We start from the raw sequence: 57671 nt of genomic DNA, 5'->3' as shown, positions 1-57671 counted from the left end.
TCGCGTTTGGATAACTCTTTTGCGAGTTTCACACGCTGCGCTTCCCCGCCAGAAAGTGTTGTTGCTGACTGCCCCAAGCAAATATACGAAAGACCTACATCAATAAGCGTTTGCAATTTATTGGCAATTGATGGGATAGCATCAAAGAATGCGCGCGCATCCTCAATAGTCATGCCCAACACTTCGTTGATATTTTTTCCTTTGTATTTCACATCCAGTGTTTCGCGATTGTAGCGTTTGCCTTTACAAACATCGCAGGGGACGTATACGTCAGGAAGGAAGTGCATTTCCACTTTAGTGACACCATCGCCCTGACAAGCTTCGCAGCGGCCGCCTTTTACGTTGAAGCTGAAGCGGCCAGGTTGATAACCACGTGAGCGTGATTCTTGGGTGCCGGCAAAGAGTTCGCGAATGGGAGTGAATATGCCGGTATAGGTTGCTGGATTCGAGCGCGGTGTGCGACCAATAGGGCTTTGGTCGATATCCACGCACTTGTCGAATAAATCCAGGCCTTCGATTTCTTCATAAGGTGCTGGGTCGAGAGTTGTTGCGCCGTTTAATGCGGTTGCTGCAAGTGGATGCAGCGTGGCATTGATCAGCGTCGACTTACCTGAGCCGGATACACCAGTAACGCAGGTCATTAATCCCACCGGGATTTCCAAGGTAACATTTTGCAGGTTGTTGCCGGTCGCACCAGAGAGGCGAAGCACTTTCTTTGGGTCAAATGGATTGCGTTGCTCGGGGACTGCAATAGAGCGTGTTCCGCTCAGGTATTGGCCGGTGATGGAATCCTTGTTGGCCATAATGGCTTTGATATTACCTTGCGCAATCACCTGACCGCCGTGAACGCCAGCGCCTGGGCCGATATCGATCACGTGGTCGGCCTGGCGGATAGCGTCTTCATCGTGCTCCACCACGATTACGGTATTGCCGATATCGCGTAAGTGGGTGAGGGTTTTCAGCAGTCGTTCGTTATCGCGTTGATGCAGGCCAATAGAAGGCTCATCAAGGATATACATCACCCCAACCAAGCCGGCGCCGATTTGGCTGGCGAGGCGGATGCGCTGTGCTTCGCCACCGGAAAGAGTTTCGGCGCTGCGATTTAACGTCAGGTAATTCAAGCCAACATCGACCAAAAAGCGGAAGCGGTCGCGCAGCTCCTTCAGGATTTTATCGGCGATACCCGCTTTGCGGCCGGTGAAGGCCAGCTTCATGTAGTACTCGTAAGCGTCGGCAACCGGCATTTCGGTAATTTTGGGCAGCGGGCGCTCATCGATAAATACATTGCGCGCTTCAATACGCAAGCGTGTACCTTCACATTCGGGGCAGGGCTGGCTAGACAGGAATTTGGTCAGGTCCTCGCGCACCGAGTTGGATTCGGTATCGCGATAGCGCCGTTCCATATTGATCAGCACGCCTTCAAAGCTGTGGCTGCGTTTGTACACATCGCCACGATCATTGACGTAATTGAATTCGATAACCTCTTCGCCTGAGCCGTAAAGCACGGCATCGCGCTGCTTAGCTTTGAGTTTGGACCAAGGGGTGTCGACATTAAATCCATAATGTTTCGCGAGCGAGGCGAGCATATGGAAGTAGTAGACGTTGCGTTTATCCCAACCGCGAATTGCGCCTTCAGACAAGCTCAGCGCGGTATCCTGGATTACCTTATCCTCATCAAAAAACTGATGCACGCCCAAGCCGTCGCAGGTCGGGCAGGCGCCCGCTGGGTTATTGAATGAGAACAGGCGCGGTTCGAGTTCGGTCAGGCTGTAATCACAAATCGGGCAGGCGTGTTTTGATGAAAACAAACGGTCGGGCGCTTCACCATCCATATAATTAATGCAGGCGATACCTTCGGAAAGATTCAGCGCCGTCTCAAAGGATTCCGACAGACGCAGCTTTAAATCGTCGCGCACTTTAAAGCGGTCGATTACCACTTCAACGGTGTGTTTCTTTTTCTTGTCGAGTTTGGGCGTGTCATCCAGATCGCAGAGGATGCCGTCGATACGCGCGCGAATAAAACCGTCGCGTTTCAGCTGCTCAAACACATGCAAGTGCTCTCCTTTGCGGTCGCGGATAACCGGCGCCAGCAGCATAAGCTTGGTGCCTTCCGGCAGTGCCAGTGTGGTATCCACCATCTCGCTAATGGTTTGCGCTGTGAGTGGTGCGCCGTGCTCCGGGCAGCGCGGTTCGCCGACGCGGGCGTAGAGTAAACGCAGATAATCGTAAATTTCGGTGATGGTGCCGACGGTGGAGCGGGGGTTGTGTGACGTGGATTTTTGTTCGATCGAAATAGCGGGGCTCAAGCCCTCGACATGATCGACATCCGGTTTTTCCATCATCGACAAAAACTGGCGCGCATAGGTGGACAGCGACTCTACATAGCGGCGCTGACCTTCGGCATAGAGGGTATCAAACGCGAGCGACGATTTCCCTGAGCCGGAGGGGCCGGTAATAACCACCAGCTTGTCGCGCGGGATATCGAGATCAACATTCTTGAGATTGTGGGTGCGTGCACCCCTGACAATAATCTTGTCCATATACTGCGATCCACCTATGGTCATTCAAACGTATGGGCATTCAAAACGGTCGATTATACGTTAATGGTTTGCCAGCAGATGTCAGTAGCACGACATTCTTCTGTAAGTCTTGGTAAACCCTTTGGTAGCGAATTAATGCAATCTTGCGCAGGATTTTTAGGTTGTCGGTGGGACTAGTTGGTACACTGGCGCCCTTTTTAATAAGCGACACTTTTTAATTGATCTACCGATCTTAACTGGACTATCGACGGCCGCTCGCCATGCAAGAACCTGTTTCAACATCCATCACTATTTCTGCCCCTGCGCCCTTTGAGCGCAAGGTCGTGCTGTCGTTAGCGGCGCTGTACACCTTCCGCATGTTCGGGCTGTTTATGCTGCTGCCAGTGCTCGCGCTCTATGGCACCGAGTATGCGCACCACAGTCCTTTTTTACTCGGCTTGGCGTTAGGAGCTTACGGGTTTAGCCAGGCATTGCTGCAAATCCCGTTTGGGGTTTTGTCCGATCGCATTGGGCGCAAGCCGTTAATTCTCGCCGGGCTGGTAATTTTTGTGCTCGGTAGCGTGGTCGCTGCGCTGGCGGAGTCGGTTTACGGTTTGATTCTCGGGCGCTTCCTGCAAGGCGGTGGGGCGATTTCGGCGGTGGTGATGGCGCTGCTGACCGATCTGACATCTGATGAAAACCGCACCAAGGCAATGGCTACTATAGGCGCGTCGATTGGTGTTTCCTTTTCTGTCGCTATGACGGTCGGCCCGTTGCTCGCTGCATGGGGCGGAGTAGGGACGATTTTCTGGTTGACCGCGATTTTGGGTGTGATTGGTATTTATATCCTGCTCAAGCTGGTGCCCGATGTTGCCAAAACTACCACCTCCAAACGCGAGGCAGTTGCCGTCCCCAGTTTGCTTGCGGATACGCTCAAGCATCCGCAATTGGCGCGCTTGAATGTCGGGATTTTTGTGCTGCATTTTGTGTTGATGTCGAGCTTCGTGGTGCTGCCATTAATGCTGCAAGACCAGCTGCAAATCGCGCGCGAATATCATGGCTTGATCTACTTCCCGCTGCTGGCATTTGCGTTTGTATTGATGTTGCCGTTTGTGATCATCGCCGAAAAACGCCGCAAGATTAAGGGCGTATTCTTGATTGCCGTGGCACTGCTGCTGGTCGCCGAGCTGGCGTTGATGCTGGTGTCGTCCAACCGGATTTTTGCGTTGCTGGTGCTGTTTGTATTCTTTATCGCGTTCAACGTATTGGAGGCGACTCAGCCGTCCATGGTGAGCAAGATTGCGCCTGCCGGTGCCAAGGGTACGGCGACCGGGATTTATTCCACCTGCCAAGTGTTGGGTGTATTTGGCGGCGGTGCGCTGGGTGGATGGTTGCTGCAGCACCAAGGCGCTAACGCCGTATTCCTGCTCAATGCGGTATTGGTTTTGATCTGGTTGGTGGTTGCCTGGTCGATGAAACCACCGCACTTCCTCGCCAGCGTATTAATCCCGCTGCGAGGGCAAGATCATCAACGAATTACGGACAGATTGCGCGCCGTCGATGGTGTGGCCGAAGTGGTGATTGTCGCTTCAGAAAATACCATTTATCTCAAAGTTGACCAGAAGCGCGTTGATCGCAAACAGCTAGCGGCGATTGTGGATGAAGTGTAAAGTGTCCGGCGCCCCGCAGGGGCAATAAACAGTAACTCGAAAGCCGCCGAAGTACAAAAACAGAAGGCGGATACTCGGTAAATCAAGAGGAATTTAAAATGGCTCGTGGTATTAACAAAGTAATTTTGATCGGCAATATCGGGCAAGATCCCGAAGTGAAATATATGCCGTCCGGCGGCGCAGTGACCAACGTCAGCGTGGCCACATCAGAGACATGGAAAGACAAAAATACCGGCCAACCTCAAGAGCGTACCGAATGGCATCGCGTGGTGTTTTTTAACCGTCTGGGCGAGATCGCCGGCGAATACCTGAAAAAAGGTTCCAAGGTTTATATCGAAGGCGCATTGCGCACTCGTAAGTGGCAGGCGCAAGACGGCACTGACCGCTACACCACCGAGATCGTTGCCAGCGAGATGCAAATGCTTGATGGTCGTGGTGACAATACCGGCATGGGCGGCGGCGCAGCTATGGGCGCAGCGGCTATCGCCAACAGCTTTGACCAAACCCCGCAATACAACAACGCGCCAGCCCAGGGTGGATACAACCAGGGTGGTGGTTTTAATCAGCAGGGCGGTGGCAACTTCAATCAGCAACCTAATCGCCAACAACCGGCGCAACAGCCGCCGCAGCAACCAGCTGGATTTGACTCGTTTGATGACGATATTCCCTTCTGACGAACAGCTGGCATTTTGATATCTTTAACAGGGCGCGCTTACACCAAGCTGCGCCCTGTTTCATTTGGGCTGGACTGTTTCATTTGTGTCAGAAACGCCCACCAATAATAACTATCGGGAGATTTAATCCATGTCGGCTCAAGGTCAAACTTTTTCAGTGATGTTCAAGGCAAAAACAATCGTCGCATTAGCGCTGGTTGGATTGTGGAGTTGCGGTGCGATTGCAGCGGCAGAAAAGCCGGCAAAAACAGCGGCGGTAACTCAGGTTAAATTGTGGAATGGCAATAAAACCCAATCGCGCCAGCGGTATGAGCGCGAAGTATTGGAGGCCGCGCTCAAGGCGACCAAAGCATCGCACGGCAAATGGAATCTGCAGGAAGATTTGACCGATTATCCGCTCGCCGCCGATGAGGCCAGCGTATTTCGCAGCAAGGGTTTCGATATTTTCGGCACAGTCGCGGGCAATACCAAATTGGCCGACGAAAAGAAAACCCTTATTCCGCTACCGTTGATGAAAGGCTTATTGGGTTATCGCATCCTGATTATCCGCGCTGCCGATAAAGAAAAGTTTGCTGCGATTAAATCGGCGCAACAATTACAGCAATTGCGTTTGGGCATTCCCAGCACCTGGGCAGATGCCGAGTTGTTTCGCCAGAACGGTTACAAAGTCGAAGAAAAGGGCAGCTTTGATGATTTGTTTACCCGCTTGGAAAATAACGAGTTTGATTATGTGTCCTTCGGCGCTAACGAGGTTGCGGGTGTATTTGCCGAGCGTGCGGCCAAATCAGGCAAGTTGATGGTCGATTCATCGCTGCTGGTTTATTACCCTTTCCCGCTGGTGTTTTATGTAAACCCAAACAATCCCGAGTTGGCGAAGCGCGTAACCCAGGGGGTGCAAACCATTACAGCGAACGGCAAGTTGGATAAGATTTTTAATCGCTATTTTGGCGCCGATTTAAAGGCATTGAATCTGTCAGATCGAACCAAAATTACCCTTAAAAATCCAATCCTGCCTGCTGAAATGGCCGATTTTTCACCCTCGATTTAATCTCCATGCGGGTGATGTTTGTCACCCGCATTCCATGACATTGGCTGCTATTGCGGCCAATTGCTTTCTCATATGCTGGTCCCATCCAAACGTCACATTGTTTTCCGATTCGCGCTGCAGTTGTTCAAACTAAAACTTCTAGGCGCAAGCGCCAGTCTTGCGTAATATGCGGGCGGTAATATGCGTAAGTTAGTCAAAATAAACGCATAAACCCGATCAGCGCTTCCGGCGAAGTTTTTAGTAGCATTGCTAAAAATCGTACAGGGCAAGTATTAAACAATAATGGGCAGAACATATTGTGACGAATCAAGACGAACTCCTATCCCAGTTGCGCATTAATCGCGACCAAGCTGCAGACAAAACCAACTCCACCCGCCTGTGGATAGGCGCAGCAGTTGTTGCGGCAGTTGCCATTATCGGCTTCTCGCTGCTAGGTGAGGGCGATCCGGTCAAAGTGCAGGTTGAGATGGCGCGTATGGCGGTGCCAGATTCGTCGTCGGCAACAGTACTTGATGCAACTGGTTATGTAGTGGCGCGCCGCATTTCTACCGTGTCTTCCAAGGTGACCGGGCGTGTCGCAGAGATTTATGTTGAAGAAGGGCAGCAGGTCGAGAAGGATCAGATAGTTGCACGTCTGGATGATGCCAATACGGTTAAATCAGTTGAGCTGAGCAAAGCAGAATTGCGCTCCGCGAAAACTCTGGTAGTTGAAACTGAGGCGCGTTTGACTGAGGCCAAATTAACCCTGGAGCGCAACACCGAGTTGGCGCGTCAGCAATTGGTGAGTGCCGCTGCATTGGATAAAGCGCGCGCTGATTTTGAATCGCTGCGTGCGCAACTGGATGCACGCAATGCCGACGTTGATGTAAGCCGCAAGCGTTTGGCACTGCAACAACAAAATCTGGATGACCTGACGCTGCGTGCGCCGTTTACCGGCGTGGTGATCAGTAAGGATTCACAACCGGGCGAAATGATTTCCCCTATCTCGGCGGGCGGCGGATTTACCCGTACCGGTATTTGTACATTGGTGGATATGTCTTCACTGGAAATTGAAGTGGACGTAAATGAATCCTACATCCAGCGCGTGCGCGATGAGCAATTTGTGCAAGCGGTATTGGAAGCTTATCCGGATTGGAAAATTCCCGCGAAAGTGATCGCCATTATTCCAGCAGCAGATCGCCAGAAAGCGACGGTAAAAGTGCGTATCGGTTTTCAAGTGAGCGACTCGCGTATCCTGCCTGATATGGGGGTGAAGGTTGGTTTTATGAATGCAGAACCTGTTGCGCAAGAAAAACCGAAAGAGCCATTGGGGGTGCGCGTGCCGATCAGTGCAGTGCGTAACGATGGGGAAAACAAATATATTTTTGTGGTGAAAGACGGCGTTGCCGAGTTGCGCAAAATAACCCTGAATGCGAGCTATGGTAATGATGTTTATATCGGCACCGGCCTGCGCCCGGGCGAAGATTTTGTTATCGATATTCCGCCGGAATTAAAAGATGGCGCAAAAGTAGAATTGTAATTTCGCTTTAACAAATTGGTAAAAAGTAAACCTCACTGGTTGTGCACCAGTGAGGTGGATAAGAATAAAATCTACACGCACGCTTGATCGTATTCGATTTCAGTTTTCCCGTTTTAATATCAGTTATTTTTTTTCTGTCTCATGTCTCGCGTTCTAGTCTAACATCCTGGAGGATTTATGACGGCTCTTGAATCTCAATCACTGGTTACCGATGAATTATTGGTGCAGCTAAAAGGCATTGCAAAGCTATACAAAAAAGGAAAAGAGCAGGTGAAGGTGTTATCCAATCTTGATCTGGATATTCATCGCGGTGATTTTCTGGCGCTTATGGGGCCGTCTGGTTCAGGTAAAACAACGCTGCTAAATTTGCTGGGCGGATTGGATAAACCCAGCTCCGGCGAATTGATTATTGGTGGCCAGCGATTGGATCAAATGTCGTCATCGCAGCTCACCAAATGGCGCGCGCGCCACGTCGGATTTATCTTCCAGTTTTACAATTTAATGCCGGTATTAACGGCCGAAAAAAATGTAGAGCTACCGTTACTGCTGACGAATTTGTCGAGCAAAGAGCGCAAGCATCACGTTGCGGCGGCATTGGAATTGGTTGGATTGTCCAACCGCGCCAAACATTATCCGAGTGAGTTGTCTGGCGGTCAGGAGCAGCGGGTAGCGATTGCACGAGCGTTGGTAAGCGATCCGGATTTATTATTGTGTGACGAGCCCACCGGTGACTTGGATCGCGCCACTGCCGATGAAATTCTTGCGCTCTTGCAAACGCTCAATCAGCAACAACAAAAAACCATCATCATGGTTACTCACGACCCGCGCGCAGCAGATCACGCGCGCCACATTTTGCATATGGACAAAGGGGCGCTGGTAAATGATGGTCGCACAACTCATGCGGAGCACTGATCATGTATTACTTACAGTTTTTATTGAGTAATCTCGGGCGGAAAAAAGTTCGCACTATTTTAACCTTGCTCTCCATCATGATCGCTTTTTTGTTGTTTGGTTTGCTGCGCAGTTTAGCTGCCGCCTTTGACCAAGGCGCAGAAATTGCGGGCGAAGATCGCCTGATCAGCATCAACAAAATTTCATTGATTCAGCCGTTGCCAGAAGCCTATCTAGCCAAAGTACAAGCATTGGATGGTGTCGATAAAGCAACTTCAGCGAATTGGTTTGGTGGTTATTATCAAGAGGCGAAAAACCAGTTTCCACAATTCCCGGTTGTCGCTGACGATTATTTTGATATTTACAGCAATATGATCAGCTTGCCGCCAGAGCAAATGAAAGCCTGGAAAAGCAATCGTATTGGCGTAGTGATTGGTGAAGGTTTGGTAAAACGGTTTAACTGGAAAATCGGTGACCGCATTCCATTGATTGGATTATTCCCGCGCGAAGATGGCAGCACTACCTGGGAGTTTGTAGTAGAGGGCATTTACGAAACCAAAAGCAAAAGTGCTGACGTGAATACCATGCTGATGCATTACGACTATTTTGATGAGGCACGCCAATATGCCAAAGGTACTTTAGGCTGGTTGGTTATCCGTGTGAAAGATCCGAAGCAAGCTGTGCAAGTAGCAACTGCAGTTGATGCGCTGTTTTCCAATTCTCCCGCTGAAACAAAAACCAGTAGTGAAAAAGAATTTGCTAAATCCTTTGCCAAACAATTTGGCGATATAGGGTTAATCACTACGCTCATTTTAGGCGCAGTGTTTTTCACAATGCTGTTAGTGGCTGGCAATACCATGGCGCAATCGTTTCGCGAGCGCATCCCTGAGCTGGCTATTCTCAAAACCCTCGGTTTTTCAGATCGCGCGGTGATGATAATGGTGCTGATGGAAGCAATTGCAATTTCATTAATTGGTGGTCTGGCGGGATTGTTGTTGGCGAAATTAATGATCACCGGCGCTGCAGTCAGTATGGCATCAACCCTGCCGGGGTTAAATTTATCCGGCGTGATGATGCTGGTTGGTGTCGGGTTGATGCTGGCCTTCGGTGTGCTCACCGGCTTTATTCCTGCGCTACAAGGGTTAAGGCTGAATATTGTTACTGCGTTGCGGAGGCGTTAATTATGTTTAATGCATTTGCTCAAATTATTACCATCACACTGATGAACCTGCGTAACTTGCCGCAGCGTCTGGGTACATCTTCTGTTGCTGTATTTGGTGTCGCTTGTGTGGTCGGTGTATTTATCGGTGTACTGTCTATGGCGAGCGGTTTTCAGCGCACCATGGTAAATGCCGGCTCTGAAGATGTGCTCATGCTAATGCGCTCGGGGGCCACCACTGAAATGAATAGCGGTGTGGGTTTTGAACAAACACAAGCAATTGCCAATCTGCCCGGTATTGCAAAACAGGATGGCAAGCCACTGAGTTCTCCCGAGTTGTTTGTTATTGTCGATATGCCTATGCGCCATAAAGATGCTGGAGCCAATGCGCCTATGCGCGGGGTAGAGCCAGCGGCTTTTGCATTGCGCAAACAATTCAAGATTGTCGAAGGGCGCAATTTCACGCCCGGCAAAAATGAATTGATCGTTGGTCGCGGAGCGCAAAAACAATTTGCCAATATGAATGTTGGTGCAGTGATAAAACTCGGCCAAACCGAGTGGACTGTAGTGGGAGTATTTGAAGCGGGTGGTGGATTAGCTGAGTCGGAAATTTGGTGCGATGCCAAAATTTTGCAAAATGCTTACCGTCGCGGCAACAGCTATCAAATCGTGCGCATCCAATTGGAAAATAAAAATGGCTTGGCAGATTTTAAAGCGGCAGTAGCAACTGATCCCACATTAAATTTGGATATTAAGCGCGAAACAGAATATCTCTCCGATCAAGCAGAACCACTCAGTAAATTTATTAAGCTGATTGGTTATCCGCTGGCGATGTTGATGGCGCTAGGTGCAATTTTTGGTGCGGTTAATACCATGTATACATCTGTATCCAATCGCACACGTGAAATTGCCACACTGCGTGCCCTTGGGTTTGGTTCTACCCCTGTTGCTATATCCACGCTGGTGGAGTCATTAGTCTTAGCAATTGTTGGCGGTCTGATCGGCTCGCTTGTGGTTTACCTGGTGTTCAATGGCTACACCGTATCAACACTGAATTTTGCGAGCTTTAGCCAGGTTGTGTTTGATTTTGCAGTAACGCCGGACCTATTAATACAAGGGATTATTTTCGCAACAGTGATCGGTTTTATTGGCGGTTTTTTTCCCGCTATACGTGCGGCTCGCTTGCCTGTAGCAACTGCTCTGCGAGAGGTATAAACCGGTTCATCGTCCAGTTGTACCGCAGTTATCTAAAAAGCCTCTGCCAAGCAGGGGCTTTTTAGTTGGGACAACCTTGTCCTGAGTTCTGTCGCTGAGCCGTAGTCAATCCTGCTGTACGAAGATAGGGGGGTGATGTAGTATCTCTGCTATATCAAAACAACAAATACAACAAAAATAGATCTGCAGCGAGGGTAGAGAGCGTGAAAGACGATAAACCCACATCATTTGATATCGCCTATAAAGCGGGCGTGTCCCAATCTACTGTGTCCCGCGCGTTGCGCAACAGCCCGTTGGTCAATGAAGAGACCCGCCTCAAGGTTCAGCAAATTGCCCGCGAGTTGAATTACAAGGTAGATAAGAATGCGAGCAGTTTGCGTTCCCAGCAAAGCAAAACAATCGCACTTTTATTGTGCGAAGATCAGGGCACCGGCAGCTCGCTGATCAATCCATTTTTCTTATCGATGCTCGGCAGTATCACACGTGCAACGGCAAAGCGCGGTTTTGATTTGCTGATTTCGTTCCAACAATTTAGTGAGGATTGGCATGCAGACTATGAAGATGCCAACCGTGCTGACGGTATTATTTTTTTAGGTTACGGCGATTACGAAACCTTTGTAAAAAAACTCACTTATCTCACTGAAGTCGGTGCACACTTTATTACCTGGGGGCCAGTGCTTGAAGGGCAACCGGGAGTGTCAATCGGCTGCGATAATTTTAATAGCGCCTATAACGCCGCAAAACATTTGTTATCGTTAGGGCGAAAAAATATCGCCTTCCTCGGCGACGTTTCCGAACACAGCCCTGAGTTCGCGGATCGCTACCACGGCTTCTGTAAAGCGCTGCAAGAAGCGGGAATAGAAGCTAACCCCAAACTGCAGGTCGCAGCAGAAACATCGGAAGAGGAAGGCTACAAAGCCACACTGAGTTTGTTGCAGCGTCGCTTGCCATTTGACGCCATATTTGGTGCGAGTGACTTGATCGCCATCGGCGCCATGAAAGCATTGGAAGAAGCGGGAATGCATATCCCGCAGGATGTTGCGGTAATGGGTTTCGATGATATTCCAATGGCTTCCTACACCCATCCACCACTATCTACAGTGCAACAAGATACCTTGCTTGCCGGTGAATTATTGGTTGAGAATTTATTGATGCTGGTCGACGGTGAAAGACCTGAATCCATGCTGCTCCCCGCCAAATTAATTGTGCGCGGATCTTGCGGAGCTAAACCATTTAAAAAATAATTTTCCGGAAAATAAAAAAGCCTGCCGTTGTAAAGCGACAGGCTTTTGTATTGCGTGGAAAATTTATTAATGTGTTTGAGTTACAAGCTCGCTTTCATCACCGGAATCCTTCACGAAGTACACTGCGATTGCTCCCAGCACCATTGAAGCTCCCGCGAGCACTACGATATAAATCGCTTCGTTGTTAAATACGTATTTCAAAATTTGTCCGGCAACCAAGCCGGATACAATTTGTGGGGCAGCGATGGTGAAATTGAAAATTCCCATGTAAACGCCGGTTTTATCGGCTGGTAATGAGCCTGCAAGGATTGCGTAGGGCATGGCGAGAATGGCGGCCCAGGCGATGCCGATGCCGATCATCGGGATTAATAAATCCAGTGCTCCCTGCGGTACTTCTACATGAGTAATGAGCAAGTTGACGTGCACAATTTCGGTGTTTTGGAAAAGCAAAAAGCTCATGTAACCCAAGCCACCGGCAAGTAGTGAAAGTGAGTAGGTGAGTTTGCGGCCAATGCGATTGGCGATGCGTGTTAGCACAATAGAAAAGAGTGCGGCGAACAATGAGTAAGCGGCAAAAATAATCCCCACCCAGTCACCGGCGGCGCCTTTTGCGGCGGCAATTTCTTGCGGGATTGCATCAAGCGAATGCAAATAGCTAGCATCAAACCATTTGGCTTCTATGCCCCAAATATATTGTGTAATCGCCGGTGTGGTGTAGACCCACATAATAAAAAGTGAAAACCAGGAGAAGAATTGCACCACGGCAAGTTGACGCATGGTTTTCGGCATATTGATAAATAATTGCCAGAAATTAGCGAGGCGCACACCGAGTGATGGTTTTATTTCTGGTGTGGTAACCGGTGTTAAGCCTTTGTAGCGATAGTAATCGGCCGGTGCATATTCTTTGGTGCGGATTACTGTCCAGAGCACTGCGACAAATAATGCGCTCGCACCTATATAGAAAGCCCAGGTTACGGTTGGGGCGACTTCGCCTTTGGGTGCAGAGTTTTCCAAGCCAATGACGTTGGTGAGCACAAACGGCAAGATAGAGCCGATCACCGCGCCGATATTAATCAGCAGCGCCTGAATTGAATAGCCGAGTGTGCGTTGTTCGTTGGGCACCATATCGGCAACCAGAGCGCGGAAGGGTTGCATGGTCACGTTAAATGCGCCGTCCATTAAGGCCAGCATCAAGCCGCCAAATAGCATCGGTGCCATAAAGGTAACAAAGAGCGATGCATTGGGCATTAACAGCATTCCCAGTGCCGCTGCAATTGCACCACCGAGGATGTAAGGGCGACGACGACCAATTCGATTCCAGGTGCGATCAGAAGCGGCGCCGACAATCGGCTGCACTAACAACCCCATAATGGGTGCAGCTAGCCAAAAGAGTGAGAGTGAGTGTAAGTCGGCACCGAGATCGGAAAGTACGCGGCTGACGTTGGCATTTTGCAATGCAAAACCAAGTTGCACCCCGAGGAAGCCGAAACTGACGTTCCACACTTGCCAAAAGGGGAGAGTGGGTTGTTTCATCGTGTTGTTGCCTTTTTATAAAATTATTTGTTGTTGTAGTCTGCGCCCGGTAGTGCCGGGCGCAATAAAAAGAATAGCAGTATTATTTTACGTAGCGCGCTTCAGTGCTGGCATTTCTGTCCCACACTTTCCCGTCGCTGTAGCTGCGCAACAATTTAATATATTCCGCATGAGTCCATGCCAATGGCGTTGCAGAGTTGGTGCCTTGGCCGAGTGCATAATTGTAGGTGGAGTTGTTGCCGACACCATCCCATACCTGTTCTGGCAGCATCATCCCTTCATTGGCAAATAATTCCATGCCTTTAACATAGGTGTTGCGCAGTTTTTCTATATCCGCCTGATTATTCACTTTGGCTAATTGCAATTCAAAGTGTCCGCGTTCGCCGGTAAAGAATGGCCACACTCGACCGCGACCTTCGGTTGAATTGTTAGATTCAACATAGCCCATGCCTTTGGTGGTTTCTTCTCCGTAACCATCGATACCGTAACGGCGCCAACCGGGGAAAGTGCCTTCCACACCGGGGAAGGTAAATTCGTATTTAGTGCGCAGTAAATCCGGCAATTTCAGATTGTCGTATTCCGGTAAAGTTTCGAGAATTTTTTTATCGTTGGCAGCGCGTACACCGTAGCGCACTAATTCCAAAAATCCGCCATCAATTACTTGCGATTCATCGGCAATAGTTTGCGCATTACGTACATCTAATGGTGAATGATCATCCGGATTGTCATTGGCATTAATCCGCAAATAATAATTGCCGTTGCCCAAGTCACCGGTCAGTGAACCTTTGGTGGTGTAAGTGAGTGATTCCAATTCAGTGGAATATTTATCAGCTGCTGCGAGATAGCGTTTTGCATTTTCTGCATCACCAGCATGGGTGGCAATATCGGCTGCAGAAACCAATCCTGCAATTACTGCTGCAGTGGTTGATGGCGAATAGCCTTGTTGTTCTTCCCAGCGCTCTTGTTGTGTGAAGGGCGGTTTGATGGTGGTGTCATTCCACAAAATTTTTACTGCGCCGCCATCCACCAGGAAATTCGCTGCAGGCTTGAGCATTTTGTTGTACCAGTGAGTGATGTCGGCATCGCTCAGCACACCTTCTTTCCACAAGCGCCAGCCGAGCATTAGCGGCATGCCAGTTTGATCGAGTTGTACACCAACCCATTCCGGTTCGCCATCGACATGGGTCTTTTGCAAGAACCATCCGGGGACACCGGTATAGCCCGCTATTTTTTCACTCGCTTGAATCTGCTCGAGGTATTCAAATGCAACGCGCGGTGATTCGGTGTCGCCCAGTGCCAGCATTGCCATAGCAACTTGATAAAAATCGCGCGGCCATACCGCTTTATAACCGGTCGCCGGTTTTTCTGCTGACTTATGATCGCCCCAAGGGTTAGAGAGCGATGCGATAAATGCACCTGCATGGGTTTTATCTTCCTGTGCTTTTAATACCATTGCACTGGTGTAAAGTAATTTTCCGTTATCGGTTGCCGTTGCCGCTAATTTTCCAAGCGCGGGCAATGATTGCAGATAATCTTGCCAGCCAATTGCATCTCCATCACCGTTATAGTGTGCGAGTACTTTGTCGTAACCTTTTGCCAGAGTTTGCTCCGCAGCAGCGGTACTTTCTGATTCATTTTTACCGAAGCCAAGCACAATATCCCACTGTGCGCTTGCACCATTTTTTACTTCCGGCATTTGCAAGGTAAAAGCAACATTACCTTTAGTTGCGCCGGTAGTGGAATAATTTTTGGTAATTTTCCCGGCAGTTTTTAATTCGCTGATGCCGTCAGAAACACCTTCAAATCCGACCACACTTTGCACCACTTTTGCAGTGGTTTTTAAAGTCATGCTGGTGTTGCCATCGGTTGCTGTCCAGTTGCCATTGGCGAATACGGTGCTGTCATTGCTGCCGGTATTAGCGATGGCTGGATTGACATAGGCATAAGCGGTTACGCCATCAGCCAATGCACGAAATTGCACGCGCATCATTAATGTTTGAGCATCCGGATCGGTAAAAATATGTTTTTCAATTTCATATTTTCCCTCTTTATCTTTATTCACAATTTTGTAGGCAAGTGATTGCGGGCGACCTTGTTCGTCTGTCTTTAAATATTCGATAGTGGAAATAGTGTCTTTCTTTTCTTCATCAAGAAAGTCGCTGCCTTTGATAAAAAATTGCAGCTCTTGTAATTGCGCTTCGTGAATCAAACCGTACATGGTTTCGGTGAGTACACCTTGTGCGATGGAAAACCAGACTTTGGAAATGACGCCGGTTGCACCTGCATCACTGTATGCACCATTGGTGTATTGCTCAAATGAAGTACCTATGCCGGTTTTTCCTGAATACGCCCATACAGAAGCATTGCCTGGAGCACCTGGTGCAGTTGCATCAGCGGGTGGATTGGTCGATGACTTATCGGAGCAGGCAAGTAATAGGCTGCTGCTGATCACCAGTGCGAGGAGATTTTTTTTCATGGCAATGCTCTCGTGTAGTAAAGAAATCGTGTAACAACAATTGTGTGGTAACGATTGTGTAGTAAAGAAATCAGGAAATTTTATTTATATTCTTCTGTATGTTGCGCATTTAAGCGGCATGGTGCTCTTCGCTATAAGCTCGAGTCGTCATAGCAGAAATGACTATTTCGATACCTTAGGGCTTGGCTAAACTGATCACAAGGCACTGCATACGTATTCAGGTTGCATACGTATGCATCAAAGATTAGTCCATATTTTTCCGGGCACGGTGAAATATCTGGCACTTATGAATACGTATTCTATGGCTTTTGCAGGGTTAAAACTCCGCTCGGCGACTTGCATACGTATGTAGTCACTTGGCGAAAAAATATTGCTCGCGTATGTTGGTATTACGTAGTTTGGGCACTGCTGTAAGGCTGCTCGTGAGATCAATAACAAGAGATTCCCGTAAAATGACAACAACTCCCTGGTGGCGCGGCGCGGTGATATATCAGGTATATCCACGCAGTTTGATGGACGCCAACAACGACGGTATAGGCGATATTCCCGGTATTATCAGCAAACTCGATTACATATCGAGTTTGGGCGTGGACGCTATTTGGGTGTCCCCCTTTTTTAAATCGCCGATGAAAGATTTTGGTTACGATATCAGTGACTACCGCGATATTGATCCGATTTTTGGCACGCTTGCCGACTTTGACGAATTAATTGCCAAGGCTCATGGGCGCGGCATCAAAATTATTATTGATCAGGTATTGAGTCATACATCTGATCAGCATGCATGGTTTACGGCGAGCCGTGAATCGCGCGATAACCCGCATTCAGACTGGTATGTATGGGCTGATCCTTTGCCCGATGGCAATCCGCCCAACAATTGGTTGGCGATCTTTGGTGGTTCTGCATGGGAGTGGGAGCCGCGTCGCTGCCAATATTATTTGCATAACTTTTTAAAATCCCAACCGGATTTAAATTACCACTGTCCGCAAGTGCGTGAACAAATTCTGCAAGAAGTTGAATTTTGGTTGAAGCGCGGTGTTGATGGTTTACGTTTGGATGCGATTAATTTTTGCTTCCACGATAAAGAATTGCGTTCCAATCCGGTCAAGCCGGAAGAAGAAAGAAAGGGGCGCGGCTTCTCGCTCGACAATCCCTACGCATTCCAGAAACATATTTACGACAACACTCGCCCGGAAAATCTGGAATTTCTGGAGAGCTTGCGTGCGCTTATGGATCGCTATCCCGGCACAGTAACGCTCGGTGAAATTTCTGCGGATGATTCGCTCAAAACCATGGCGGAATACACCACTGGTAATTCGCGTTTGCACATGGCTTACAGTTTTGAATTGCTGGTAGAAAAATTATCCGGCACTTACATTCGCGATACGGTGGAAACACTGGAAGAGAATTTATCGGAAGGTTGGCCGTGCTGGGCAATTGGCAACCACGATGTACGCCGTTTTATGTCGCGTTGGGGCGGTAAACACCAATCACCGCAGTTAGCAAAAACGCTCAATGCATTATTGCTTTCCCTGCGCGGCAGTGTGTGCAGTTATCAAGGTGAAGAGTTGGGTTTAACCGAAGCGGAAATCCTGCAGCACGAATTGCAAGATCCTTACGGCATTACTTTCTGGCCACGTTTTAAAGGCCGTGATGGCTGCCGCACGCCTATGCCCTGGAACCACAGCGATACCTACGCCGGTTTTTCCCAAGTGAAAGGTTGGCTGCCGATTCCTGCATCCCACAAAGAGCAGGCCGTGAATTTGCAGGATGGTGATAACGCATCGATCCTCAATGCCTATCGCCAATTTATGCAGTGGCGCAAACAGCAACCGGCATTGCGTTTTGGCGATATAGAATTTATTGCGGATGCGGAAACTTATCTTGCATTTATCCGTCACTACGGCGATGAAAAATTCTTGTGTGCGTTTAATTTTTCTGCAGATGCACAAACTATTTCGCTCGGCGCTGATTACCTGCTTGAAGCAGTGGACGGGCATGGTTGCCAGTCTGTAAGTGCACAGGGTAATAGTATTTCAGTTCCCGCTTATGGCACATTGATTTCGCGCTTGCGTTAAGTTTGATTAATTTTTGTTATTCCTCTCGTTGTTGTGTTTTTGTCGTCTCAATTTATGAGGGCCTTATGGCCCTCTTTTTTATTGCAGTATGTGCGTTGTTTTCCTTATTTTGTCGCATTTTCCCTTATCTAATTATTTCTGCAGGTGCTTTGAATAAAAGTGCTTATTTGATTTTTATTTTTAAAGCGCTGGATTGAAAAAATTAATCAACTAGGCTTACAGCTGTAACTATTTACGTGGTACTGGTTCCGCTATGCGTGTGATTGCATACGTATGCGGGGCGCTGAATACGTATGCATTCTATTGTGAGGGCAATAGCAGAAGGCCTACTATCATTTCAACGACAGAACCACTCTGTTTTACGTTTATGCGTGACGTATATACGTGGGAATAGTCGTTACGCATATCTTAAAAATAAAAGCTACACCTCCGCGGAGAGCAATAACCATGAAAAAGCACACGTTCAACCACATGCTCGCATTAGCCGCCACCATGGCAATGGTATCGGGCTCACAGGCTGTTTACGCACAAGGTAGTGATGATTCTGTTGAAGAAGTCACTGTGACCGGTTTTCGCGCCAGCTTGCAAAATTCTATCGCAACCAAACAAGAATCCTCTTCTGTTATCGAAGCTTTGACTGCTGAAGATATCGGTAAGCTTCCAGACACCAGTATCGCTGAATCCCTTGCACGTTTGCCCGGTTTGGCCGGTGAGCGCCGCGATGGTCGTACCAGTGGTATTTCGGTGCGTGGTTTCAACGAGAACTACGTAGCGACCACCATGAATGGCCGCGAAATTTTAGGTATTGGTGATAACCGCGGCGTTGAATACGATTTGTATCCGTCAGAAATTTTGTCCGGTGCTGTAATTTATAAAACCCCGGATGCAAGCAAAGTACATCAAGGCCTTGGTGGTATTGTTGATCTGCAAACCATTCGCCCGCTTGAGCGCGATCGCATTCTGACCATCAACGCCAACTATGAATTAAATGATCTGAAATCTGCTAACCCGGATTTTGACGATACCGGTCATCGCGCTGCATTTATTTATTCTGACAAATTTGCTGATGACACCATCGGTTTGGCATTGTCATTCGCGACTATGGAATCACCAAGCCAGGAAGAACAATTCCGCGGCTGGGGTTACGCTGATCTCGATAACGAAGGCCCTGGTGAAGTTGTTGCCTTGGGCGGCCACGATTCATTTGTTCGCTCATCGTTAATGGATCGCGATACTTTCTCTGGTGTATTGCAATTCGCTCCTAATGATCAGTGGACCTTCACCCTCGATGCACTTTACATCGACTTTACTGATTCAAAAGTATTCCGCGGTGTGGAAGAAGGTACTGTATGGGGCGGTGGTGTAACCAACGTTCACTCAACGGTTGAAGATAATCTGGTAACTTCCGGTGAGTGGAGCGGTTTCCACAGCGTTATCCGTAACGATGGCGAAGTGAAAGATGGCGAGTTGACCACTTTTGGTTTCAACGCCGAATATTTGGTTAACGACAATTGGGCGTTAAAACTCGATGTATCGAGCGGAGAATCTTCAAAAGATTTGCTCAACATTGAAAGCTACTCAGGTGTTGGCCGTGCAGGTACTGCAACTCAAGGTGCACCAGCGGCGCGTTCATACGTATTGACTGCTGATGGCGCACGTTTTGGTCCGCATTCAACAATAGCGACCCCAGATTATTCTAACCCTGCGAATATTCGCTTGGCTGGTCCACAAGCATGGGGTGGTGCAATTGCTCCGTTGGTGGGTGGACAAAATAACGCGCAAGACGGCTTCGTAAACAATCCCTATTTTGAAGAAGAGTTGAATGCAGTTCGCTTGCAGGCGAACGGTGAAATTGAATTCTCCATCGTTAAAGGTGTTGAGTTCGGTATCAATTATTCTGATCGCACCAAATCCAAAGTTAACTACGGCGCATTCCTGATTGCTCCCGGATTCTATGCAGCGGACGGTGTGACTATTGCTAACGGTGATATCGCAGTACCGGAAGAATATATTGTTGGCAGTGCGGATTTAAGTTTCCTCGGTTTGGGTAGCGTGCTTGCCTATGACGGTGTTGGTATTTACAAAGATGGTCTCTATCGCACTATCGATGCGACCACTACCGAGCCTGGTCGTAAAGGCGACACCTATGAAGTAACCGAGAAGGTAACTACTGCATACGGTTTGGCGAAATTTGAAACTGGAATCCTGACCGGTAATGTTGGCTTGCAAGTGGTGTCATCGGATCAATCGGGTACTGGTTTTGATGCCTTCACTGGTGAGAATACATTAGTAACTGCAATTCCTGTTTCTGAAAGCGACAAGTACACCAAGTTGTTGCCTAGCTTGAACATGAATTTCCAAATTACTGATGATCAAATTATTCGTTTTGCTGCATCAAAAACGGCATCACGCGCACGTATGGATGCAATGCGTCCTAACAGTGTAATTGGTTTCAGTTTCGATACTGCACGTCGTAGCAGTTCCGATCCGGAATTCAGTGCGTGGAGTGCATCAGAAGGTAATACCCATCTGAAGCCAATCGAAGCAATCCAGTCTGACCTGTCTTACGAATATTATTATGCTGATGACGGTTTTGTGTCTTTGACTTACTTCTACAAAGATCTGCAAAACTGGCACGTATCTGAAAGTGTGGTAACTGATTTCACCCAATGGATTATTCCTGGCTATCACGATGCGGGTATTCCTGAATTGGTTTCAACCAGTGGTTTGACTACTCGTACATTTGAAGCGGGCGGTGGTTACGTTGCTGGTAACGAAGTGCAAGTCAGCTTCCCGTTCCATGTGTTGAGCGACAGCCTTGATGGTTTCGGTATTCTTGCAAGCGGTACTTTCCTGAGTGGTGAAATTGACTACGATGGCGAGAAGCAACGTATTCCTGGTTTGTCAAAAGAGTCTTATCAGCTGACTGTGTATTTTGAAAAAGCCGGCTTTGAATTCCGTGTGAGCGGTCGTAAACGTGATTCTTACCTGACTGAAGAGCGCGGTGTGAGTTTGGCGTTGACTCCAGCGGTGGATCAAGGGTCTGAATTGTGGGATGCGCAAATTGGTTATGACTTCAGTGAATCAGGCATTGATTCGTTGAAAGGCTTGACCTTGACGCTGCAAGCACAAAACCTGACCAACGAAAAAACCGTTACTACTCAGGAAACAGATTCACGTCAGGTTAACCGTTATCAAAACTTTGGCGCTAACTACTTGTTAGGTGCCAGCTACAAGTTCTAATCAGGTTGTTAGTTCTCTGATTGTTAAAAACCCTGCCAGCAGTTGCCGGCAGGGTTTTTTTTCAAGTTTGTAAAAAATGTTTTATCTCAGTAGTAAAATCCCGAATACCAAATTGATAACCATTTAATAATGATTTGATAACAACAGGATTTATATGAAAAAAATAATTCTATTGATCAGTTTATGTTGGTGTGTAAATAACGCTATTGCCGCACCATACGAAGTAAAACATCTTGAGCCTGCAAATTGGTGGGTGGGGATGAAATACCATCAAGTCGAGTTGATGGTGCATGGCGAAAACATCAGCGCTACTACACCTGCTATTGCCTATCCCGGTGTTACGATTTTTGAGACAAAAAAAACCGATAATCCTAACTACCTGTTTGTAACAATTGAGGTTGCCGCTTCGGCTAAGCCGGGCAAATTTGCAATTGATTTCAAACTAGATGGTGTTAAGAAAAGCAGCTTTAGCTACAGCTTGTTGGCGCGCGAAAAAAATTCCGCGAATCGTCAGGGCTTTACGGCTAGAGATGCTATTTACTTAATCACGCCCGACCGTTTTGCCAATGGCAATCCTAAAAATGATTCAGTTGCCGGAATGACTGAGCAGCCGGATCGCGCCAATAAAGGTGGCCGCCATGGTGGCGACATTGCGGGCATGACCCAGCATCTCGATTACATTGCCAAAATGGGTTTCACCCAAATTTGGCCTAATCCGCTTACCGAAAATAATCAGCCCACTTATTCCTACCATGGCTATGCCGCAACTGATTTATATTTGGTCGATGCGCGTTATGGCACTAATGATGATTTTAAAAATTTTGTCGCCAAAGCGAAGCAAAAAAATATCGGCGTTATCCAGGATATTATCCTCAACCATATAGGCTCAAAACACTGGTGGATGAGCGATATGCCCGCGCGCGATTGGTTGAATTTTCCAGATAAGTACACCGAGACAACCCATCGTCGCACCACCATACAAGATCCCTACGCGGCACCAGCAGATAAAGAATTATTTGTCAGCGGTTGGTTTACCACCGGCATGCCGGATTTAAACCAGCGCAATCCTCAGCTCGCACGCTACCTCATACAAAATACAATTTGGTGGATTGAATACGCGGGCTTGAGTGGTGTGCGTGAAGATACCTACGGTTATTCCGACGAGAAGTTTTTGTCGCAATGGGCACAAATAGTGATGGAGGAATATCCGAATTTTAATATGGTAGGCGAAGAGTGGAGCGGTAACCCTGCGGTGGTTGCGCACTGGCAAAAAGGTAAGCAAAACAAAAGCGGCCACGTCCCCTATATCACCAGCATGATGGATTTTCCTATCTATGATGCGTTGCGCTTGGCACTGTATGAGAAAGAGGGTTGGGACACTGGCATTATTCGTTTATATGAAACACTGGCGGATGATTTCATTTATCCCGATCCATTTAATTTAGTGATTTTCCCGGAAAACCACGACACCTCGCGTATTTATTCTTACCTCAATGAAGATGTTGATCTGTTCAAAATGGCGATGGTGTATATGGCAACCATGCGCGGCATTCCGCAGTTTTATTACGGTTCTGAGGTGCTGATGACGAGTCCGCGCGAGCGTGATGACGGCGCAGTACGTGCGGATATGCCCGGGGGTTGGAAAGGCGATAACAAAAATGCCTTTACCGGAAAAGGTCTCAGTGCAAAAGAAAAAGATGCACAGGCTTATATTAAAACCCTGCTTAACTGGCGGAAAAATGCCGAGGTAATCCATCGCGGAAAGCTTCAGCATTTTGCACCTGTTGATGGAATTTATGTGTATTTCCGTTATTTGGATAATCGCGCGGTAATGGTAGTGTTGAATAAAAACCCTGAAACAAAAACGCTGGATTTACAGCGCTTCAAGGGTTTGCTGACAGGAAAAACGAAAGCTGTAGATGCGCTTGCCGGGAGTAAATTGGATATCACCAAACCGCTGACCTTATCGCCCAAGGCATCATTGGTTATTGATTTGCAATAAAGCGTTAAACACTATCAGGAATTTTTCAGTGAATAATTTCTGATAGTTATTTTGTTTTGCTGGATGAAAAGTGTATGAATAAAAAACTCTGGATCTTTAGTGGCGCTATTGTGGCACTGGCTGCATGCAGTCCTCTAATAAAAAAACCGGTGGAGCCTGCAGCGACTCAGGTTGCACAGGGAAAGCTTGTGGTCTATCAAATATTTACCCGCCTTTATGGCAATACCAATACCACTAATAAACCTTGCGGCACCATTGAAGAAAATGGTGTGGGTAAATTTAACGATATTACCGCTACTGCACTCAAATCTATTAAAGAGTTGGGGGTGACCCATGTGTGGTACACAGGTGTGCCGCACCATGCGGTTATTCGCGATTACACCGCTTACGGTATTAGTAATGATGATCCCGATGTGGTCAAAGGCCGCGCCGGTTCTCCTTACGCGGTAAAAGATTATTACAACGTAAATCCTGATCTTGCAGTAGATCCAGCAAATCGTTTACAAGAATTTGAAGCGCTGATTGCGCGCACCCATGCGCAGGGAATGAAGGTGATTATCGATATAGTGCCTAATCATGTTGCGCGCAGCTATCAATCACTCAGCAAGCCTGAAGGTGTAAGCGATTTTGGCGCGAACGATAATAAAAATGTTGAATACGCGCGTGACAATAATTTTTATTATGTGGTTGGGCAGGATTTTAAAGTGCCTGAAGCGAAACATAATTATCGTCCTTTGGGGGGCGAGAAGCATCTGCTTAGCGATGGTTACTTCAATGAAAAACCAGCCAAGTGGACCGGCAATGGCTCGCGCCTGGCGCAACCCCATTTTGATGATTGGTATGAAACGGTAAAAATTAATTACGGCGTTCGCCCGGATGGCAGCAAGGATTTTCCTGAATTACCTGCAGGCTATGCACAAAAAAATGTGCGCGAGCATGCACAGTTTTGGCAGGGCAAAAACGTTCCTGATTCATGGATCAAGTTTCGCCAGATTGCTGAATACTGGTTGGCAAAAGGTGTCGATGGCTTTCGTTATGACATGGCAGAAATGGTGCCGGTTGAATTCTGGAGTTATTTAAACTCTGCCATCAAGCAAAAAAATCCTAACGCATTTTTGTTGGCAGAAGTTTATAACCCGCAGGAGTATCGCAACTATATTCGCTTGGGGAAAATGGATTATCTCTACGACAAAGTAGAAATGTACGATAGCTTGAAGGCCATCATGCAAGGTAAGTCTGGTACTGATGTTATCGCATCGGTGCAGGCAGGCATGAACGATATTGAAGAACATATGCTGCACTTTTTGGAAAACCATGATGAGCAACGTATTGCTAGCCCCGCATTTGCAGGCAGTGCAGAAAAAGCCAAACCGGCGATGGTGGTGTCAGCATTGATTAGCCGCTCACCTACTATGATTTATTTTGGTCAAGAAGTGGGTGAGGCTGGGGCATTGGATTCCGGCTTTGGCGATCCTACCCGCACCACTATTTTTGATTACGCCGGTGTACCTGCGCATCAGCGTTTTATGAATGCGGGTAAATTCGACGGTGGGCAGTCATCGGCGGATGAAAAAAATCTGCGGGCGTTTTATCGTGATTTATTAGTTCTCTCTGCGCAGGAGTCGGGTTTTACTGGTGACTACTTTGAGCTGCATTCGTTTAACCGAAATAGTACTCAAGCAAATGGGCACGTGTATGACGAAAAATTATTTTCGTTCGTGCGCTGGGATGAACAACAGCGTTGGATAGTGGTTAATAATTTTAGCGATTCAGAAGCGCGACAAGTTTCCTTAAACTTACCTCCGGAGTTAATAAAACTATGGAAGCTTGATGCGGGCTCTCACCAACTGGTTTCGCGTTTGGGCAATCATCCTCAACAATATGAGCTGATCGTCCGCTCGGATAGCGCTAGCGTAAACTTACATCTGGCTCCGCTTGAATCCTTGGTGTTAAAACTCGATCATTAATAATTGTAAAGCGTAAATCTGAATACGTATGTAGTGGGTTGGTTGCACAAAGAGGGTTAAGTATTCTTCCCGAAGAATATTAATAACCATCAAGGATTATGCAATGCGCACGACTCACTACATGCACTTCTCACTTCTTCCTTTTTTCAAAACTAGCAGAAGTTTGAAAATATTTACTGTTTTCATCCTGCTTTTTTGCTCATCACTTTCCTTCGCAGCGAATTATAAAATAGAGCACCTTGAGCCATTACACTGGTGGGTGGGTATGAAAAATCCCGATGTGCAATTAATGGTGCATGGGCCGGGTATCGCCGAGTTAACGCCGGAGTTGCAATACGCTGGCGTCAGTCTGCGCGGTGTTGAGCACACAAATAACAATAATTATTTATTTATCAATTTGCATATCGCCCCAAATACCAAGCCGGGTGATATTAAAATTCGTTTCACTAAAAAAGGTAGTGAAGTACTGCAAACATCCTATCGCTTGGAAAATCGTCGCTCTGGCTCGGCAGAGAGAGCAAGTTTTTCTGCGAAGGATGTTATTTACCTGATTACACCTGATCGATTTGCGAATGGTGATCCCGCCAACGACTCTCATCCGGAGATGCTTGAAGCTGCCAATCGCACCAGTCCGGTTGGGCGTCACGGTGGCGATATAAAAGGCATTGCTCAGCAGCTGGATTATATTGCCGGCATGGGTTTTACGATGGTTTGGCCTACACCGCTAATTGAAAATAATCAGCCGCAGTATTCTTATCACGGCTATTCGCCGACTAATTTGTATCGTATCGACCCGCGTATGGGTACTAATGAGGATTATAAAAAAATCGTGGCGCAGGCGCGTAAAAAAGGCCTGGGTTTTATTAATGATATTGTGCTCAATCACATTGGTTCAGGTCATTGGTGGATGAAAGATTTACCTGCTGCTGATTGGCTAAATTATCAAAGCGGTTTTGTGCCCACTAATAATCAGCACACAACGGTATTGGATATTCATGTTGCGCCGGAAGATCGTCAGCAATTCACTGACGGTTGGTTTGTTGAAACTATGCCGGATATGAACCATAGAAACCCGCTGCTTGCACGTTACTTAATCCAGAATACAATTTGGTGGATTGAATACGCGGACTTGTCCGGTATTCGTGAAGATACTTATGCCTACTCGGATAAAGACTTTTTGGCGCGTTGGGGTAAAGCGGTGTTGGAGGAGTATCCACAATTAAATATTGTGGGTGAGGAAATGAATTCCAATCCGCACATTTTGGCGTACTGGCAAAAGGGTGTGAAAAATCGCGATGGCTATGAATCGCATTTGCCCAGCCTAATGGATTTTCCGGTGGTATACCTGACTCCGGAGGTGCTGAATGCGCAAGAGACTGAATCGTCTGGATTGATCAAACTCTATGAAATGATCGCCAATGATTTTGTGTACGCTGATCCGATGAATTTAATGTTGTTCCCCGATAATCACGATATGTCACGCATCTATTCGCTCTTGCATGAAAATCTGGATTTATTAAAGACATCCTTACTGTTTGTCGCAACCACGCGCGGTATTCCGCAATATTATTATGGGACTGAAGTGCTAATCAAAAGCCCTTATGTGCGCGATGATGGATTACTGCGTGCCGATATGCCCGGTGGGTGGAAGGGCGATAAAGCGAACGCTTTTACCCGCAAAGGACTGACCAGCGCTCAGCGCGATGTGCAGGATTTTTTGCAGCGTTTATTGCTCTGGCGTAAAACCAGCGCAGCAGTTACCCAGGGAACACTTACCCATTACATTCCCCAGTCCGGACACTATGTTTATTTTCGTGAGCACGGCAAGCAGCGGGTGATGGTTGTTATCAATAAGAATAAAAGTGAATCCCGGCTGGATCTGTCGCGTTTTAAACGCGTGATTGGCGAGACTGTTTCCGGTACAGATGTGATCACCGGGAAAGCAATAAGTTTACGTACACCGCTGGTGTTGCCGCCCCTGCAGTCCCAAGTGATTGAGTTCTAAACAGGCGATTGAATTCTAAGTTGGTTGTCTGCTTATGTCGAATTGATTGATGCTGCCAATATACAGCTTTTCAGTTTAGATATTTTTCTCATTAACATCGCTCTCCTTAATTGGATTCAGGCAAGCATCCTGTGTGCTTGCCTCGTCATAAATTTATCTAAAGTGTTACTTTTCTTCATGTTTTAATCTTTTGCATACGTATGCAGTTTATGTTTTTTACGCGACATTTTTTTGCATACGTATGTAGTTTGCGAATTGAAAACCCCCTCCATAGACTAGGCTTTAACGAAATCCGTTTACGTTTTTTTTATACCTATAACCATAAACCTTTTTCACATTCACAGCCGTGCCTCTGTTGCATGGCGTTTCGGTCGATCCGGTTTGTCCTGTTCATATTGTAAAAATAATTAATTGGGGGAAGTGAAATGAAGTTCAATTCGCGAAATCAATCCGCGCGAAAAGCAATGGGGCTAGTAGCGCTATTGTTTGGGGCGTTTGTGCTTACATCATGCGGTGGTGGCAGCGGTACCGACAATAAAAAAGTTGACCTGCCCAGTTGTCGCGATCCGTTAGTGCTTTTGGATAACGGTACTTGCGGTGAGGTGCGCCCGCCCTATGTGCCGCCAGCTTGTCCTGAAGGCCAGGTGCGCAATGACACAGGTACTTGCGTGGTGCCTGACTTCCCTGCACCAGAGCGGGTTCCCGGCCCTAACGAGGTGGTGATTTACGTTAACCTCGATACAGATGAATCGTCCAAGCAAGCGGCTTTTGCCAGTTATAACTTGCACCTGTGGCAGGACTGCGGCAATGGTTGGGGCACATCGGTAACCGATGCAAAAGGTGCTACCTATTCCATCCCTACTACCTGGCCAAACGGCCCCGGTGTTGCAAGTAAAGACGATGGCGCAATCGGCGTGCGTCACGATCCTTACTACGGTGCTTATTTTGTGATTCCAACCAGCGAGCTGGGCACTTGCGGTAATTTCATTATTAAAACTCCTGGTGGTGCATCGCAAACTAACGACATGCAAATCAATATCACCCGCGCAGGCGGTGATTATGACCGCATGATGTGGGTGATTATCAACACCGACAATATGCGCAACAGCCGCTCCAGCACCTTGCCAATTTGCATCAACGATGTGTGCACCCTGAAGCGTCCTTTGTTGAGCATTACTGATGTAGAGGCTCATTGGATTAGCCCGCACACTATTTTGTGGAATCGCGAAATTGCGTCAAACAAAAAAGTGGAATTATTTCAATCGACAACCGGTGGTATTGCCGCTGCGGAAGATGGCAGCCTGACCGGTGCAAAACTGCTGGCGACCTTGAGTTCTGCTCGTGCGTTGACCGATGCAGAGCGTGCATTGGTGCCGCATCTCGCGTCTTACTTTGCGTACGATTTACCGTCCAGCATTTCTATTGATGCAATTAAAACGGCATTGAAAGATGAATTGTTGGTAGTTGGCCGTTACGACTCGGTTGAAGAAAATGACAGCGGCGCAACCGTCACCGTAGAGCGTGGCCGTGCGACGCGTATTCAATTAGCGCATGTGCTCGACGCACTTTATACCGCAGGCGCTAACGATGCCGATGAAGCAAAACTGGGTGTGAGTTACGACAATGGTGTCGGTGTTTCTGTGTGGGCACCAACGGCACAAAACGTTGAGTTGCGTATTTATTCTGGCAATCCTCTGCGCGTTGCTGACACCAAACCAATGACTTGGGATAACAACACTGGTATTTGGAGTGTAAAAGGAACCGCTGCTGAGCTTGATCGCAAGTACTACCGTTTACGTGTGACAACTTACAATCCGGTCGCGAAAAAAGTGCAGCGTTTGGAAGTAACTGACCCTTACTCAATTTCACTTTCGACCAACGGCCGTCATTCGCAATTTGTTAACTTCAATGATGCGGATTTAAAACCTGCTGGTTGGGATGGGCATTCAATTCCTGAAATTGCAGCGCCGGAAGACATGACAATTTACGAAGGGCACATTCGCGACTTCAGTATTAATGACCAAAGTACACCAGCGGCTTATCGCGGCAAATACATGGCCTTTACGCAAACCAATTCTGCACCGGTTGCGCATTTGCAAGCATTGGCCGCTGCTGGCCTGACGCATTTCCATGTGCTGCCGAGCAACGATGGTTCAAGCATTATCGAAGATGTAAATTCACAAATAAATCTCGACAGCTACGTGTTTGAACTCTGCCAAGCCGTTAATGACCCGACTGCAGTGCGCGAGTGCGATGGCTCGGTGAGCAATGGTGTGACCTTGCGCAGCGTGTTGGAAAGTTATGATCCGCAGAGTGATAAAGCACGCACCTTGACCGGCGTTATTGCCAATCTCGATGGTTTCAACTGGAACTACGATCCACAACATTTCAATGCACCGGAAGGCAGTTACTCAACTGATCCGGAAGGCTTTGCTCGCATCAAAGAAATGCGTGCAATGAATATGGCGCTGCATCAAATGGGCTTGCGAGTGGTGATGGATGTGGTTTATCCACATACCACCTCATCCGGAATTGAAGCGGCAAATTCAGTGTTCGACAAAGTGGTTCCCGGTTATTACTACCGCACCAACGCTGCAACTGGCGAAGCAGAGAATGGCACTTTTGCTGGATCGGATACTGCAACCGAGCATCGCATGATGGGCAAATTTGTTGCCGATTCTGTTGTGCAGTGGGCGAAAGAATACAAGGTGGATGGTTTCCGTTTCGACCAATCCGGTTACATGCCGAAATCCGTTTTGGTTGATGCGTATGAAGCAGTGAAAGCAGTTGATGCGGACAATTATTTCTACGCTGAAGCCTGGACTCCTGCTGGTGGTACTTCCGGTGATCGCATCGCGGTGCGCTCAACTCAAGAAGCTCTGGCTGGAACTGGAATAGGTACATTCAACGACCGTATGCGCAATCCGCTGCAACAAATTGCGATTGTCAGAGGCGACAACATTGATGCAATTCGCGCGGGTCTTGCGGGCAATCTGCGTGACTTCCAATTGAAAACCAAATCGGGCGCGATTATCAAAGCGGCAACCGTCGGTGCTTACAACCTCGATCCGCAAGAAGCGATTAACTACGTCGAGAAGCACGATAACGAAACCCTGTGGGATTGGATGCATCGTCCGAATGCGTTGCCAACTGATATGTCTCGCGAGAACCGCGTGCGTGTGCACAGCCTGACCTTGTCGCTGCCGCTGCTAAGTCAGGGCGTGCCTTTTATCCAAATGGGTAGCGATCTGTTGCGTTCGAAATCCATGTCGCCTAACAGCTACAACGCGGGTGATTGGTTTAACGCCGTCGACTTCACCAAGCAAAGCAATAACTGGGCAGTGGGTTTACCGCCTGAGCTGCGCGATGGTGTAACTGACGATTATGTGAAAACCCTGTTCGCCAATCCGCAAACCAAACCGGAAGCGGCGGACATTGCCAAAGCATCATCGGTATTCAACGAGTTCCTCGGCATTGCTTCCGGCAGCCCATTGTTCAGCCTTAAAACTGCACAAGACGTTATCGATCGCGTTGGCTTCCATGACGGTGGCAAAACCCAGGTAGCGGGTTTGATTGTGATGAGCATCGATGATGGTGTTGGCACCGTTACCGGTACTGATTCAACTGCGCGTGCTGATCTGGATGCAAATGTGGATGCGCTGGTGGTTGTGATCAATGGCACCAACGCAACCAAGTCGGCGAAGATCAATACCGCGACCGGCTTTACTTTGCATCAAACCCAGAAGAACTCTGCTGATAGTGCAGTGAGAACCGCGAGTTTTGCAGTGGATGGCGATGCCGGTGTATTTACCGTGCCAGCCTACACCACGGCGGTATTTGTGAAACCGCAAGCCGGTACGCAAGGGCAGGGCTTGTCGGCCACTGTGAGCTTGGGCACCAGTGCTCCTGTTCCTTATGGTGATACTGCAGTTTATGTGCGCGGCGATGTATCAGCTGCTGGTTGGGATGCGACTGCTGCTAACCGTATGCAATACGACGGCGATGGCATCTACTCGGTGCTGCTGAATGTTCCTGCTGGTACCCATAACTTCAAAGTCGCTGAAGCTAATTGGAGCAATCCAAACCTCGGTTCCAATCAGGTTATTACCCTGGGTAGCCCGATCACTCTGGCGCAAGGCAGTAACGACAATATCAGCATCACCGTAGCTACTGCAGGAGTTTATCGCTTCGAGCTGGATGCATCGGTAAGCACCACTGCACCGACTCTGACAGTGAGTGATCCTGACACCTACAAAGGCACCGCCGTACATCTGCGCGGCACCGTAACGGCCTCTGGTTGGGACGCCAACGCGGGCAATCAGCTGACCTACGAAGGTAACAGCGTCTACGGTATCAGCGTGGCTATGACCCCGGGCGATTACATGTTCAAGCTGGCTTCCAGCGATTGGAGCACCGTAAACCTTGGCTCATCAACTGCAGTGACCTTGGGCGATGGTGTGATCCTCACGCCGGGCAGCAATGACAATATCAATTTCACCGTGACTACCGCGGCGACCTATCGCTTCGTCGTCGATGCACGCAATGCCGCTGCACCGGTACTCAAGGTGTATATCGATGATCTGTTCAGCGCGACGCCGATTTATCTGCGCGGCACTGTGACCTCTGCCGGTTGGGGCGATACCAATGCAACCAATCGCCTGACTTATGCGGGTAAAGGGCTCTATACCCAAACCGTAGCCATAGCGGCAGGCGACTATGTGTTCAAAGTGGCCGAGACCAACTGGACCAATCCAAACCTGGGCGGCTCCGCTGTGGTATTGGGGGAGCCCGCTGAGTTGACCCAGGGCTCTAATGACAACATTGGTATCAGTATTCCAACCGCCGGTAACTATCGCTTCACGCTCGATACCACGAGCCAGAATGCCATCACCATCACCGTAGATGCTGTGAATTAACCGGGCTGCTCCCCGCCCGCTGGCGGGGAGCTTATGCGCTAGCAAAACAGATAACGAGATAAAGCACATGAAAACATTTAACGTTAAGCCGCTGGCTGCTGTTGTTTCTGCATTGGCAATGGCTTCCCTTCCCGGTTACTTGCACGCACAGGATTCCGACACCACGGTCGAGGAAGTGACGGTGGTCGGGTTTGCCAAGTCGATCCAGGACAGTATTGATATCAAACGTAATGCCGACACAGTCGTGCAGGCGATTTCCGCCGCTGACCTCGGTGGTCTGCCGGATGTGTCCATCGCCGATGCCCTCGGTCGTGTTCCCGGTATTACCGTGACCCGCTCCGGCGGCCAGGCCGGTACCATCCAGGTGCGCGGTATGGGCGAAGGCTTTGTGTTCTCCACCCTTAACGGGCGCGAGCAGGTATCACCCAACGGTACCCGCGCGATGGAATTCAGCCAGTTCCCATCGGAATTAATTCAATCGGTTGAAGTGTATATGTCTCCCAAGGCATCGCTGATTGAAGGCGGTGTTGCGGGTACAGTTGAAATGAAAACCGCCAACCCGCTGGCGATGGAAGAAAACCAAAAAGTCGTGATCGGTGTGCGCGGTAGCTACAACGATCAGGCCGGCGATATTTACGGTGCCGAAGAATTTGGTCAGCGTTTGTCGTTCTCATTCCAGAAAAAATTATTGGATGACACCCTTGGTATCGCGCTCGGTTATGCGCATCTGGTGCAGCCGCGTTCTGCGTCGCGTTTTGAGCAGTACAATTACGAAACTGATCCCTATATTTTGATCAGCGGCAAAGGCCTGAATACTCACGTTGTCGATGAAAATTTTAATGCGGTACCAACGACTGATCGCCCTAACTCAGTGTTCATGGCCGAAGGTTTTGAAGTTTTCCAAACTGGTGGTGAAGAGACACGCGATGGTTATGTTGCGGCAATTCAGTTTGAGCCGAATGAAAATTTATCGATTCAATCTGATTTGTTTTATTCAAAATTTGAATCCGACAGTTACTCGCGCGGTTTCCGTATCCAGCCATTAAAAAATGCGCAGGTTGCCAGTGTTGTGTTGTGGGAAAACAGTGCCGTTGTGGGTGGGGAATTCCTCACCAGCGATGCAAGCCCCACTGCATTTAATTTGCAAATCAACAGTAATGACGTTACCCAAACCAACGAATTATTATCCGGTGGTTTGAATCTGAAATGGACAGAAGATGCGTTGACTGTTGCGCTTGATCTCTCGCATTCTGATGCCTCCGGTGAACAAGCGGACGGTGTGGTGCGCGCGCATTTGTATCGCCCCAAAAATGCATCGGTTCCCGGCACAGATCCATTCGAGCGCGATCCTGACCAGTCGATGACCTATTTGCTGGATGGCATTAATGTACCCAGCATTAGTTTGAGCCGCGATTACACCCAGTACGATTCCAATGGTGTTAGCAACGTGCGTATGACTAACTACGAACGTTATCCGCGTATCAACGATGATGTCATTAGCGCCGCGCGTTTGGATTTAAAATACGAATTGGAGTTGCCGCTGATTAGTTCGGTAGAAGCCGGCGTGCGTTATTCCGAGCGCAACCATAAAGATCGTCGCCAAGTATTTGTGTATGGCGATGGTGCCAACGGAACAATTCGTACTGATTGGTCATTGCCGATCACCACCGAAAATTCTGATGTGGTGAATTGGAAAGGTGAATTTTCCAAGTTCCCATCCTTCCTCGCGATCGATGGCGATGCCATTATCAAACAAGCTTATGAAGATGGTTTGGTGCTCGGCCCTGTGCCAAAAGCAACGGATGATAATTTAAATCCAACGGCATCACCGCGTTCAATTGAGCCAGCTGCTCGCTGGGGGGAGGGGCGCGATTGGTCGATGAAACAGCGCTCTAATATCGACGAAAACGTAACAGCAATTTATTTGCAGGCGAATATTTCTACCTCGCTGTTTGATCGCGATTTGGTAGGTAATATTGGTATTCGTCATGTGCGTAGCGATCAGTCCAGTACTGCGTTGCTGAATGTGAATGGCAATCCGGAAAAAGGTGCGCGGGAAATTTGCGATGAAGTCGGTGAATGCAGGGTTGATTTCTCCTATCAGGATCTGGGCGCAAAATACGATCACAATTTGCCATCACTTAACTTGAATTACAGCCTTGCGGAAAATGATCAATTGCGTTTGGCGGTAGCGCGCGTACTTTCGCGTCCACCGATTAATCGCCTTGCGGCAAGTGATTCAGAAGGTACCGTGTCTGTTGTTGGTAATGAAGCCCATTTCAATTACGGTGGCGATACTGCGACATCACCTTTCTTGACGCCGTTTATTGCTGACCAAGTTGATATTTCGTACGAGCATTACATGCCGGAAACTAACGGTTCGTTTGTAATCGCTGGTTACCACCGCGAAATTAAATCATTTATTCAAGACATCACTTACGAAAATTATGATTTCCGCGGTAATGGTTTTGATATGCCCGATACCTGGATTATTACCGAGGGCGGTGTTGATATCGAAGTGGAAGTACTTGATGGCGATTACAAAACCGTTATCAATAATATGGAAGGCGGTTTTATTCGCGGGCTGGAATTGTCTTACACCCAAACCTTTAACTTCCTGCCGGAGTTGTGGTCAGGCTTGGGGGTGAGCACGAGTTACTCATTGACTGATAGTGAAATCAGCGTCGCCAACCCGGTAGAAAGTGTGCAGGGCGGTGGCGGTACTTTGCCATTCCCCGGCTTGGTAGAAAAATCGGCAAACTTCACCATTTTTTATAGCTACGGTGGTTTCGAAACTCGTTTGTCGACAACCTTCCAGGATTCGTTTGTGGGTGAAACGCGCAACGTGAATTTGCAACCAATCGTGTACGCGCCTGAAACGCTGTTGGATTATCAAGCCGCGTACAAATTCGATAATGGTTTGGATCTGGTGTTCTCCGTCAGCAACCTCACCAACGAACCTAACAGAAGCTACATGTTCGATGAAGAGTTAACCCGTACCTTGCAATGGTTTGGTCGCACCTTTTACGTCGGTGCAAATTACACGTTCTAAAAAAGTAATCTCAGTCAATAAAAAAGCCGCGCATGAAAATGCGCGGCTTTTTTATTTTCAGTGATGCTATTAGCATCACTTTTATGATTTGCTTATTCGCCGACTCCTGACTCCATCCCACATCAGTAAAACTACTGCCAGCCAAATGCAAAGATAGGTTGGCCATTCATTGGCGAGAATTTTTTCTCCTACCAGAATCGATACCATCGATAACAAAATCGGTTCTATGTAGCTCAACAAACCAAACAGGCTGAAGGTGAGCAAACGGCTGGCGAGGATGTAACAACATAATCCCAATGCGCTGATCGCACCGAAGCCGATAATCCACAACCAATGTGTGCCGGTTAATTGCGGAATATTGGATGAAATAAAATAGAAGGCTATCGGCAAGCTCAATACCATGTCCCACCAAAAGCCGCCGAGGTGATCCAGGCCGATTTTTTTTCGCAACATGAAGTAAGCGGGATAACCAAGCGCAACCAGCAGTGTTTCCCACGGCAAGTAGCCGATGATGCTGAGTGAGTAGGCCACCCCAATCGCTGCCAGAACCGTAGCTGCTTTTTGAAAACTGCTGAGCTTATCCTGATAGATAAAACGCCCGATAATGACCATCACAATCGGTAATAAAAAATAGCCGAGCGATACCGCTAAACCTCTGCCTGCAAACGCCCCCCAAGTGAACAGCCACATCTGCACGCCGGATAGAACAGCCGTTGTTAGCACGCCCAGAGCTAACAATGGATTTTTGATAACGCGGTCGACCACTTGTTTGATCAGCGGTAATTCACCCATCACCGCAATCATCAAGGTGATAAATGGCAATGCAAGGATCACTCGCCAACCGAATCCCTGTTGGCTATCGAGGAAACCAAGGAATTGAACATAGTAGTAAATAAGTCCAAAGATGATGGAGGCTGAAATAGAAAAACGAATACCGGCGGACATAACGATCGCTGCAAAAAGAAAAAATCATCATAGCATTTTGGGCGCGACTAAAAATGCATACGTATGGAAGGGCGCGGGGGCGATGAATACGTATGTATGCCATTGAGCCTGCAGCGGCTTCTGCCTAGGATAAATACATTGCAAGATTTGCTGGCTACCGGATTGTTTTGCAATCCTGATGTGCGTGTTCGGCAAATAGTTTTGGCAATGTTCCGCTCCATTTATTGTATATCGTCGCTGTTGATAATTCGGCGCAGCAATGCTGCGCCTTTTTTATTGCGAATGTTTATCTCCCTTTCCCCTTTGGTTTCTCCAGATTGATTCGGCACGCCCGCGCCTTGAGTTGCCCTGCGGCATGAACTAGGCTAATCCCGGTTGGATGTTGTTTTTTTGGGATGAAGGTTATGGCTGTTGAAATCGAACGTAAATTTTTAGTTGTTGGCGATGCTTGGCGTGACGCGCCAGCAGTCTTTTATTCCCAAGGGTATTTGAATCGCGATAAAGCGCGAACGGTGCGCGTGCGCATTGCGGGCGAAGAGGCTTTTCTGACCATCAAAGGTATCTCCGAGGGCGCACGCCGCGCCGAATTTGAATATCCCATTCCGCTGTGGGATGCACGCGAACTATTGGCGCTGTGTGAGCAGCCGTTGATTGAAAAATATCGCCGCAAAATCCTGCATGAGGGGTTTGTGTGGGAGGTCGATGAGTTTGTCGGTGAGAATGCGGGTTTGGTCGTCGCCGAAATCGAGTTGCCTGCTGAAGATACTGAATTTGCGTTGCCTGACTGGGTTGGTCAAGAAGTCACTGAAGACGCGCGCTATTTTAACTCCAGCTTATCCAAAAGCCCGTTTTCAGCATGGGCAGCTGATGCGCACTGAATAGCTAATTACTATTAGGGTTGTTGCTTCAATTTTCTTTGATAATGAATATCGCTTGTCTAGTATGGGCACATGGGCTGAACGCAAACCGCTAATCAGCCACCCCGAATAGCAGTGAGGATTTATCATGGCAAAGACAGCAACATTCGCAGCAGTGCACTTCACCGTCGCCTTCTCTGTGGGCTATGCGTTGACCGGTAGTGTGGTAATTGGCGGAACCATGGCGTTGGTTGAGCCTGCGATCAACACAGTGGCCTTCTACTTTCACGAAATGGGTTGGAAGAAATTTGAGGCCAACCGGGAAGATCTACAGGAGGCACTTGCCAATAGTGTTTAGCAAAAAAGGCCAGCAAATGCTGGCCTTTTTATTGGAGTAACGCTTGATGCGATTACTGAATGTCCGTCTTATTCGAGGTTTCGGTATCGGCTTCGTCATCTTCTTTAGGGCGGCTCTTTTCAATCAGACGTCCGCAGAACAGGCCCGCCTCAAATAGCATCCACATAGGGATCGCTAGCAGCAGCTGTGACATCACATCCGGTGGTGTTAGCAGCATCCCGATAACAAAGCAGCCCACGATGATGTAAGGACGTTTGGCGACCAAACTTGCGGTAGTGGTTACGCCGGCCTGGATCAGTAAGATGGTCGCGATGGGAATTTCAAACGCGAAACCGAAGGCGAAGAACATGTGCAGGACAAAATCCAGATACTTGGTGATGTCCGTCATAGTGGTCACGCCTTCCAGCCCAATCCCGGTCATAAAACGGAAAATGGTTGGGAATACGATGAAGTAGGCGAAGGCCATACCTGCAAAAAACAGCAGTACGCTTGATACCAGCAGCGGCAGCGCAAGACGCTTCTCGTGTTTGTACAAGCCCGGGGCGATAAACGACCAGATCTGGTACAGCAGGAACGGAACGGAAATCAGCAATGCCACGAAAAATGTCAACTTCATCGGCGTGAGGAAGGGCGATGCCACATCGGTCGCAATCATGCTGGCGCCAGCGGGTAACACCGCAAGCAGAGGGCGCGAGACTAATGCGTAGATATCAGTGGCAAACGGAAACAGGCAGACAAAGCTGCCCAGCAAGCAATAAATAATGTGTAGCAGCCGCGTGCGCAATTCCAGCAGATGCTGGACCAGCGGCAGCTCTTTGTCGTTGGACTCAGTGCTCATGGGGTTTTGTCGGGGGCCTTGGTGCTGGTCTCAGTCGGTGCGACAGGTTCGGCTGGCTTTGCAGCTTCCGCCGTCACGGCCGGCTTCTCGTCCATATGGGCGTGATCGGGTAATTCCTGATGCTCGTAAACGCGCGGTTGGTCTTGCGGTGATGCCGTGAGCGATGCCTGATGCAGGGTTTTTTCCATCTCCAGACGGGTCTCTTCAATCCGCTGCATAATCTCTTCGTTATGCAGTTGGCGACGTATATCGTCTGCCCCGATTTGCCGCTCAATCTCGCTGCGTGTTTCGCGCAGGCTGCGTTTCAGGCGGCCAATCCACAGGCCGACCGTGCGCACAGTTTCCGGCAGGCGCTCGGGTCCAATAACCACCAGCGCCACCACCAGGCAAACTAATAACTCGCTAAAACCAATATCGAACACGAAATAGACCTTATGATTGTTTGTGGTCAGTTTTTTCTACGGTTTGCGCCGTGGTCGTGTTGGCCGGTTTTTGGTCGATAACTTTTTGTGCTTCCTGCTTTTCCTGCTCGGCCTTTTCCGCTTCTTCATTGCTCATGGAGTTTTTGAAGCCTTTGATGGCATTGCCAAGATCGCTGCCCAATGAGCGCAGGCGCTTGCCGCCGAACAATAACAATACAATCACCAGAACGATGATCAGTTGGGTTGGGCTGCCAAAGTTGCCCGCGTAGCCGATTGCTGCGTTAGTTGCACTCATGTTTAATTCCTCGCCCGTTATTGGGGGTTAGTGTTGCGCGCTGCTTTTTCGGCGTGTCCGGAGACATCAAAGCGGCGTGCTAATTCGTTTAAAACCGCATCGGCGTTCTCGCCGACATGTGACAGCATAACGAGCGTGTGGAACCACAGATCTGCGGTTTCATAGATCAGCTCGCTATTGTCGCCGCTGGTATGTGCATCCTTTGCGGCGATGATCGTTTCGGTGCATTCCTCACCGACTTTTTCCAAAATCTTATTCAGCCCTTTTTTGTGCAGGCTGGCAACATATGACGAGTCTGCATCCGCATTATTTTTGCGTGCTTCCAGAATTTCCGTCAATTGGGCGAGGATATCGTTACTCATGAAATACCTGTTTCACTAATACTTTTTATCACTAGTAAATGTCGCTGGGGTCTTTTAATACCGGATCGACACTCTGCCACTCGCCATCTTTTAGCACACGGTAAAAGCAGGATTCACGGCCGGTATGACAGGCGATGCCGCCCAATTGTTCCACTTGCAGGACAATCACGTCTTCATCGCAGTCGAGGCGGATTTCGTGGAGTTTCTGGATATGACCGGAGGTTTCGCCCTTGTGCCAGAGCTTGTTGCGTGAGCGCGACCAATAGACTGCTTCGCCGCGCTCGGCTGAAAGTTGTAATGCGTCGCGATTCATCCAAGCCATCATCAGGATGCGGCCGGATTGGGCGTCCTGGGCGATGGCGGGGACCAAACCATCGCTATTCCAATTAACGGTGTCTAACCAACTGCTCATAAATTACTCTGTAGAATTTCACGCCAGCTTTTGCGCACGCAATGCTTTTATTAGGTTAGCGTGCAAATGTTGCAAATTGACGGTGCCGATGATGGCACTGGTAACCCCGGGCGGAGCGTAGGCGAAGTTCAGCGCGCTCTGGATGGGGTCGTGTTCCTGGTTTTGGTCAAAAAGCTCAGCGGAGTTTCCGGTTTCCGCTGAAACGGGAGGCGCATCATGGCAGATATGGCCGCTCGCGAGAACCTTTTTTAGCAAAACTGCCGCACCTTGTTGCGCACATTTATCGATCACTGCTTTTTCAACAGTGTAATCGCGGTTATACACCAACATGACCGCATCGCAGACCTCGGCCGCGGCAAGTCCACCTTCCAGGGTTTTACTGGAGATTCCCAGCGCGCGAATCCAGCCTTCCTGCTTGAGCTGCTGCAAGGTGTGCAGGGCGCCGCTGTTTTGCAGTATCTCAAGATCATTACCATCCGAGTGGATCAGCACCAGATCGAGATAGTCGGTACGCAGGCGGCGCAGTGACCGCTCCACGCTCATGCGAGTCTGCTTGGCACTGAAATCGAAGCTGGATACGCCTTCATCGGAGAACTTGCTCGCTTCAAATTCCTCGCCGACTTTGGTGGAGATCACCCAGTCTTTGCGCTCTTTCCACAGCAGATCGCCCAGCCTTTCTTCGCTGTAGCCGTAAGCTGGCGCGGTATCGATGAAGTTAACGCCCATATCGCGCGCGCAGCCGAGCAGGGCGCGGATTTGCTCGTCGCTCGGCAGGCTAAAGGTTTCCGGGTATTTCAGGCTTTGGTTGCGGCCGAACTTTACGGTGCCCAAGCCAAAGGTGCTTATTTCAATATCGGTGCGACCGAGGCGCTTGCGCGGCATCATTCAACATCATCCTCATCGGGTTCGCGAAAGCGTAACGCCAGGGCCTCTTCGGCGCTGATGGCGGGTGGGAAGGCAATTTCCCACGGGGTTTTGGCAATTTCGGCGTAGGGCAGGTAATCATGCAAATTACCTGTGCCCGCTGATGGCGTTATGCCGTCAGCTTGCAGCAGTTCAAATGCCTGATTGGCGAGATTGGGTGCAAGCGTCAATTTGGTCGGCCAACCTACCAATAAATTGGATGCCCCCTCGGCACGGGCGATAAAGGCATTGTCGGGGCGCACAAAGTTGGCCTGCAAAGGCTCGGCGCGCTCAACATGTAATGTCGCCCATTCAGCACCTTCAAGGTTCATCCAAGGGATAAGTTCCTGCAATTCCTGTTTCGCTAGCTCGATTAGCTCATCTGCTGGTAACTGCGCGCCCTTTTCCGCAAGGCTGCCACCCAGATACCACACATGCCCACCGTCCGGCAGGCGATGGCTGGAAATGGTCAGGCGCGGCGTCGTCTCGCGTCCGAGGCAGTGACCGTAAAAGTCAAACGGGTGATGGTGCTTCACCATCACTTGCTGGAGTGGACGCAGTTGCATCGCCGGACTTTCCAGCCCCAGCTCACGCAGCAATTCGGCATTGCCTTTACCGGCGGTGAAGATAAAGCGTTGGGCGTGGATCTGGATATGTTGGTCGCCAGTATTGACCGAGATACTTACCTCGCCGTCTGCATTTTTGTTGAGCTGCGCGCTCGACCAGTCGATTTGGAAGCAACGGCCTTCGATATTGTGGGCAAGATTGGCGACCAAGCTCGGGGCATCAATCACCAGATCTTCCAGTCGATAGAGGCTACCGGTGAAAAGTGGGTGGCGAAGTAGTGGTGGGCGGCGGTCGGAATGCACTTGGTCGACTCGGCCGCGTGTAATCTTGCTGGCAAGGAAACCGGTGATCTTGCTGCCCAAATCATCGCTCGACCACATAAAAAAGTGATCGCTGAGGATGCGGGTGTGGCGCAAGTTAACATCGCCTTCGCCGCACAGGCAGGCGCGCCAGTGTTTGGGCATCTCGGCGATGGCCTCGGAGGCACCGGTGAGTGCGCCGGCGAGGGTGTATTTCATGCCGCCGTGTATCATGCCTTGGGAGGCGAGGGTTTGGTCGCTACCCAATGCCTTGGATTCAAACAGCGCAACATTGAAGCCAGCGCTTTTGGCGCGGTTAGCTAACCAGAGCCCGGCTACTCCGCCGCCAATAATGGCCAGATCTAGCTGGATACTAAGCGGGGCTTGGCTCATGGAGGCTGTGGTTCCTTAGTCGTCCCTTCCCGGGAAGGCGGATATATTCAGAGGGCGCGCAGTATAAGCCTTCCTCGCGCGAATTACCCTTGCGGAAACTGCGGGTTCTACTGCTAATATGCGTAAAAATTTTACGGGTATCCAGATAGCGATGTCATTCAAGTTATTGTTAACCGATGTAATTTCTCCCCTTGGTAAAGCGCTGGAGCATGAGCTGGAGCGGGAACCTTTCAAATTGCTCACGCCTGGCGCGGATGAAATCGATTGGGCTGATTCCGCCAGCGTCGCCGCTTATCTTCACAAGCATCAGCCGGAGCTGGTGTTGAATTGCCGGGGCTGGGAGGAGGCTTTTCATCGCGGTGGACAGGAAATGCTGGTGACTACCGCCAAGCAACTCGCGCATGCCTGCGGCGCGACGCAAACCCCGCTGATTCAGTTTTCCAGTTACGCGGTGTTTGGTGGCGACAACAAAGGCACACACAGCGAGAAAGATGCGCTGGCGCCACTTAACGATACCGGCCGTGCATTTGCGGAAATCGAACAGGTTGTTGCTGAGCAGCTGCCCAAACACATTATTGTGCGTTTGAGCTGGGTGATTGGCGCTTATGGGGATAACTTGCTGACTCGCTTATTGAGCGCGTTTTTGGCAGGGGCTTCAGTAACCGTGAATCGCCGCTTGCGCGGTGCGCCTACAGCACTGTCTGATGCGGCGCGCGTAGCTGTGGCGATGAGCAAACAAATCCACTGCGGCGCCGATAATTGGGGCGTGATGCACTATTGCTCCAGCGATTCCTGCACCGAAGACGAATTCGCCGAGCAACTGCTGCAATTACTTATCCAGCAGCAACTGCTAACTGCCGAGCCGAGCCTTAGTCTGGTCGATACCGAAGAGCTTGATGAACCTCTCAGCGCCATCCTTGGCTGCCGTCGCGCACGGGATTATTTCGGCATTCAGGCGCGCTCCTGGCGCCCGAGTCTATTGCCGCTGGTAAAACAGTGGTTACATAATCGCGAGCAAAGCAAAGAGCGATACTAAGCTTTGCCCGCGCCGTAAAATCACGCCGCTCCCTGAATAACTTTTGGCCGTCTTCTCAAGCGCTCGCCAAGGCGCGAGCCTTCTACTTCTACGACACGATACGAAATCTGCGCCACTACCAGACAGCACACAATAGTCACTGCGCAGTAGGTGATGGCTGCGATGCCGGTGTTACCCATCAGCGATGTCACTGCGTTGAGCAGAGTTACCAGCAGGATCGAGTGGGTGAGGTAGAGGCTGTAGGACACATCGCCCAGAAATTTAAAGGTGCTGCCATTGAGTAATGAAAAACGCTGCGGCAGATAAAAAATAATCGCAACCACTGGCGCAATCGACGCGGTTTCCCAATAGACAATCCACACATCGCCGTAGCCTTCACCGGTTACTGGGCGCACTAAATAAAAACTGGCCGACAATGCCAGAACCACCAACCAAAAAATAATGCCGGGAAGTTTTTCGGCGTGGCCCGCCAGCCATTTGCCCCAAAGCAATACCGTCAGACCGACGAAGAAACTGATCATGTAAAAATGCCAGTAGTGTTTGAAATCAACCGGGATTAATGACAGCGCAATACAGGCAACGAAGGTGAGTAAAACGTTGCGCAGGCGTGTGCCTGATAACAGCATCAGCGGAATTAAAATCGAACCGATCAGTTCCACAAAAATCGACCAGCTGGGCGGGTTTGCTTTGAGCGAGTAGCCGACATAACCGACGATAAATTTCATGGGGGTGAAATCGCCGTATTCGCGTGGATTTAACGGGTAGCGCATTTGCGGATCGATCAACAATAAATAAATTCCGCCGATGGTGACCGTCACAATCATCAGCGGCATGATGCGGAAAACGCGGCGATGGAAATAGAGCGCAACTGATGACGATGTAAGTCCGCTTTTGGCGAGCGATGCGCCAACCACCAAACCACTCAACACAAAAAAGAATGTCACGGCAGCGCTACCATTAAAAATCGGTGGAAAGGTAAAACCAAATGCTTCGACAACCCTGCCTTGCAAGTGGAATAACAGCACGATTACCGCAGCTACACCGCGCAATGCATGCAGCGGCATATTGAAACCTTGCTGTTTAGCGGCTTCGATAAATAAATTCATAACAATAATCCCTGTGAGGAAAAGGGCAGATATAAGTGCCAAGGCGCACAGAAATGCAATGCGTGTCCGTGCGAGATGTGATGGGAAAATAAAAAATTGCTTAAATAAATTGCCGATTTTTAATCTGCAATTAGCTGGAGGGAATGCAGGCAATGTGCCATGAAAACTGATGTGCCAGGTGCTTGGTATTTTTGTGATCGGTTATACAAAGTTGTGCACGAAAATTTTATCGAGTTGTATTACGCGACAAAAAAATCAAATAAATGTGCGATTTTTGCGCAGCCAGTTTTATTTCGAGGCATAAAAAAACGCGAGCTGTTTGGCTCGCGTTTTTCGGTGTGTAGACTTTACGTTTTTTGTGTAATAAACGTTGAAATTTTTAACACTTATACTCGCTGGAATACCACGGTTGCATTGGTGCCACCAAAGCCGAAACTGTTGGACATTACGCGATCCAGTTTCACGCCATCCTGACGCTTAAGTGCAATCGGCATACCTTCCGCTTCCGGATCGAGCGTTTCGATATTGGCAGAGGCGCAGATAAAATCATTTTCCATCATCAGCAAACTGTAAATTGCTTCCTGCACACCGGTAGCGCCGAGGCTGTGGCCGGTGAGCGATTTGGTAGAGCTGATTGCAGGGATTTTATCGCCGAAGGTTTCTTTGATTGCGCGCAACTCCGCCAAGTCACCTACCGGAGTAGAAGTGCCGTGGGAGTTGATGTAATCGATGCTGCCGTCAACAGTAGACAGTGCTTGCTTCATGCAGCGCACTGCGCCTTCGCCCGACGGGGCAACCATGTCATAGCCGTCAGAGGTGGCGCCGTAGCCAACGATTTCGGCATAAATTTTTGCGCCACGTGCTTTGGCGTGTTCGTATTCTTCGATGACCAGACATCCGCCGCCGCCAGCGATAACAAAACCATCGCGGTTTGCATCGTAGGCGCGTGATGCTTTATCAGGCGTTTCGTTGTATTTGGTAGAGAGCGCACCCATCGCATCAAACAATGCGGTCAGGGTCCAATGCTCTTCTTCACCACCACCGGCAAATACTACATCTTGTTTGCCGAGCTGGATTTGTTCCATCGCAACACCAATACAGTGGGCGCTGGTCGCACAAGCGGAAGAGATCGAGTAGTTAACGCCTTTGATTTTGAACGGGGTCGCCAAGCACGCAGAGGTGGTGCTGCCCATGGTTTGGGTCACACGATAAGGACCAACACGCTTCAAACCTTTTTCACGCAGAATATCGGCTGCTTCAACCAGATTCATCGAAGACGCGCCACCAGAACCCATGATGATACCGGTGCGTTCGTTGGAAACTTGATCTTGGCTCAAACCTGAATCGGCGATAGCTTGTTGCATGGAGAGATAAGCGTAAGCAGCTGCATCGCCCATAAAACGCAGGACTTTGCGGTCGATCAGTTCGGACAGGTTGATATCTACCGAGCCCGCAACGTGGCTGCGAAAGCCTTTTTCTTTGTAGGCTTCCTGGAATTTGATACCGGAACGGCCAGCGCGCAATGCATCTAACACGGCATCTTTATCATTGCCCAGACAGGACACAATTCCCATACCGGTAACAACAACGCGTTTCATAGGCTACCTCTTTCGTATTTAGCAACAGTGCCCGAACCACCAGTTTGTGTAGTCGGCCTGCTTGAATCTGTCGTGGTTAAAAAGGCGAGCATTATGCCACAAGCTGTCAGGTGCTCGCCCGTTATCATTATTGTGGACAGTTAGAAACTGTCAGTGTTCTGGAACAGGCCTACGCGCAGGTCGTGGGCGAAGTAGATGTCTTTGCCATCGCAGGATACGCGGCCATCGGCGATACCCATGATCAGCTTGCGCTCAATCACACGCTTCAAATTGATGTGGTAAGTGATCTTCTTGGCGGTAGGCAGGATTTGGCCGGTGAATTTCACCTCGCCACAGCCTAATGCGCGACCGCGACCGGGGTTGCCTTTCCAGCCGAGGAAGAAGCCAACCAGCTGCCACATAGCATCAAGGCCTAAACAGCCAGGCATTACCGGGTCACCGGGGAAGTGGCATTCAAAGAACCACAGGTCAGGGTTGATATCCAGTTCTGCAATGATCTCGCCTTTGCCAAATTCTCCGCCGGTTTGGGCGATATGTACGACGCGGTCAAGCATCAACATATTGGGTTTAGGCAATTGTGCATTGCCTGGACCGAACAATTTGCCGTCGCCACAGAGGAGCAGGTCTTCACGGCTATAGGAGCTTTTGGGTTCAAAGGTCATGGATTTTACTCAGCTAGTTATCATTGAGCACAGGTTTGGTCTGCGCAAAAGTGCGCCATTCTAACCGCTGTGGCCCAGTTGTCCAGTTGGATACCGCCGGAGGCCTTGGCTACCGGCACGGATTGGCATGGAAGCGATGGTTCTGACGCGGGTTTTAGAAACTGCGCGCCAGCGAGAATTCAGCCAATTGTTTCATTGCGCGGGTGTAATGGTTGTCCGGCAATTGTTGCAATTGGTCGAGTGCTTGTTGAACTTGTTGCTTGGCCGCATCGAGGGTGTAAGTCATACCGCCAGTCGCTTGCACTATCTCTAAAATTGCAGGCAATTGGCTGGCATCGCCGTTGCGAATGGCGGTGGCAATCAGCTCCGCTTGCGCCGGGGTGCCGGTGCGCATAGCGTAAATCAGCGGCAGGGTAGGTTTGCCTTCGGCCAAGTCATCGCCGACATTTTTACCGAGTGTGGCGGCATCGCCGGTGTAGTCCAATGCGTCATCCACTAATTGGAAGGCGACCCCAACATGGCGACCGTAGCGGCGCAATGCTTCGCGTTGGGCGGCGGTAGCACCGCATTGCACAGCGGCAACCTCGCAGGCAGCGGCGAACAGGATTGCGGTTTTTTTATCGATTACGCGGAAGTAATTCTCTTCATTTACATTCGGGTCTTTGGCATTCACCAGCTGCTGTACTTCACCTTCGGCGATGATATTGGTGGTATCGCTCAGGATCGCCATCACGTCCATGCTGCCAATGCCAACCATCATTTGGAACGCGCGCGAATAGAGGAAGTCGCCTACCAAAACGCTGGGTGCATTGCCCCATTGGGCATTGGCAGTCGGGCGGCCACGGCGCAGGTTGGACATATCCACTACGTCGTCGTGAAGTAGGGTGGCGGTATGGATAAATTCGATAATTGCCGCCAGCGATAAATGATCCTTGCCTTGATAGTTGAGCGCGTTGGCCGTCAACAACACCAACAGCGGACGCAAGCGTTTGCCGCCGGCCTCGACCAGATAGTGGCCAATATTTTCAACCAGACCAACATCGGAGTGGAGTTTGTCGATAATCAGTTGGTTTACTGCAGTGAAATCGTCTTTCACGGCTTCATGGAATGGCAGCATGGAGTCTTCTTATTTATCAGGGTGGACAATTTTCGGATTCAGGTACGTTTTCAGGCGGCAATGCTAGCAGTGGAGACTTGAGAGTCAAGGAAAAGCTGGGTTTGCCAAGGCATCGAACCACTTTACTGTCAGCGGCTGCTGGCTCTTGCCTGCCAAGGCGCAGTAATCCTGTGCGCCCAATGCCCACTGGTGAAAATGCCATTCACCGGTGCCTTGGTCGAGTTCGGTTGCTATCTGTGCGCGAATATTATTGCCATCGAGCTCAAACAGGATCTTCTCCAGTCCAGCCGAAATTCCGGTGCCTATGGCCTTCAATAGTGCTTCTTTTAAGGTCCAGAGGCGATAGAAATAATCGGTTTGATGGATAGTTTCCAGCGCCTGCAAACGGGCAAATTCCTGCGGATGGTAATAGCTTTCAGCGATACCCACTAAATCCCGCGTTGCGCGTATTGCCTCCACATCAACCCCAATCAGTTCGATACGACTCACCGCCAGCAGTGCCCAAGGGCCGCTGTGACTGAGGCTGAATTGGATATCGCTCTCCGGCAAATAGGGCTTGCCTTTATCGGTGCGCAAAAAATTCACTGCAGCAGGCGATACGCCGGTGTAGCGCGCCAGCACTGTACGTAACAGCCAACGGCTGGCGATGTAGTCGTTCTTGCCGCGAATAAACTTCTGCGCGCGCTCATGTTCAGCGCTGCTCATGATCTGCGCGGCGCTGGTGTAATGATCCGCGGTGAACTGGCGGATATCGAGCAGCCACAAATGCACGTCATGGTTCCCCAGCGCGCTGTCTTTACCGACGGATATTGCGGAGGAAAAAACCGGTGCTGGTAGTGGGGGTGTAAGTGTCGGCATACAGGTATAAGTCTATGAAGATGTGCGCATCATACGCTGGTTGTCCTTATCTGCATGCAGCCTGCAGGTGGGAAAATCCGGCCGGGCTTTTTTATTTTGCGTGCTCTCCTTAAATCAGCGACAATCCGCGCCCTCAAAAAACGAAACCTATTCTGGAGTTGCTATGCAAATCACTGCCGACAAAGTTGTCAGCTTCAACTACCGCCTGAGCGAAACCGGCGGTGAGTTGCTGGAATCATCCTACGATTCAGAACCCACCCTTTATCTGCATGGCCACAAAGGTTTGCTCGCGGCGTTGGAAGAAGCGCTGGAAGGCAAGCAAGCGGGCGATAAAGTCACCGTGAATGTGACTCCCGAGCAAGGTTATGGCCCGCGTCAGGAAGGTGCTACCCAGCGTATTCCAATCAAGCATCTGCACGGCCATGAAAAGCTGAAAGGCAAAATCAGACCGGGGATGAAGGTTGCGGTAAATACCCAACATGGCCCATGGGATGCCATCGTATTGAAAGTGGGTAAATTCAACGTGGATATCGACAGCAACCATCCATTGGCTGGTAAAAACCTGGACTTTGAATTGGAAGTGGTTGAAGTGCGCGATGCGACCGATGAAGAGCTGGCACACGGCCATGCCCATGGCGTTGGTGGTCATCACCACGACTAAGCCTCAGGCTGTTTTGCCCCTAAAAAGCCCGCACTGGTTGCGGGCTTTTTATTGGGCGCTAATCCGGCTGCTGGTAGGCGTGTAGGGAATTGTAAAAACTTAGTCAACGTTGTCATTTTTCGATTGCGGCTTTAGGCGTCGCTCGGTTATTGTGGTTTTCCGGCAGAATCCAACCACAATAACTAGCCTTAATAAGAGCAAAAACTACAGCATAACAATATCCACACGGGCAAATACAATGAGCAATCCTGTTACCAATCCAGCAGCCAACGCTAACCGCGTTTTATCGATTGATGTCTTCCGCGGCATCATTATTTTCACCATGGTGTTTGTTAACGAGCTAGCCGGCGTCGCCGATATCCCACAGTGGATGAAGCACTTGCCAGCCAACGTTGACGGTATGACGTTTGTTGATCTGGTCTTCCCTGCATTTTTATTTATCGTCGGTATGTCGATTCCGTTTGCGATCCAGGCGCGCGCTAACAAAGGTGATTCAGCGCTGGAGATTTTCAAACACATTGCACTGCGCAGTTTTGGTTTGATGGTGATCGGCGTATTTATGGTAAACACCGAGTCGGGTTATGACGCCGACGCCATGAGTATCTCAATGCCGCTGTGGACCTTGCTGATGTTTATCTACGTATTGTTGATCTGGTCGAATTATCCCAGAACGCTGTCGCCAGCAATTTCTCTCGGCGCAAAACTGATTGGTGTTGCTGGTTTGGTGATGCTGTGGTGGTTGTATAAAGGCCCGGACAATACTGGTATGACTACCCAGTGGTGGGGCATTCTTGGTTTGATCGGTTGGGCGTATTTAATTGCGGGCACGTTGTTTTTAATTACTCGTCAATTTGCATCACCTGCGACACAATTTTTGACTCTCGCGGGCGCGTCACTTGTGTTGCTCGTAATCTTTTTTGCGATGGATGCAGTAAAAGCCGATTTTTCGACAGGTCTGTTTATGACCAAAGTATTTGAGTTGAATTGCAATTACACCCACGCGGCGATTGTATTGGCCGGTGTAATTCTCTCGCAATTGTTTTACTTGCCGAGTTTTGCGGCGAGCAAATTCAAAAACTATCTTATTTTTACCGGCGTTGTTGGTGTGTTGGCATTTGCCAGCTGGCAGGTTTCACCTATCTCCAAAATTTGGGCAACACCGAGCTGGGCATTATTCAGTGCATTCTTTTGCTGTTTAATTTTTGGTGCGGTCTATTGGCTGGTTGATGTAAAACAACAGCGTGCCTGGACGAAATTCTTTGAACCTTCCGCGACTAATCCACTGCTGGTTTATATCCTGCCGTACATAGTGATATCCATTTGCGGCATTTTTGGATTTTATCTGCGCCCGGAAATGTTTAATGCGGGTGTGCCTGGTATTATTTGGAGCTTGTTCTTTGCCTGCGTGATTATGGGTATTGGCGCGTTGCTGACTCGTATCGGCTTGCGCGTTAAGTTGTAATTGCTTTTTTGTGCTACGAAGTTTTTGTGGCTTCGTAGCACGCTTGCTGTTAGTTCTTTTGTTTCGAAAACGCATAAACCCGTCCTTGGGGCTCACATTCGCCATCCATGGCTCAAGTGTTTCGAACCAAAAGAACTAACAGCAAGCGCAACATTGAGGTAACTGATTAAATCTTCTTTAATCCCAAGTTGGCGCAAATCCCGGATTTGCAATTCTCTCTCCGCTATCCAGCCCCGCAATCGCACTCATCTCTGCATCACTCAAAATAATTTTTTCTGCCGCTAAATTGCTTTGCAGGTTTTCACGTTTGGTAGATGACGGAATCACCGCAAAACCTTGTTGTAGCGACCAGGCTAGCGCAATTTGTGCAGCGGTCGCGTTGTGAGTAGCAGCAATTTTCTGGATCACCGGTTCCTGAATTACTTTGCCATACGCGAGTGGCATGTAGGCGGTAATGTGGATTCCTTGCTGCTGTAAAAACTCAACCAGTTTACGGTTTTGTAAAAACGGGTGAATCTCAATTTGATTGGTTGCGATATGTTCTGCACTAATTGCCGCTATAGCTTCCTGTGTTTTTTTGATAGTGAAATTGGATATTCCGATTAACTCCGTTAATCCTTGCTTCTTGGCTTCCAGCAATTGCTCCAGATACACCGCAACCGGAATTTCATCGTTTGGCGATGGCCAGTGAATCAAGGTGAGATTCACGCGCTCCAGCTGCAATTTGTGCAGGCTTTCTTTCAGGCTGGGAATTAATTTCCCTTCGGCAAAACTATCGGTCCAGACTTTGGTGGTCACGAATAATTCATTCGGTGAAACCTTGCTTGCTGCAATGGCGCGGCCAACATCGGCTTCGTTTTTGTAAATCTGTGCGGTATCGATGTGGCGATAACCTAAATCGATACCATTGGCTACAGCGTCAAACGCTTGTTGGTCTTGCAAGCGAAAAGTACCCAGGCCCAGCGCAGGAATTTTTGTAGTTGAGTTGCTCATAAATAATCTCCGGTAAAAAATCAATTCACATTAATGTGTGCTGATAACAGCATCGTTTGGCAAATTAGTTGAAATAGGGTTGGCGCGATCAAGTTGACCGCTCCAGCGTGTTAGCAAAATCGCACCAACTACGATTAAGGCTCCGATCCAAGGCGTGTGCTCCAATCCCCATTGGTCGACAATCAAACCACCGCCCCAAGCGCCGAGTGCGATACCTAAATTAAACGCGGCGATATTTAAGCCTGATGCTACATCAATCGCGTGCGGTGTGTGATGTGCTGCTTGTTGCACCACGTAAACCTGTAAGCCGGGAACATTGCCGAATGCAAATGCGCCCCAGATCAATACCGTTGCAATCGCCAGCCAAGGGTTGGATGCGGTAAAGGTAAATACCAAAAGCACCAATGCAAGGCCGCCAAAAATAATTTGTAATGCAGCAATCGGGCCTTTTTTATCGGCGAGTTTTCCGCCCCAAATATTACCTATTGCCACCGAAACTCCGTACACCAACAACACCAGTGCGACGCTGCCAGAACTCAAGCCGGTGATCTGTTCCAGAATCGGCGCGAGAAATGTAAATGCGACAAATGTGCCGCCATATCCAACGGCGGTCATCGCATACACCAACAACAAGCGCGGTTGTTTTAACACCTGCAACTGTTGCAAAACCGATGCTGGTTTGTTGTGTTGAGAACTATTTTGTAAGTTACGAGGAATAAAAAACAAACTGGCAAGAAATGCGATCACACCCAATGCAGACACAGCTAAAAATGTCGCGCGCCAACCAAAATGCTGGCCGATAAAAGTACCCAGCGGTACACCTGTCACTAACGCAACAGTGAGGCCGGAAAACATAATCGCAATTGCGCTCGCCGCTTTATCTTTTGCGACCAGGCTGGTGGCAATGGTTGCACCGATCGAAAAGAAAACACCGTGCGCAAGTCCGGTCAGGATGCGCGCCATCACCAGCGATTCATAACCCGGCGCCTGCCAGGCGACAAGGTTTCCAATGGTAAATAGCAGCATCAACCCGAGTAGCAATAATTTGCGCGGAAGCTTGCCGGTAAGGGCAGTTAGCAGCGGGGCGCCCACGGCAACGCCGAGTGCGTACAAGCTAACGAGCAGGCCGGCGGATGGCAGGCTTACATTCAAATCATTTGCGATAGTGGGAATCAGCCCGACTATTACAAACTCGGTGGTGCCTATGGCAAAGGCGCTGACCGTCAGCGCCAGCAGGGCAATGGGTATTCGCATGGCGTAATCCTCTTAATGATGATGTAGCCATTGTCCCAAGCTTACCTTTGCAGAAAAACGGGTGTATTTGCATAAGATTATTGAATAAAATTCAACAATGAAAACAACTCTCGATGAAATGCAGGTTTTTGTAGCGGTGGTTGATAGTGGTTCCATCACCGCCGCTGCCGATAGTTTGGGGCAAACGGTCTCGGCCATTAGCCGTGCGCTGACTCGTCTCGAAGAAAAGCTGGAGGTGACCTTGTTGCGCCGTACCACACGGCGACTGGAGTTAACCGAAGAGGGGCAAGTGTTCCTCACGCAAGCCTGCAAAATTATCAATGCGGTTGAAGATGCGGAGGAGCAAATACAGATCCGCCGCAATCAGCCGTCCGGCTTGCTGCGTGTCAACGCCGCATCGCCGTTTATGTTGCATGTGCTGGTGCCGCTAGTGCGCGGTTTTCGCGCGCAGTATCCCGACATCGAATTGGAATTAAATACTAACGACCAGATTATCGATTTGCTGGAGCATCGCACCGATATTGCAATCCGTATAGGCGCACTCACTGACTCCAGCTTGCACGCCCGCCCGTTAATGACCAACCGCTTGCGTGTTCTCGCAAGTCCCGATTATTTGCGCGAGCGTGGTGAGCCAATATCGGTAGATGAATTATCGGCGCATCGCCTGCTGGGTTTTACTCGTCCCGAATCACTTAATGCCTGGCCGCTGCGTAATGTGCAAGGCGATAGATATGTGATTGCTCCTAGCGTGAGAGCATCAAGCGGTGAAACCTTGCGGCAGTTGGCGTTGGCAGGAGAGGGAATTGTTTGTCTCGCGGATTTTATGACGCAGGTAGATCGACAAGATGGAAAGTTGGTGCAGATTTTAGTGCAGGATACGGTAGAAGTTTTGCAGCCAGTGAATGCGGTTTATTACCGAAATACCGCACTTTCCTCGCGTATTTCGTGTTTTCTGGATTACGTTAGTGCGCATATTGGTGGCTGAGAATAAATAAAAAAACACAGCAATAATTATGTGTTTTCTTTAGGCGGCCAGGTTGGTTTTGCTGTATACCAAAACTCCGGTTTCAAGCCGATGATGCGATAAATCCCTTCCGGTAAATCTTTTTTGATATTGCTAATACAGCGTGTTACTCGCGCATGCATAATCGCACCCTGCACGTATTGTTGCATCAAGCGCGCAAGTTGTTCGGGATCTTTTGCTTCGTACAAATAATTTTCATTGAGTAATGTGCGCACCAGTGCTTGATTGTATTTAGCGCCGCGCTCGGTCATTACTTGCAAGGTATCGGTGATGCGATTCTCGCCGCAACCCGCTTGCATGCCCGCCGTAAAAAATGCACAGCCAGGTACATTGTTTTCATCTTCACCGATTTTATTCACGTAAATAAATTGCAGCCAATTTTCCAGTTGTTCAAGCGGCGTGTTGATCGGTGAAAAAATACAGTCCAATTCCCGGCGAATGTCATCCCAGTAGTGGCTGGTCGCCTCGCAAAACAATTGCGCTTTGGATTCAAAGTGATGGTAGAAGCTGCCTTTAGTGACGCCTGCTTGCTTGCAGATTTCATTGACACCCACGGAATTGTAATTGCTGTTCCAGATCAGGTTCAGCGCGGTTTCCAGTAGTACTGTGCGGGTGTCAGTGGCGTTCATTACTCGGGTTCTCGAACAAAGGTTAGGGATATTATGATACCGCCCGGTATGTTTTTCAATCTGCCATTTCTCGACCTATACCGGGTATACACCTAAGACTCCGCCTTTTTAAAAAAAGTCCTTCGCGCAAAACTCATTGATTTTATTGGTGTTTATGGGGTTTTGCCCGCACGCGGCTTTACGATTGTGAAAGCCGCCGAGAAAATTTTGTTGACCTGCATACCGACCGGTATGTATGATTTCTACAAATGCCGATTTAGACCCCTCCAAGGAGTTTCAAATAGTCATTTATTTGCTAACGAATTTCAGGAGACCCCCATGAATAGCGCGAATACTCCAGCTCTTCCCCGCCGTGCCTACCACTACACTGCTGCTGCCATACTTGCAGGTATTGTAGGTTTTTATTACGTAACCGGTGTTGATGCCGCAACTCCAGCTGCCGTACCGCCTGCCCCAGCGGTAGATGTGGTGGTCTTGGAGCCACAAGCCATCCGTACCTGGGCCAGTTTTTCCGGTCGTTTGGCTCCGGTTGAAAGCGCTGCGATCAAGCCATTGGTAAGTGGCACCATCCAACAAGTGTTGTTTACCGAAGGTCAGCAAGTGAAAAAAGGGCAGCCACTGTTTGTGATTGACCCGCGTCCGCATCAGGCGTCAGTCCAGCGCGCCCAAGCGCAATTGGCTACTGCTCAATCCCGCGCAAAACTCGCGCAGGATGAATGGACCCGTGCGCAGCAATTGATTGAAGCAAAACTGGTTTCGCAAAGTATTTATGATTCAGCCTTGAGCGCCCATCAAGTCGCGCAAGCGGATGTAAAGCAAGCGGAAGCTGCATTGAGTCAGGCAAAGCTCGATCTTGAATATGCACACATCAGTGCGCCTATTAGTGGTCGTGTTGGTCGCGCCGAGTTAACTACCGGCAACGTAGTGGAAGCGGGCGCTAATGCACCACTGCTTACCCAAATCGTCGCCAACGACAAACTCTACGCCGAATTTAATGTAGATGAAGCTACTTATATTGAGTTCGTGCGCAACACCAAAAATACTCAGGAGATGCCAGTTGAATTAGCGCTCGCCAGCGATAGCAGCGTGACTTACAACGGGCACATCTCGGCATTTGATAACCGATTGGACACCAACAGCGGTACCATCCGTGCCCGCGCTATTTTTGACAACAAAGACGGCGCGCTCACAGCGGGAATGTTTGCCAATGTGCGCTTGGGGTCAGCGGAAAAAATTCAGGCGCTGTTAGTTCCTGAGCGTGCAATTGGTACCAACCAAAGCAAAAAGTTTGTGTTGGTGGTTGATGCAAAAAATACCGCAACTTATCACGAAATTACTCTGGGTGATCACTACCAGGGGCAGCGCGTGATAACCGCAGGTGTCAATGCCGGCGATAAAATTATCGTTAATGGTTTGTCTCATGTGCGACCGAACAGTGTCGTTAATCCCAGTGTGACCCAGGCCGGTGCTGCAGCAACTGTTGCATCCAATCCTTAAGTTCATCACCGTTTAATTCCTTCATTTAATTAACTGTTGTTTGTGTAACGAGTAGCACTGGTGCCACGCACCAGTGCTCTCCAAACACGCCTTTAACAAAGCCCATTTGCAGGCAGGTTCAGCATGAACATATCCAAATTTTTTGTGGATCGTCCCATTTTTGCCGGCGTAATTTCGCTCCTGATTTTTATCGCCGGTTTGCTCGCCATGTTTCAATTGCCCATCTCGGAATACCCTGATGTGTCACCACCTTCGGTCGTGGTTAATGCCTCTTATCCTGGCGCTAACCCGAAGGTGATTGCCGAAACGGTTGCTACTCCACTGGAGGAGCAATTGGCGGGCACTGAAAATATGTTGTACATGTTTTCACAAGCCACCACCGATGGTCGTTTGACGTTAACTGTTACATTTAAAATCGGTACCGATGTTGACCTCGCGCAGCAAATGGTACAAAACCGTGTGTCGCAAGCCTTGCCGCGCTTGCCGGATGTAACCCGTCAGCGCGGTGTGACTGTCGTAAAAAGTTCGCCCGACTTAACCATGGTGGTGCATTTAATTTCGCCGGACAAAAGCTACGACGAACTTTATCTGCGCAACTATGCGTTGATGAATATTAAAGACGAGCTTGCCAAAGTGGCTGGTGTTGGCCAAGTGCGTTTGTTTGGCTCAGGCGATTACGCCATGCGTATCTGGTTGAATCCGGAAAAAATTGCCGAGAAAAATCTCACCGCAAATGATGTCGCCAACGCAATCCGCGAACAAAACGTACAGGTTGCCGCCGGTATGATCGGTGGTGCGCCGGTAACTGATTTGGTGGATGTGCAATTGCCGATTAATGCCAAAGGTCGCTTGGATAATCCCGAAGAGTTCGGTGAAATTATTATCCGCGCTGGTGCTACCGGTGAAATTACCCGCTTGAAAGATGTTGCGCGTGTAGAAATGGGGCCATCGGAATTCAGTTTGAATGCCATGTTGGATAGTCGCCCCGCAGTTGCAATCCCGATTTTCCAATCGCCTGGTGCAAATGCTATCCAGATTTCTGATGGTGTGCGCGCCACTATGGCGGAATTGGAAAAACGTTTTCCTCAAGGCGTTAAATATGAAGTGGTGTATGACCCAACCATTTTCGTAAAAAGCTCGATTAAATCCGTAATCAAAACCTTGCTTGAAGCACTGGCATTGGTTGTTGTGGTAGTGATTTTGTTTCTGCAAACCTGGCGTGCATCCATTATTCCACTGCTTGCAGTGCCGGTATCAATCGTCGGTACCTTCTCATTAATGTGGGCATTTGGTTTTTCGATAAATACTTTGTCATTGTTTGGCCTGGTATTGGCAATCGGTATCGTGGTGGATGATGCCATCGTGGTAGTGGAAAACGTTGAACGAAATATTGAAGAAGGTTTAACGCCACTCGCGGCAACCTACAAAGCGATGCAAGAAGTAAGCGGGCCGATTATTGCGATTTCATTGACTCTGATTGCGGTGTTTGTACCTATCGCATTTGTGAGCGGTTTGACTGGTCAGTTCTATCAACAGTTTGCGTTGACCATTGCAATTTCCACGGTGATTTCTGCAATCAACTCATTGACATTAAGTCCGGCATTGGCCGCATTGTTGCTGAAAAGTCACGATGCTCCAAAAGATCGCTTAACGCGCATTATGGATAAAATGTTTGGTCGCTTTTTTGGTTGGTTTAACCGCAGTTTTAACCGTGCCTCGGGTAACTACTCTACCAAGGTAGGTAAATTGCTTGGCCGTAAAACTCTGGCGATTGGTGTATATGCATTGCTGCTCGGTGTAACTGCCGTTGGTTTCAATATCATTCCAAAAGGTTTTGTGCCTGCGCAAGATAAGCAATACCTGATTGCATTTGCGCAATTACCTGACGGTGCAACACTTTCGCGTACCGAGCAAG

General features: G+C 49.0%; 42 protein-coding genes (1 of these 42 running past the window's edge). 23 read left to right on the top strand and 19 right to left on the bottom strand.

From position 1 onward, the window contains the following. On the bottom strand, positions 1-2540 hold the 5' portion of the coding sequence (gene uvrA / locus AAGC78_RS16290) for an excinuclease ABC subunit UvrA (protein ID WP_435785162.1). The gene continues 325 nt to the left of window position 1, outside the view; the window shows 2540 of its 2865 coding nt (coding positions 1-2540); its start codon is at positions 2538-2540; its stop codon lies beyond the left edge, outside the window. A 260-nt stretch (positions 2541-2800) separates the two neighbouring features. Here uvrA and AAGC78_RS16285 point away from each other — a divergent pair, with 260 nt between their 5' ends. From AAGC78_RS16285 to AAGC78_RS16250, 8 genes are all read left to right on the top strand, one after another. Continuing rightward, positions 2801-4189 (top strand): MFS transporter, encoded by a 1389-nt coding sequence (locus AAGC78_RS16285; protein WP_435785161.1) that lies wholly within the window; start codon positions 2801-2803, stop codon positions 4187-4189. Between the two features lie 98 nt (positions 4190-4287). Then, positions 4288-4863 (top strand): single-stranded DNA-binding protein, encoded by a 576-nt coding sequence (ssb, locus tag AAGC78_RS16280; RefSeq protein ID WP_435785160.1) that lies wholly within the window; start codon positions 4288-4290, stop codon positions 4861-4863. Between the two features lie 130 nt (positions 4864-4993). Beyond that, positions 4994-5911 carry a substrate-binding periplasmic protein gene (locus AAGC78_RS16275; protein ID WP_435785159.1) on the top strand — a complete coding sequence of 306 codons (918 nt, stop codon included), beginning with the start codon at positions 4994-4996 and terminating at the stop codon, positions 5909-5911. Positions 5912-6209: 298 nt separating this feature from the next. Beyond that, positions 6210-7430, top strand: a complete 1221-nt coding sequence (locus AAGC78_RS16270; protein WP_435785158.1) for an efflux RND transporter periplasmic adaptor subunit — start codon at positions 6210-6212, stop codon at positions 7428-7430. A 177-nt stretch (positions 7431-7607) separates the two neighbouring features. Then, entirely contained in the window at positions 7608-8342 is a 735-nt protein-coding gene (locus AAGC78_RS16265; protein WP_435785157.1) for an ABC transporter ATP-binding protein, read from the top strand. A gap of 2 nt (positions 8343-8344) precedes the next feature. Further along, on the top strand, positions 8345-9502 hold the full coding sequence (locus AAGC78_RS16260) for an ABC transporter permease (protein WP_435785156.1): 1158 nt from the start codon (positions 8345-8347) through the stop codon (positions 9500-9502). Positions 9503-9504: 2 nt separating this feature from the next. Continuing rightward, positions 9505-10695 (top strand): ABC transporter permease, encoded by a 1191-nt coding sequence (locus tag AAGC78_RS16255; protein ID WP_435785155.1) that lies wholly within the window; start codon positions 9505-9507, stop codon positions 10693-10695. A gap of 203 nt (positions 10696-10898) precedes the next feature. Continuing rightward, the gene (locus AAGC78_RS16250; protein ID WP_435785154.1) at positions 10899-11939 is read left to right on the top strand and encodes a LacI family DNA-binding transcriptional regulator; all 1041 of its coding nucleotides are present in this window, start codon (positions 10899-10901) and stop codon (positions 11937-11939) included. Between the two features lie 66 nt (positions 11940-12005). On the opposite strand, the gene AAGC78_RS16245 is transcribed toward AAGC78_RS16250, so the two are convergent. Both AAGC78_RS16245 and AAGC78_RS16240 read right to left on the bottom strand, forming a co-directional pair. Continuing rightward, positions 12006-13472, bottom strand: coding sequence for an MFS transporter (locus AAGC78_RS16245; RefSeq protein WP_435785153.1), 1467 nt, complete (start codon positions 13470-13472; stop codon positions 12006-12008). Between the two features lie 82 nt (positions 13473-13554). Then, positions 13555-15948, bottom strand: coding sequence for a glucan 1,4-alpha-glucosidase (locus AAGC78_RS16240; protein ID WP_435785152.1), 2394 nt, complete (start codon positions 15946-15948; stop codon positions 13555-13557). A gap of 452 nt (positions 15949-16400) precedes the next feature. On the opposite strand from AAGC78_RS16240, the gene AAGC78_RS16235 reads away from it, so the two are divergent. The 7 genes from AAGC78_RS16235 to AAGC78_RS16205 all read left to right on the top strand — a co-directional run bounded on the left by AAGC78_RS16235 (position 16401) and on the right by AAGC78_RS16205 (position 35208). Beyond that, entirely contained in the window at positions 16401-18023 is a 1623-nt protein-coding gene (locus AAGC78_RS16235) for an alpha-glucosidase family protein (protein ID WP_435785151.1), read from the top strand. A 447-nt stretch (positions 18024-18470) separates the two neighbouring features. Then, entirely contained in the window at positions 18471-21266 is a 2796-nt protein-coding gene (locus AAGC78_RS16230; RefSeq protein WP_435785150.1) for a TonB-dependent receptor, read from the top strand. Between the two features lie 154 nt (positions 21267-21420). Then, positions 21421-23268 carry a glycoside hydrolase family 13 protein gene (locus tag AAGC78_RS16225; protein WP_435785149.1) on the top strand — a complete coding sequence of 616 codons (1848 nt, stop codon included), beginning with the start codon at positions 21421-21423 and terminating at the stop codon, positions 23266-23268. A gap of 74 nt (positions 23269-23342) precedes the next feature. After that, a complete protein-coding gene (locus tag AAGC78_RS16220) occupies positions 23343-25235 on the top strand; it encodes an alpha-amylase family glycosyl hydrolase (protein WP_435785148.1) in 1893 nt (630 codons plus the stop codon). A 103-nt stretch (positions 25236-25338) separates the two neighbouring features. Beyond that, positions 25339-27240, top strand: coding sequence for a glycoside hydrolase family 13 protein (locus AAGC78_RS16215; RefSeq protein ID WP_435785147.1), 1902 nt, complete (start codon positions 25339-25341; stop codon positions 27238-27240). Positions 27241-27665: 425 nt separating this feature from the next. Beyond that, positions 27666-32156, top strand: coding sequence for an alpha-1,6-glucosidase domain-containing protein (locus tag AAGC78_RS16210; RefSeq protein WP_435785146.1), 4491 nt, complete (start codon positions 27666-27668; stop codon positions 32154-32156). A gap of 67 nt (positions 32157-32223) precedes the next feature. Further along, complete coding sequence (locus AAGC78_RS16205) at positions 32224-35208, top strand: TonB-dependent receptor (RefSeq protein WP_435785145.1); 2985 nt, start codon at positions 32224-32226, stop codon at positions 35206-35208. An 81-nt stretch (positions 35209-35289) separates the two neighbouring features. On the opposite strand, the gene rarD is transcribed toward AAGC78_RS16205, so the two are convergent. Further along, positions 35290-36153: an EamA family transporter RarD gene (gene rarD, locus AAGC78_RS16200; RefSeq protein WP_435785144.1), complete on the bottom strand. Its 864-nt coding sequence runs from the start codon at positions 36151-36153 to the stop codon at positions 35290-35292. Positions 36154-36557: 404 nt separating this feature from the next. Here rarD and AAGC78_RS16195 point away from each other — a divergent pair, with 404 nt between their 5' ends. Together AAGC78_RS16195 and AAGC78_RS16190 are read left to right on the top strand one after the other, a co-directional pair. Then, the gene (locus AAGC78_RS16195) at positions 36558-37031 is read left to right on the top strand and encodes a CYTH domain-containing protein (RefSeq protein WP_435785143.1); all 474 of its coding nucleotides are present in this window, start codon (positions 36558-36560) and stop codon (positions 37029-37031) included. 127 nt (positions 37032-37158) lie between these two features. Next, positions 37159-37368 (top strand): DUF2061 domain-containing protein, encoded by a 210-nt coding sequence (locus AAGC78_RS16190; protein ID WP_435785142.1) that lies wholly within the window; start codon positions 37159-37161, stop codon positions 37366-37368. A gap of 52 nt (positions 37369-37420) precedes the next feature. On the opposite strand, the gene tatC is transcribed toward AAGC78_RS16190, so the two are convergent. From tatC to AAGC78_RS16155, 7 genes are read right to left on the bottom strand one after another with little or no spacing between them, the layout of a single operon-like run. After that, positions 37421-38206 carry a twin-arginine translocase subunit TatC gene (gene tatC, locus AAGC78_RS16185; protein WP_435785141.1) on the bottom strand — a complete coding sequence of 262 codons (786 nt, stop codon included), beginning with the start codon at positions 38204-38206 and terminating at the stop codon, positions 37421-37423. Then, on the bottom strand, positions 38203-38628 hold the full coding sequence (tatB, locus tag AAGC78_RS16180; protein ID WP_435785140.1) for a Sec-independent protein translocase protein TatB: 426 nt from the start codon (positions 38626-38628) through the stop codon (positions 38203-38205). Before tatB ends, tatC begins: the two co-directional genes overlap by 4 nt. 10 nt (positions 38629-38638) lie before the next feature. Next, on the bottom strand, positions 38639-38923 hold the full coding sequence (gene tatA / locus AAGC78_RS16175; protein WP_435785139.1) for a twin-arginine translocase TatA/TatE family subunit: 285 nt from the start codon (positions 38921-38923) through the stop codon (positions 38639-38641). Positions 38924-38940: 17 nt separating this feature from the next. Continuing rightward, positions 38941-39285, bottom strand: coding sequence for a phosphoribosyl-ATP diphosphatase (locus tag AAGC78_RS16170; protein WP_435785138.1), 345 nt, complete (start codon positions 39283-39285; stop codon positions 38941-38943). A gap of 31 nt (positions 39286-39316) precedes the next feature. Then, positions 39317-39697, bottom strand: coding sequence for a phosphoribosyl-AMP cyclohydrolase (hisI, locus tag AAGC78_RS16165; protein WP_435785137.1), 381 nt, complete (start codon positions 39695-39697; stop codon positions 39317-39319). An 18-nt stretch (positions 39698-39715) separates the two neighbouring features. Continuing rightward, a complete protein-coding gene (locus AAGC78_RS16160; protein WP_435785136.1) occupies positions 39716-40582 on the bottom strand; it encodes an aldo/keto reductase in 867 nt (288 codons plus the stop codon). Continuing rightward, positions 40579-41859, bottom strand: coding sequence for an FAD-dependent oxidoreductase (locus AAGC78_RS16155; protein ID WP_435785135.1), 1281 nt, complete (start codon positions 41857-41859; stop codon positions 40579-40581). The genes AAGC78_RS16160 and AAGC78_RS16155 overlap by 4 nt, the downstream gene beginning before the upstream one ends. 118 nt (positions 41860-41977) lie before the next feature. Between AAGC78_RS16155 and AAGC78_RS16150 the strand changes: the two genes are divergently transcribed. Continuing rightward, a complete protein-coding gene (locus tag AAGC78_RS16150; protein ID WP_435785134.1) occupies positions 41978-42895 on the top strand; it encodes an SDR family oxidoreductase in 918 nt (305 codons plus the stop codon). A gap of 20 nt (positions 42896-42915) precedes the next feature. Here the strand turns inward: AAGC78_RS16150 and AAGC78_RS16145 are convergent, their stop codons facing one another. The 5 genes from AAGC78_RS16145 to AAGC78_RS16125 all read right to left on the bottom strand — a co-directional run bounded on the left by AAGC78_RS16145 (position 42916) and on the right by AAGC78_RS16125 (position 48236). Then, positions 42916-44001 carry an acyltransferase family protein gene (locus AAGC78_RS16145; protein ID WP_435785133.1) on the bottom strand — a complete coding sequence of 362 codons (1086 nt, stop codon included), beginning with the start codon at positions 43999-44001 and terminating at the stop codon, positions 42916-42918. A 386-nt stretch (positions 44002-44387) separates the two neighbouring features. Beyond that, positions 44388-45599, bottom strand: coding sequence for a beta-ketoacyl-ACP synthase I (fabB, locus tag AAGC78_RS16140; RefSeq protein WP_435785132.1), 1212 nt, complete (start codon positions 45597-45599; stop codon positions 44388-44390). 140 nt (positions 45600-45739) lie between these two features. Then, the gene (fabA, locus tag AAGC78_RS16135) at positions 45740-46261 is read right to left on the bottom strand and encodes a 3-hydroxyacyl-[acyl-carrier-protein] dehydratase FabA (RefSeq protein WP_435785131.1); all 522 of its coding nucleotides are present in this window, start codon (positions 46259-46261) and stop codon (positions 45740-45742) included. A gap of 154 nt (positions 46262-46415) precedes the next feature. Beyond that, complete coding sequence (locus AAGC78_RS16130) at positions 46416-47378, bottom strand: polyprenyl synthetase family protein (protein WP_435785130.1); 963 nt, start codon at positions 47376-47378, stop codon at positions 46416-46418. Positions 47379-47462: 84 nt separating this feature from the next. Further along, entirely contained in the window at positions 47463-48236 is a 774-nt protein-coding gene (locus AAGC78_RS16125) for a 4'-phosphopantetheinyl transferase family protein (protein WP_435785129.1), read from the bottom strand. Positions 48237-48399: 163 nt separating this feature from the next. On the opposite strand from AAGC78_RS16125, the gene AAGC78_RS16120 reads away from it, so the two are divergent. Together AAGC78_RS16120 and AAGC78_RS16115 are read left to right on the top strand one after the other, a co-directional pair. Further along, positions 48400-48897 carry an FKBP-type peptidyl-prolyl cis-trans isomerase gene (locus AAGC78_RS16120; RefSeq protein WP_435785128.1) on the top strand — a complete coding sequence of 166 codons (498 nt, stop codon included), beginning with the start codon at positions 48400-48402 and terminating at the stop codon, positions 48895-48897. 238 nt (positions 48898-49135) lie between these two features. Then, the gene (locus tag AAGC78_RS16115) at positions 49136-50359 is read left to right on the top strand and encodes a DUF5009 domain-containing protein (protein WP_435785127.1); all 1224 of its coding nucleotides are present in this window, start codon (positions 49136-49138) and stop codon (positions 50357-50359) included. Between the two features lie 177 nt (positions 50360-50536). Here AAGC78_RS16115 and dkgB read toward each other — a convergent pair whose 3' ends face one another. Together dkgB and AAGC78_RS16105 are read right to left on the bottom strand one after the other, a co-directional pair. Further along, a complete protein-coding gene (dkgB, locus tag AAGC78_RS16110) occupies positions 50537-51352 on the bottom strand; it encodes a 2,5-didehydrogluconate reductase DkgB (protein WP_435785126.1) in 816 nt (271 codons plus the stop codon). A gap of 30 nt (positions 51353-51382) precedes the next feature. Continuing rightward, positions 51383-52606 carry an MFS transporter gene (locus AAGC78_RS16105; protein WP_435785125.1) on the bottom strand — a complete coding sequence of 408 codons (1224 nt, stop codon included), beginning with the start codon at positions 52604-52606 and terminating at the stop codon, positions 51383-51385. A gap of 97 nt (positions 52607-52703) precedes the next feature. Between AAGC78_RS16105 and AAGC78_RS16100 the strand changes: the two genes are divergently transcribed. Next, positions 52704-53591: a LysR substrate-binding domain-containing protein gene (locus tag AAGC78_RS16100; RefSeq protein WP_435785124.1), complete on the top strand. Its 888-nt coding sequence runs from the start codon at positions 52704-52706 to the stop codon at positions 53589-53591. Between the two features lie 26 nt (positions 53592-53617). Here the strand turns inward: AAGC78_RS16100 and AAGC78_RS16095 are convergent, their stop codons facing one another. Beyond that, on the bottom strand, positions 53618-54259 hold the full coding sequence (locus AAGC78_RS16095) for a TetR/AcrR family transcriptional regulator (protein WP_435785123.1): 642 nt from the start codon (positions 54257-54259) through the stop codon (positions 53618-53620). A gap of 318 nt (positions 54260-54577) precedes the next feature. On the opposite strand from AAGC78_RS16095, the gene AAGC78_RS16090 reads away from it, so the two are divergent. Then, complete coding sequence (locus AAGC78_RS16090) at positions 54578-55756, top strand: efflux RND transporter periplasmic adaptor subunit (protein ID WP_435785122.1); 1179 nt, start codon at positions 54578-54580, stop codon at positions 55754-55756. Between the two features lie 123 nt (positions 55757-55879). After that, the coding region (locus AAGC78_RS16085; protein ID WP_435785121.1) for an efflux RND transporter permease subunit at positions 55880-57671 on the top strand (1792 nt) is incomplete at its 3' end.

The sequence above is a fragment of the Cellvibrio sp. genome, from assembly GCF_039207905.1.
In the GTDB taxonomy this organism is placed as follows: Bacteria; Pseudomonadota; Gammaproteobacteria; order Pseudomonadales; family Cellvibrionaceae; genus Cellvibrio.
The sequence above is the reverse complement of the archived record's forward strand: the minus strand, read 5'-3'. Positions and strand labels throughout refer to the sequence as shown.

Bases quoted from the DNA above. Each gene is read 5' to 3' on its own strand.
- AAGC78_RS16285 (WP_435785161.1), top strand. From the start codon at position 2,801: ATGCAAGAACCTGTTTCAACATCCATCACTATTTCTGCCCCTGCGCCC.
- ssb (WP_435785160.1), top strand. From the start codon at position 4,288: ATGGCTCGTGGTATTAACAAAGTAATTTTGATCGGCAATATCGGGCAA.
- AAGC78_RS16275 (WP_435785159.1), top strand. From the start codon at position 4,994: ATGTCGGCTCAAGGTCAAACTTTTTCAGTGATGTTCAAGGCAAAAACA.
- AAGC78_RS16265 (WP_435785157.1), top strand. From the start codon at position 7,608: ATGACGGCTCTTGAATCTCAATCACTGGTTACCGATGAATTATTGGTG.
- AAGC78_RS16260 (WP_435785156.1), top strand. From the start codon at position 8,345: ATGTATTACTTACAGTTTTTATTGAGTAATCTCGGGCGGAAAAAAGTT.
- AAGC78_RS16255 (WP_435785155.1), top strand. From the start codon at position 9,505: ATGTTTAATGCATTTGCTCAAATTATTACCATCACACTGATGAACCTG.
- AAGC78_RS16245 (WP_435785153.1), bottom strand. From the start codon at position 13,472: ATGAAACAACCCACTCTCCCCTTTTGGCAAGTGTGGAACGTCAGTTTC.
- AAGC78_RS16240 (WP_435785152.1), bottom strand. From the start codon at position 15,948: ATGAAAAAAAATCTCCTCGCACTGGTGATCAGCAGCAGCCTATTACTT.
- AAGC78_RS16235 (WP_435785151.1), top strand. From the start codon at position 16,401: ATGACAACAACTCCCTGGTGGCGCGGCGCGGTGATATATCAGGTATAT.
- AAGC78_RS16230 (WP_435785150.1), top strand. From the start codon at position 18,471: ATGAAAAAGCACACGTTCAACCACATGCTCGCATTAGCCGCCACCATG.
- AAGC78_RS16225 (WP_435785149.1), top strand. From the start codon at position 21,421: ATGAAAAAAATAATTCTATTGATCAGTTTATGTTGGTGTGTAAATAAC.
- AAGC78_RS16220 (WP_435785148.1), top strand. From the start codon at position 23,343: ATGAATAAAAAACTCTGGATCTTTAGTGGCGCTATTGTGGCACTGGCT.
- AAGC78_RS16215 (WP_435785147.1), top strand. From the start codon at position 25,339: ATGCGCACGACTCACTACATGCACTTCTCACTTCTTCCTTTTTTCAAA.
- AAGC78_RS16210 (WP_435785146.1), top strand. From the start codon at position 27,666: ATGAAGTTCAATTCGCGAAATCAATCCGCGCGAAAAGCAATGGGGCTA.
- AAGC78_RS16205 (WP_435785145.1), top strand. From the start codon at position 32,224: ATGAAAACATTTAACGTTAAGCCGCTGGCTGCTGTTGTTTCTGCATTG.
- rarD (WP_435785144.1), bottom strand. From the start codon at position 36,153: ATGTCCGCCGGTATTCGTTTTTCTATTTCAGCCTCCATCATCTTTGGA.
- AAGC78_RS16195 (WP_435785143.1), top strand. From the start codon at position 36,558: ATGGCTGTTGAAATCGAACGTAAATTTTTAGTTGTTGGCGATGCTTGG.
- AAGC78_RS16190 (WP_435785142.1), top strand. From the start codon at position 37,159: ATGGCAAAGACAGCAACATTCGCAGCAGTGCACTTCACCGTCGCCTTC.
- tatC (WP_435785141.1), bottom strand. From the start codon at position 38,206: ATGAGCACTGAGTCCAACGACAAAGAGCTGCCGCTGGTCCAGCATCTG.
- tatA (WP_435785139.1), bottom strand. From the start codon at position 38,923: ATGAGTGCAACTAACGCAGCAATCGGCTACGCGGGCAACTTTGGCAGC.
- AAGC78_RS16170 (WP_435785138.1), bottom strand. From the start codon at position 39,285: ATGAGTAACGATATCCTCGCCCAATTGACGGAAATTCTGGAAGCACGC.
- hisI (WP_435785137.1), bottom strand. From the start codon at position 39,697: ATGAGCAGTTGGTTAGACACCGTTAATTGGAATAGCGATGGTTTGGTC.
- AAGC78_RS16160 (WP_435785136.1), bottom strand. From the start codon at position 40,582: ATGATGCCGCGCAAGCGCCTCGGTCGCACCGATATTGAAATAAGCACC.
- AAGC78_RS16155 (WP_435785135.1), bottom strand. From the start codon at position 41,859: ATGAGCCAAGCCCCGCTTAGTATCCAGCTAGATCTGGCCATTATTGGC.
- AAGC78_RS16150 (WP_435785134.1), top strand. From the start codon at position 41,978: ATGCGTAAAAATTTTACGGGTATCCAGATAGCGATGTCATTCAAGTTA.
- AAGC78_RS16145 (WP_435785133.1), bottom strand. From the start codon at position 44,001: ATGAATTTATTTATCGAAGCCGCTAAACAGCAAGGTTTCAATATGCCG.
- fabB (WP_435785132.1), bottom strand. From the start codon at position 45,599: ATGAAACGCGTTGTTGTTACCGGTATGGGAATTGTGTCCTGTCTGGGC.
- fabA (WP_435785131.1), bottom strand. From the start codon at position 46,261: ATGACCTTTGAACCCAAAAGCTCCTATAGCCGTGAAGACCTGCTCCTC.
- AAGC78_RS16130 (WP_435785130.1), bottom strand. From the start codon at position 47,378: ATGCTGCCATTCCATGAAGCCGTGAAAGACGATTTCACTGCAGTAAAC.
- AAGC78_RS16125 (WP_435785129.1), bottom strand. From the start codon at position 48,236: ATGCCGACACTTACACCCCCACTACCAGCACCGGTTTTTTCCTCCGCA.
- AAGC78_RS16120 (WP_435785128.1), top strand. From the start codon at position 48,400: ATGCAAATCACTGCCGACAAAGTTGTCAGCTTCAACTACCGCCTGAGC.
- AAGC78_RS16115 (WP_435785127.1), top strand. From the start codon at position 49,136: ATGAGCAATCCTGTTACCAATCCAGCAGCCAACGCTAACCGCGTTTTA.
- dkgB (WP_435785126.1), bottom strand. From the start codon at position 51,352: ATGAGCAACTCAACTACAAAAATTCCTGCGCTGGGCCTGGGTACTTTT.
- AAGC78_RS16105 (WP_435785125.1), bottom strand. From the start codon at position 52,606: ATGCGAATACCCATTGCCCTGCTGGCGCTGACGGTCAGCGCCTTTGCC.
- AAGC78_RS16100 (WP_435785124.1), top strand. From the start codon at position 52,704: ATGAAAACAACTCTCGATGAAATGCAGGTTTTTGTAGCGGTGGTTGAT.
- AAGC78_RS16095 (WP_435785123.1), bottom strand. From the start codon at position 54,259: ATGAACGCCACTGACACCCGCACAGTACTACTGGAAACCGCGCTGAAC.
- AAGC78_RS16090 (WP_435785122.1), top strand. From the start codon at position 54,578: ATGAATAGCGCGAATACTCCAGCTCTTCCCCGCCGTGCCTACCACTAC.